Source organism: Paranoxybacillus vitaminiphilus, from assembly GCF_003259935.1.
Lineage (GTDB): Bacteria > Bacillota > Bacilli > Bacillales > Anoxybacillaceae > Paranoxybacillus > Paranoxybacillus vitaminiphilus.
Window position 1 is genome coordinate 1 of record NZ_QLMH01000002.1, and the last position, 57,671, is coordinate 57,671.

General features: G+C 39.2%; 53 protein-coding genes, 6 pseudogenes and 1 CRISPR repeat array (1 of these 60 running past the window's edge). Of the genes and pseudogenes, 11 read left to right on the top strand and 48 right to left on the bottom strand.

What is annotated here, in order from left to right:
* Nucleotides 1-129 precede the first annotated feature (129 nt).
* The 10 genes from B0I26_RS02425 to B0I26_RS02470 form a co-directional block, all read right to left on the bottom strand.
* Complete coding sequence (locus tag B0I26_RS02425; protein ID WP_111643897.1) at nt 130-714, bottom strand: TRAP transporter small permease; 585 nt, start codon at nt 712-714, stop codon at nt 130-132.
* A gap of 80 nt (nt 715-794) precedes the next feature.
* Nucleotides 795-1,814, bottom strand: coding sequence for a TRAP transporter substrate-binding protein (locus B0I26_RS02430; RefSeq protein WP_111643898.1), 1,020 nt, complete (start codon nt 1,812-1,814; stop codon nt 795-797).
* Nucleotides 1,815-1,901: 87 nt separating this feature from the next.
* Nucleotides 1,902-3,101 carry a CaiB/BaiF CoA transferase family protein gene (locus B0I26_RS02435; RefSeq protein ID WP_111643899.1) on the bottom strand — a complete coding sequence of 400 codons (1,200 nt, stop codon included), beginning with the start codon at nt 3,099-3,101 and terminating at the stop codon, nt 1,902-1,904.
* Complete coding sequence (locus B0I26_RS02440) at nt 3,094-3,360, bottom strand: hypothetical protein (RefSeq protein ID WP_111643900.1); 267 nt, start codon at nt 3,358-3,360, stop codon at nt 3,094-3,096. The genes B0I26_RS02435 and B0I26_RS02440 overlap by 8 nt, the downstream gene beginning before the upstream one ends.
* A gap of 51 nt (nt 3,361-3,411) precedes the next feature.
* The gene (locus tag B0I26_RS02445) at nt 3,412-3,825 is read right to left on the bottom strand and encodes a cupin domain-containing protein (protein ID WP_245934699.1); all 414 of its coding nucleotides are present in this window, start codon (nt 3,823-3,825) and stop codon (nt 3,412-3,414) included.
* Nucleotides 3,826-3,872: 47 nt separating this feature from the next.
* Nucleotides 3,873-5,636: a thiamine pyrophosphate-binding protein gene (locus tag B0I26_RS02450; protein WP_111643901.1), complete on the bottom strand. Its 1,764-nt coding sequence runs from the start codon at nt 5,634-5,636 to the stop codon at nt 3,873-3,875.
* A gap of 6 nt (nt 5,637-5,642) precedes the next feature.
* Nucleotides 5,643-6,632 carry a zinc-dependent alcohol dehydrogenase gene (locus B0I26_RS02455; protein ID WP_111643902.1) on the bottom strand — a complete coding sequence of 330 codons (990 nt, stop codon included), beginning with the start codon at nt 6,630-6,632 and terminating at the stop codon, nt 5,643-5,645.
* 42 nt (nt 6,633-6,674) lie between these two features.
* Nucleotides 6,675-8,102, bottom strand: coding sequence for an aldehyde dehydrogenase family protein (locus B0I26_RS02460; protein ID WP_409991402.1), 1,428 nt, complete (start codon nt 8,100-8,102; stop codon nt 6,675-6,677).
* Nucleotides 8,103-8,111: 9 nt separating this feature from the next.
* Nucleotides 8,112-8,951 carry a citryl-CoA lyase gene (locus tag B0I26_RS02465; RefSeq protein WP_111643903.1) on the bottom strand — a complete coding sequence of 280 codons (840 nt, stop codon included), beginning with the start codon at nt 8,949-8,951 and terminating at the stop codon, nt 8,112-8,114.
* 385 nt (nt 8,952-9,336) lie between these two features.
* Nucleotides 9,337-10,692 carry a hypothetical protein gene (locus B0I26_RS02470; protein WP_245934700.1) on the bottom strand — a complete coding sequence of 452 codons (1,356 nt, stop codon included), beginning with the start codon at nt 10,690-10,692 and terminating at the stop codon, nt 9,337-9,339.
* A gap of 581 nt (nt 10,693-11,273) precedes the next feature.
* Here B0I26_RS02470 and proB point away from each other — a divergent pair.
* Entirely contained in the window at nt 11,274-12,398 is a 1,125-nt protein-coding gene (gene proB / locus B0I26_RS02475) for a glutamate 5-kinase (RefSeq protein ID WP_111643904.1), read from the top strand.
* Nucleotides 12,395-13,636 carry a glutamate-5-semialdehyde dehydrogenase gene (locus tag B0I26_RS02480; RefSeq protein WP_111643905.1) on the top strand — a complete coding sequence of 414 codons (1,242 nt, stop codon included), beginning with the start codon at nt 12,395-12,397 and terminating at the stop codon, nt 13,634-13,636. The genes proB and B0I26_RS02480 overlap by 4 nt, the downstream gene beginning before the upstream one ends.
* 45 nt (nt 13,637-13,681) lie before the next feature.
* On the opposite strand, the pseudogene B0I26_RS02485 reads toward B0I26_RS02480, so the two are convergent.
* From B0I26_RS02485 to B0I26_RS02520, 8 genes and pseudogenes are all read right to left on the bottom strand, one after another.
* Nucleotides 13,682-13,939 (bottom strand): annotated as a pseudogene (locus B0I26_RS02485) (SDR family oxidoreductase); the annotation flags it as partial.
* Nucleotides 13,940-13,980: 41 nt separating this feature from the next.
* Nucleotides 13,981-15,285 carry an MATE family efflux transporter gene (locus B0I26_RS02490; RefSeq protein ID WP_111643907.1) on the bottom strand — a complete coding sequence of 435 codons (1,305 nt, stop codon included), beginning with the start codon at nt 15,283-15,285 and terminating at the stop codon, nt 13,981-13,983.
* An 11-nt stretch (nt 15,286-15,296) separates the two neighbouring features.
* Nucleotides 15,297-16,070: an ABC transporter ATP-binding protein gene (locus tag B0I26_RS02495; protein WP_111644314.1), complete on the bottom strand. Its 774-nt coding sequence runs from the start codon at nt 16,068-16,070 to the stop codon at nt 15,297-15,299.
* A gap of 16 nt (nt 16,071-16,086) precedes the next feature.
* Complete coding sequence (locus B0I26_RS02500; protein ID WP_111643908.1) at nt 16,087-16,884, bottom strand: ABC transporter ATP-binding protein; 798 nt, start codon at nt 16,882-16,884, stop codon at nt 16,087-16,089.
* A gap of 12 nt (nt 16,885-16,896) precedes the next feature.
* Complete coding sequence (gene nikC, locus B0I26_RS02505) at nt 16,897-17,691, bottom strand: nickel transporter permease (RefSeq protein WP_181502699.1); 795 nt, start codon at nt 17,689-17,691, stop codon at nt 16,897-16,899.
* Nucleotides 17,692-17,714: 23 nt separating this feature from the next.
* Entirely contained in the window at nt 17,715-18,656 is a 942-nt protein-coding gene (gene nikB, locus B0I26_RS02510; RefSeq protein WP_111643910.1) for a nickel ABC transporter permease, read from the bottom strand.
* A gap of 1 nt (nt 18,657) precedes the next feature.
* Nucleotides 18,658-20,181, bottom strand: a complete 1,524-nt coding sequence (gene nikA, locus B0I26_RS02515) for a nickel ABC transporter substrate-binding protein (protein WP_111643911.1) — start codon at nt 20,179-20,181, stop codon at nt 18,658-18,660.
* A 721-nt stretch (nt 20,182-20,902) separates the two neighbouring features.
* On the bottom strand, nt 20,903-21,754 hold the full coding sequence (locus B0I26_RS02520) for a Cof-type HAD-IIB family hydrolase (protein ID WP_111643912.1): 852 nt from the start codon (nt 21,752-21,754) through the stop codon (nt 20,903-20,905).
* 230 nt (nt 21,755-21,984) lie between these two features.
* Here B0I26_RS02520 and B0I26_RS02525 point away from each other — a divergent pair, with 230 nt between their 5' ends.
* Nucleotides 21,985-22,725 carry an NAD-dependent protein deacylase gene (locus B0I26_RS02525; RefSeq protein ID WP_111643913.1) on the top strand — a complete coding sequence of 247 codons (741 nt, stop codon included), beginning with the start codon at nt 21,985-21,987 and terminating at the stop codon, nt 22,723-22,725.
* 85 nt (nt 22,726-22,810) lie between these two features.
* On the opposite strand, the gene B0I26_RS02530 is transcribed toward B0I26_RS02525, so the two are convergent.
* Nucleotides 22,811-23,854, bottom strand: a complete 1,044-nt coding sequence (locus B0I26_RS02530; RefSeq protein WP_111643914.1) for a DUF7309 domain-containing protein — start codon at nt 23,852-23,854, stop codon at nt 22,811-22,813.
* Nucleotides 23,855-24,053: 199 nt separating this feature from the next.
* Between B0I26_RS02530 and B0I26_RS02535 the strand changes: the two genes are divergently transcribed.
* Complete coding sequence (locus B0I26_RS02535; RefSeq protein WP_111643915.1) at nt 24,054-24,389, top strand: hypothetical protein; 336 nt, start codon at nt 24,054-24,056, stop codon at nt 24,387-24,389.
* A gap of 70 nt (nt 24,390-24,459) precedes the next feature.
* Here B0I26_RS02535 and B0I26_RS02540 read toward each other — a convergent pair.
* From B0I26_RS02540 to B0I26_RS02550, 3 genes and pseudogenes are all read right to left on the bottom strand, one after another.
* Nucleotides 24,460-25,669, bottom strand: a pseudogene (locus tag B0I26_RS02540) (MFS transporter).
* Nucleotides 25,670-25,996: 327 nt separating this feature from the next.
* Nucleotides 25,997-26,635, bottom strand: a complete 639-nt coding sequence (locus B0I26_RS02545; protein ID WP_111643916.1) for an SdpI family protein — start codon at nt 26,633-26,635, stop codon at nt 25,997-25,999.
* The gene (locus B0I26_RS02550) at nt 26,632-26,904 is read right to left on the bottom strand and encodes an autorepressor SdpR family transcription factor (protein ID WP_181502701.1); all 273 of its coding nucleotides are present in this window, start codon (nt 26,902-26,904) and stop codon (nt 26,632-26,634) included. Before B0I26_RS02550 ends, B0I26_RS02545 begins: the two co-directional genes overlap by 4 nt.
* Before the next feature lie 200 nt (nt 26,905-27,104).
* Between B0I26_RS02550 and B0I26_RS02555 the strand changes: the two genes are divergently transcribed.
* Entirely contained in the window at nt 27,105-27,302 is a 198-nt protein-coding gene (locus B0I26_RS02555; RefSeq protein ID WP_111643918.1) for a hypothetical protein, read from the top strand.
* A 6-nt stretch (nt 27,303-27,308) separates the two neighbouring features.
* On the opposite strand, the pseudogene B0I26_RS18085 reads toward B0I26_RS02555, so the two are convergent.
* The 6 genes and pseudogenes from B0I26_RS18085 to B0I26_RS02585 form a co-directional block, all read right to left on the bottom strand.
* Nucleotides 27,309-27,596, bottom strand: a pseudogene (locus B0I26_RS18085) (IS1595 family transposase); the annotation flags it as partial.
* Nucleotides 27,597-27,693: 97 nt separating this feature from the next.
* Nucleotides 27,694-27,978: a hypothetical protein gene (locus B0I26_RS02565; RefSeq protein ID WP_111643920.1), complete on the bottom strand. Its 285-nt coding sequence runs from the start codon at nt 27,976-27,978 to the stop codon at nt 27,694-27,696.
* A gap of 48 nt (nt 27,979-28,026) precedes the next feature.
* Entirely contained in the window at nt 28,027-29,016 is a 990-nt protein-coding gene (locus tag B0I26_RS02570) for an HNH endonuclease domain-containing protein (protein ID WP_111643921.1), read from the bottom strand.
* A 45-nt stretch (nt 29,017-29,061) separates the two neighbouring features.
* Nucleotides 29,062-30,984: a DEAD/DEAH box helicase gene (locus B0I26_RS02575; protein ID WP_111643922.1), complete on the bottom strand. Its 1,923-nt coding sequence runs from the start codon at nt 30,982-30,984 to the stop codon at nt 29,062-29,064.
* 420 nt (nt 30,985-31,404) lie between these two features.
* Nucleotides 31,405-32,688, bottom strand: a complete 1,284-nt coding sequence (locus B0I26_RS02580) for a type II restriction enzyme (RefSeq protein ID WP_111643923.1) — start codon at nt 32,686-32,688, stop codon at nt 31,405-31,407.
* A gap of 73 nt (nt 32,689-32,761) precedes the next feature.
* Nucleotides 32,762-33,691 (bottom strand): DNA adenine methylase, encoded by a 930-nt coding sequence (locus B0I26_RS02585; RefSeq protein ID WP_111643924.1) that lies wholly within the window; start codon nt 33,689-33,691, stop codon nt 32,762-32,764.
* A gap of 139 nt (nt 33,692-33,830) precedes the next feature.
* Between B0I26_RS02585 and B0I26_RS02590 the strand changes: the two genes are divergently transcribed.
* Together B0I26_RS02590 and B0I26_RS02595 are read left to right on the top strand one after the other, a co-directional pair.
* The gene (locus tag B0I26_RS02590; protein WP_111643925.1) at nt 33,831-34,070 is read left to right on the top strand and encodes a helix-turn-helix domain-containing protein; all 240 of its coding nucleotides are present in this window, start codon (nt 33,831-33,833) and stop codon (nt 34,068-34,070) included.
* Between the two features lie 47 nt (nt 34,071-34,117).
* Nucleotides 34,118-35,727, top strand: a pseudogene (locus B0I26_RS02595) (DUF3427 domain-containing protein); the annotation flags it as partial.
* Here B0I26_RS02595 and mutT read toward each other — a convergent pair.
* On the bottom strand, nt 35,704-36,108 hold the full coding sequence (mutT, locus tag B0I26_RS02600) for an 8-oxo-dGTP diphosphatase MutT (RefSeq protein ID WP_111643926.1): 405 nt from the start codon (nt 36,106-36,108) through the stop codon (nt 35,704-35,706). The pseudogene B0I26_RS02595 and the gene mutT sit on opposite strands and share 24 nt — an antisense overlap.
* 183 nt (nt 36,109-36,291) lie before the next feature.
* Here mutT and B0I26_RS02605 point away from each other — a divergent pair, with 183 nt between their 5' ends.
* Genes B0I26_RS02605 through B0I26_RS18950 form a run of 3 tightly spaced genes read left to right on the top strand, consistent with a single transcriptional unit; the run spans nt 36,292 to nt 37,001 of the window.
* Nucleotides 36,292-36,516 carry a helix-turn-helix transcriptional regulator gene (locus B0I26_RS02605; RefSeq protein ID WP_111643927.1) on the top strand — a complete coding sequence of 75 codons (225 nt, stop codon included), beginning with the start codon at nt 36,292-36,294 and terminating at the stop codon, nt 36,514-36,516.
* A gap of 2 nt (nt 36,517-36,518) precedes the next feature.
* The gene (locus B0I26_RS02610) at nt 36,519-36,806 is read left to right on the top strand and encodes a DUF2178 domain-containing protein (protein ID WP_111643928.1); all 288 of its coding nucleotides are present in this window, start codon (nt 36,519-36,521) and stop codon (nt 36,804-36,806) included.
* 42 nt (nt 36,807-36,848) lie between these two features.
* Nucleotides 36,849-37,001 carry a helix-turn-helix domain-containing protein gene (locus B0I26_RS18950; protein WP_409991409.1) on the top strand — a complete coding sequence of 51 codons (153 nt, stop codon included), beginning with the start codon at nt 36,849-36,851 and terminating at the stop codon, nt 36,999-37,001.
* A gap of 372 nt (nt 37,002-37,373) precedes the next feature.
* Here the strand turns inward: B0I26_RS18950 and B0I26_RS02620 are convergent, their stop codons facing one another.
* The 19 genes and pseudogenes from B0I26_RS02620 to B0I26_RS02715 form a co-directional block, all read right to left on the bottom strand.
* Nucleotides 37,374-37,562, bottom strand: coding sequence for a hypothetical protein (locus B0I26_RS02620; RefSeq protein ID WP_111643930.1), 189 nt, complete (start codon nt 37,560-37,562; stop codon nt 37,374-37,376).
* A gap of 311 nt (nt 37,563-37,873) precedes the next feature.
* Nucleotides 37,874-38,776, bottom strand: a complete 903-nt coding sequence (locus B0I26_RS02625) for a dihydrodipicolinate synthase family protein (RefSeq protein ID WP_111643931.1) — start codon at nt 38,774-38,776, stop codon at nt 37,874-37,876.
* A gap of 43 nt (nt 38,777-38,819) precedes the next feature.
* On the bottom strand, nt 38,820-40,097 hold the full coding sequence (locus B0I26_RS02630) for a TRAP transporter large permease (RefSeq protein ID WP_220084966.1): 1,278 nt from the start codon (nt 40,095-40,097) through the stop codon (nt 38,820-38,822).
* Nucleotides 40,091-40,636 carry a TRAP transporter small permease gene (locus B0I26_RS02635; RefSeq protein WP_111643933.1) on the bottom strand — a complete coding sequence of 182 codons (546 nt, stop codon included), beginning with the start codon at nt 40,634-40,636 and terminating at the stop codon, nt 40,091-40,093. Before B0I26_RS02635 ends, B0I26_RS02630 begins: the two co-directional genes overlap by 7 nt.
* Before the next feature lie 150 nt (nt 40,637-40,786).
* Nucleotides 40,787-41,809, bottom strand: a complete 1,023-nt coding sequence (locus B0I26_RS02640; protein ID WP_111643934.1) for a TRAP transporter substrate-binding protein — start codon at nt 41,807-41,809, stop codon at nt 40,787-40,789.
* A 6-nt stretch (nt 41,810-41,815) separates the two neighbouring features.
* Nucleotides 41,816-42,472, bottom strand: a complete 657-nt coding sequence (locus tag B0I26_RS02645; protein ID WP_111643935.1) for a bifunctional 4-hydroxy-2-oxoglutarate aldolase/2-dehydro-3-deoxy-phosphogluconate aldolase — start codon at nt 42,470-42,472, stop codon at nt 41,816-41,818.
* 19 nt (nt 42,473-42,491) lie between these two features.
* Nucleotides 42,492-43,442, bottom strand: coding sequence for a sugar kinase (locus B0I26_RS02650; RefSeq protein ID WP_111643936.1), 951 nt, complete (start codon nt 43,440-43,442; stop codon nt 42,492-42,494).
* Nucleotides 43,443-43,639: 197 nt separating this feature from the next.
* Nucleotides 43,640-44,656 (bottom strand): ureidoglycolate dehydrogenase, encoded by a 1,017-nt coding sequence (gene allD, locus B0I26_RS02655; protein ID WP_111643937.1) that lies wholly within the window; start codon nt 44,654-44,656, stop codon nt 43,640-43,642.
* Between the two features lie 30 nt (nt 44,657-44,686).
* On the bottom strand, nt 44,687-45,253 hold the full coding sequence (gene hxlB, locus B0I26_RS02660; RefSeq protein WP_245934701.1) for a 6-phospho-3-hexuloisomerase: 567 nt from the start codon (nt 45,251-45,253) through the stop codon (nt 44,687-44,689).
* Nucleotides 45,254-45,372: 119 nt separating this feature from the next.
* The gene (gene hxlA / locus B0I26_RS02665) at nt 45,373-46,035 is read right to left on the bottom strand and encodes a 3-hexulose-6-phosphate synthase (protein WP_342767115.1); all 663 of its coding nucleotides are present in this window, start codon (nt 46,033-46,035) and stop codon (nt 45,373-45,375) included.
* Nucleotides 46,025-46,975 carry a sugar kinase gene (locus B0I26_RS02670; RefSeq protein WP_111643939.1) on the bottom strand — a complete coding sequence of 317 codons (951 nt, stop codon included), beginning with the start codon at nt 46,973-46,975 and terminating at the stop codon, nt 46,025-46,027. Before B0I26_RS02670 ends, hxlA begins: the two co-directional genes overlap by 11 nt.
* Before the next feature lie 19 nt (nt 46,976-46,994).
* Entirely contained in the window at nt 46,995-47,996 is a 1,002-nt protein-coding gene (locus tag B0I26_RS02675) for a LacI family DNA-binding transcriptional regulator (protein ID WP_111643940.1), read from the bottom strand.
* A gap of 493 nt (nt 47,997-48,489) precedes the next feature.
* Nucleotides 48,490-48,708, bottom strand: a pseudogene (locus B0I26_RS02680) (cytosine deaminase); the annotation flags it as partial.
* Between the two features lie 300 nt (nt 48,709-49,008).
* Nucleotides 49,009-50,319: a homocysteine synthase gene (locus B0I26_RS02685; protein WP_111643941.1), complete on the bottom strand. Its 1,311-nt coding sequence runs from the start codon at nt 50,317-50,319 to the stop codon at nt 49,009-49,011.
* Nucleotides 50,320-50,829: 510 nt separating this feature from the next.
* Nucleotides 50,830-51,351: pseudogene (locus B0I26_RS02690) on the bottom strand (multidrug resistance efflux transporter family protein); the annotation flags it as partial.
* A gap of 399 nt (nt 51,352-51,750) precedes the next feature.
* Nucleotides 51,751-52,530 carry a YhfC family intramembrane metalloprotease gene (locus B0I26_RS02700; protein ID WP_111643942.1) on the bottom strand — a complete coding sequence of 260 codons (780 nt, stop codon included), beginning with the start codon at nt 52,528-52,530 and terminating at the stop codon, nt 51,751-51,753.
* Nucleotides 52,531-52,547: 17 nt separating this feature from the next.
* Nucleotides 52,548-53,177, bottom strand: a complete 630-nt coding sequence (locus B0I26_RS02705; protein WP_111643943.1) for a nucleoside/nucleotide kinase family protein — start codon at nt 53,175-53,177, stop codon at nt 52,548-52,550.
* Nucleotides 53,178-53,599: 422 nt separating this feature from the next.
* A complete protein-coding gene (locus tag B0I26_RS02710; protein ID WP_111643944.1) occupies nt 53,600-54,112 on the bottom strand; it encodes a DIP1984 family protein in 513 nt (170 codons plus the stop codon).
* A 500-nt stretch (nt 54,113-54,612) separates the two neighbouring features.
* Nucleotides 54,613-55,518: a 5'-3' exonuclease gene (locus tag B0I26_RS02715; RefSeq protein ID WP_111643945.1), complete on the bottom strand. Its 906-nt coding sequence runs from the start codon at nt 55,516-55,518 to the stop codon at nt 54,613-54,615.
* Nucleotides 55,519-55,684: 166 nt separating this feature from the next.
* Between B0I26_RS02715 and B0I26_RS02720 the strand changes: the two genes are divergently transcribed.
* Nucleotides 55,685-56,926: an aminopeptidase gene (locus B0I26_RS02720; RefSeq protein ID WP_111643946.1), complete on the top strand. Its 1,242-nt coding sequence runs from the start codon at nt 55,685-55,687 to the stop codon at nt 56,924-56,926.
* A 247-nt stretch (nt 56,927-57,173) separates the two neighbouring features.
* Nucleotides 57,174-57,671: direct repeats of the CRISPR family, unit length 30 nt; unit sequence GTTTTTATCTTAACTATGAGGAATTGAAAC; it runs 2,004 nt beyond the window's last position.

Below are 57,671 nucleotides of genomic sequence, written 5' to 3' on the forward strand. Positions count from 1 at the left end.
ATAATCTGGGTATCAAAAATATCAAGATAAAACATCAGGGCAACACCGCTTACCAAAAGTGCAAAAGCAATAGGCATCCCTAACGCCATGACACCGATTAACGAACCAACAAAGACAGCCAACGCCATCTTATCTTTCACCTCCAACAGCATCTCGTTTCTGACCATGATGCGATTCCATGATTTCTTCGTGAACTGCCTCCATAATTTCTTCTTCTGATTCTTTCATCCGGGTAAGTTCTTCTATCGTATCTGTTCGAAATAAAGCACGATAAGTATTAAACAATACAATGATTCCCATTCCGATACTCATAACGATACCGATTCCATAAACATAAGCTATCGGCAAACCTGTCGCAGGCGCTGTACTATGCATATTAGTCATGGTTATCTTCCAGCTTCCATCAAGAACTAGCCAGAGTACATAAAGAACGATTAAATTACTAAGAATAAAGACAACTCGTTTGGCACTCAACGGCAGTTTCTTAAGTAGCGTATCCACACCTAAATGATCGTTATCCTTCAGAGCGCCAATTGCTCCTAAAAATATCATCCAAATAAATAAGAAACGAGACATTTCTTCCGACCATGTAATACCGGAATGAAAAGCATAACGCAACACCACATTTCCAAAGACTAGAATCGCCATGAACGCTAAACATAATGCCATTAATACATGCAGCAGTTTGTCAAGCATAAGTACGATTTTTTTCATCCGCACTCCTCCTTACTAATATTGTAAAATAACTCTTAAGAGAGTACTTTTCCCCCCTTAAGAGTTACCGGTGTAACACGTTATTTTCCTGCTTCTAGTAACTGATTAACAAGATCTTTTCCAAATTCTGACGAATATTTTTCGTAAATCGGCTGTACTTTATCGACAAATTTTTGTTTTTCTTCAGGAGTTAGTTCTGTAATCACCATTCCCTGTTTTTCCAAATAGTCAAATGATTCAACATCTTCTTGTTGGTTTAATTTCCGCTGATAATCTTTTACTTCTTCTGCAGCCTTCGTAATAATCTCTTTTTCCTTGTCAGAGAGTGTATCCCAAAACTTTTTGCTAATCATAAATACACTTGCGTTATAAACATGGCCAGTTTTCGTTAAATATTTTTGCACTTCATTAAATTTACCTGTTTTTACGTTTCCGACCGGATTTTCCTGACCATCAACAACACGCTGCTCTAATGCTGTAAATAATTCCGTATACGCCATCGGAACAGGAGTAGCGCCTAATTCCTTCCACAAATCAATATGAAGCTCGTTTTCTAACGTTCTAATTTTTAGTCCCTTAATATCATCAACCGTCTTAACTTCTCTCACGTTGTTTGTTAAATGTCTGAATCCATTCTCCCAATAATTTAGACCAATCACTCCTACACTCGGTAAATCGTTTAGTAATTCTTTTCCAACATCTCCGTCCAACACTTTGTAAGCGGTTTCTGAATCTTTAAATAAAAACGGCAAATCTAAAACAGCGAAGCGTGGAGCAAATGATGAGATTGGTCCTGTCGACATGGTAGTTCCTTGGATGGAACCCATCTTCAAACCTTCGAAAACAGCTAAATCTCCTCCGAGCTGTCCATCAGGGTAAACTTCTACTTTTATCGATCCCCCTGTTTCTTTTTCGACGATTTCACCAAATTTATATAGCCCTTTTGTAAGGGAGCGATCTTTCGATGTAACAACAGCTAATTTCATTACTTTTTGTTTTGCAGTTCCAGCTTCATTGCTCTTTTCTCCTGAACTTGAACCATTAGAACACCCCACAAGAGCCAGAATACAAGTTAGCAACAAAATAAGAAGTTTTTTCAAAGTAACCACACCCCTTTTGATTGATTTCATTTTTTATAATTAATTAAAGTTTAAAATAGGCGAGTGATTTTGTCTGTGCCTTTTCTCTTATATTACTTTTTTCTGTTGAAGCTCTTGTATTTCTGATGATGATAATCCTAACATGTCATGAAGAATTTCGTAATTGTGTTCCCCTAAATCAGGTGCTATATTCCGGATGCTTCCCGGTGTCTTTTCAAATTTCGGAATAATTCCTGGCACTTTGATTTTTCCAAGACGAGGATGTTTGACTTCAATAATGTTTTCACGCGCTTGATAATGCGGATGTTCGAAAATGTCTTTAATATTTAAAATCGGGCTGACAGGGACACCGTATTTATCTAACAGCTGCAGGAGTTCTTCCCTTGGCATCGACTGAATCCAATCAGCAACAATTTGATTTATTTCGTCATTATGCTGCAATCTCCGCTCGTTTGTACAAAACTTCTCGTTTGTTAAAAGATCTTCTCTGTTCATCGCTTTAGCAAGCCGTTCAAACGTAGAATCTGTACTTGTAACTAATACAACCCAATGGCCATCCTTTGTCATAAATGTTCCCGCCGGGCTCGAGTGTCCTGTTAATCCTGGTGACCGTTCCCGAATTTTCCCCAGCTTATCGTATTCAGCAATTAAAAACTCCAACATTCGAAATACGGATTCATATAAGGCGATATCGACCATTTGTCCTTCGCCGTTCGGATTCACATCCCGGTAATAGATGGCCGTCACCGCAGCAAAAGCAACGTAAATTCCTGTAATATAATCTGTTAAAGAGAAAGGTGGACTGACAGGAGGCCGATCAGGAAACCCTTGAAGATACGTAAATCCACTAAAAGCAGTAGCGGGAGTTCCAAAGCCGGCTTTTTCACGGAACGGGCCGGTCTGTCCGTATCCTGATACACGTATCATAACTAAATTAGGATTAACTTTTTTGAGTTCTTCATATCCGCCTCCCCATTTTTCCAAGGTGCCCGGTCTAAAGTTTTCAATTAGTATGTCAACTTTACTGACAAGTTTTTTAAAAATTTCCATACCTTCTTCTTTGCGTAAATCAAGAGTGAGTGATTTTTTATTCCGGGATAAACCAGGCCATCGCAGCGGTTCATGCCCTAGAAAAGGTCCCACGTGCCGTAAAGTGTCTCCTTTTTCCGGCATTTCCACCTTAATGACATCGGCGCCAAAATCTCCGAGCAATACGGCACCAAAGGGCGCAGCAATCATAGTAGATACATCAAGTACTTTGACTCCTTCTAATGGCAATCTACTCATAGTCCTCCCTCTTTCTATTAGTTGTATAGCGTTGTTCAAGATGAAGCAGCATCCTTAATTTCATTTCAGCATTATTACTATATTTCTGTATAATATTTTCCATTTCTGATTCAAGGGATGGATCGTTTTCTGATAAACCAATCAGGTTTATTAGTCTCTTAACTTCTTCCTCAGAAATGGAACAGGGATTAATACCAATAACGACATTTAAAGCCTCATAACCCAAGGAGCTAAATAGTTCGTCGTATTTTGATTTCATAAATTTCCCCCTTTGCCGGGATGAGCGGAGGGAAAATCCCTCCATTCCCGATTAGTCCTTAGGTAAATAACCTTGCGGACTATAGCACCATAATAACCAAAGCGGCTCATTTCCCGTATTTACATGCTGATGGTATTCACCTTCTGGAATGAACATATAGTCGCCTTCTTTAAACGGGCGTCGATTTCCGTTGGCATCAACCACTTCCCCAGAACCTTTAATCACTACATCCAATTCCTCAGATCCGGGGTGGTTATGAAGAGAACTTGCTTCCCCAGGGGCAAAGATCGTAATTCCAGCCATCATATGCTTCGAACCTACAGTTTCAGGTGTGATCAGTTGGAACACCTTACGAATCTGATTTAGTTCCGGTTTGTCTAATCCTAACCATAATTCCTTCCCGTCTTTAAATGGATCGAGAACTTTAATTTTCATTTCCTCTTTCACGATTGTTTCTTTATTCATCTATCATTCCCCCTTTACATTTTAAATATTTATACAATAAATAATTTTCAGATATTTACAGATACATGATGAACGTTCTTACCTGGCGAATAAATGTCCATAATATTCCAATGACCTGCTGTCGGTGTTGGTACATTTAGCATTTCGACATCAATCACAAACGGTTTATTAGACTCGATGGCACGCTGCAGGGCAGGTTTAAACTCTTCGGCCGATTGAATTTTTACCCCTTCAATTCCATACGCTTTTGCAATGCTCGCATAATCAGGTGAATACGGTTTTCCATCTCTTTGGAACACAGTGCCGTGAGTCGTTCCGAAATGAGCTTTTTCCAGCCCGGCAATCGTACCGAACGCATAGTTGTTCATAATGACCCAGACAACCGGGATATTTTCTTCGGCAGCTGTTGCCAGTACAGCTGGATTTTGCCCGAATCCTCCATCACCGACTAAAGAAATGACTACTTTATCAGGTTGGGCAATTTTAGCTCCGAGGGCAGCTGGAGCGCCAAATCCCATTGTTGCATAACCGCCAGGAGTCAGAATTGTGCCAGGTTCATAGACTGGAAATTGCTGTCCTACCCCGTTTTTATTCCATCCGACATCCGTTGTAATATAAGCATCTCTCGGCAATACTTCGCGCACTTCTTGAAGGATGCGTTCTGGTCTCATCGGATAACCATTATTTTCAATATGTTCGTGATTCTGTCTTCTAAAATCTCGTTTATAATCAGCAATCTGTTGTTGTAATTCTTTATTTTGTTTTCCGTTCGGCACCATTTCTTTTGCCACGCGGTTAAGCACAGTCAGAGCCTGCTTTAAGTCTGCCACTACCCCAATTTCCGTAGGATAGTTCCTGCCAATTTCATTTGGATCAATATCAATATGGATCAGTTTCGTCACCGGAATATTAAAGGTATATTCCGACTCCCAAGAACTGCAATCCGCTTCAGAGAATCGTGTACCTAATGCTAAAATGAGGTCAGCATTTCGACAAGTATCATTAACAAATTTAGTTCCCCAGAAACCTGTCATTCCAAGAGTAAATGGATGATCATCCGAAATCGCTCCTTTACCCATCAAAGTATAAGCGACTGGAATGCTAAGATGATCCACAAGCTCCTGCAATTCTTTAGAAGCATCCGCTAACATGATGCCTCCGCCTACATAAATCAAAGGATTTTTCGCACTAATCAGCTTTTCAACAATTTGTTTAGCGGTTTCGTTATCGATAGAAGGTTTGTGCAGCTTTTTCGTATGATGGTTCAGTTTTTCAAATAAAGCCACATCCACTTCTTTTGAAAAAATATCCATCGGCACAGATACTAACACCGGGCCAGGTCTTCCGCTTTCTGCTAATTGGAACGCTTTTTCAATAATTTCCGGGAATAACTCCGGACGGTCTACACGCCAAGCACGTTTAACAAACGGACGATAAATTTCATATTGGGACGCATCTGCGTGAAGATTAATTTCTTGGTGCGGATGCTTTCCATAATAATGGCTTGGCACATCGCCCGCGATCACGACCATTGGTACGGAGTCAAGAGCTGCATTTGCGACACCTGTTGCCGCATTCGTTAATCCGGGACCGACATGGCACAAAACGACCGCTGTTGTCTTTTTCGCTCTTGCATATCCATCTGCCATATGTGCAGCAATTTGTTCGTGTCTTACGTTAATAAACTTGATCGTACTTTTCTCCAATGCGGCTAATACAGCGATATTCGTATGGCCGCAAAGACCGAAAATATGTTCCACACCCCGATTTTCTAAATATTTCACTAATTGATGGGAAATTAATTCTTTCATAATCCGTTATACCTCCTTGAAACTTAAAATGACCTTGCCAAAGTTACCTGAAGCAGCCATTTCATAAGCATGCCGATAATCGGTAACCGGTAAAATTTTAGACACGATCGGATCAATAGGAAACGATGGATCTCGTAAATACTCAATTGCTTGTAGATAATCGGATGGGAACTGATAAATAATCGTTCCGTATAACGTCAATTCGTTGCGCACGATATGAATAACTGGAAAATTGGCCTCCTGTACCAAACCAATTAAAACGATAGCTCCCCCCGGGTTTACCAGCTTAATCCCTTGTTCAACAGAGCTTTTTGTTCCTGCCGCTTCAAACACAACATCAAACGTTTCATTTTGCAGCTCCTGCGGGAAAATGGTGTGAATATCGCCAATTTTTTTAACGAGTTCAAGCTTCTTGTCGTTAATATCAATCGCTGTCACTTTTGCTCCTAAATGGTGCGCTAACGCAGCCGCTAACATCCCTTCATTGCCGCAGCCGATAATCGCAATCGATGTATCTTTCGTAATGTGTACTTTTTTAAAAGCATGTACAATCACCGCAAACGGTTCAATTAACACCGCTCTTTCATCCGGTAAGTCATCAGGAATCGGCAAAACATATTTTGATGAAATAAGGAACTCTTGTGAAAACCCCCCGTCCGCATTGACGCCTAATGACTTTTTATTGCGGCAAATGTTCGTATAGCCTTTTACACATAAATCACACGTTCCGCAATACGTATTTGGCAGAACAACGACCCGGGTTCCTATGTCATGCTTCGCCTTCTTTCCTTTTTCCACCACGATGCCTAATAGTTCGTGACCGGGCCGTATGGGATACGTAGCATAGTGAAGTTTTCCTTTGAAAACACTTAAATCAGAGCCGCAAATTCCTCCATAAATGACTTGAATTTTTACTTCATCATCTTTAGGAGGAGGCAGAGAGTTTACATGCCGCAGTTCTAGTTCGTTTGGTTTTTTTAAATATAGCTCCAGCATTATGTCCACCACCATGTTCATTTCGCTCGTAAACTACTTAATCTATTCCGGGATTTGGAACACAATCATCTTTAACTCTGTCATCTCTTCAATCGCATAACGCGGACCTTCTCGGCCGATGCCGCTGTTCTTCACACCACCATAAGGCCAATGATCTAATCGAAAATTAGACGTTCCGTTTATAACGACTCCTCCTACTTCTAATTCATGTGCTACTTTGTAAGCTAAATCAATTTGATTCGTAAAGAGCCCGGCCTGGAGCCCAAAGGAAGAATCATTCGCCTCTTCAATCGCTTCCTCAATTGTTTGATAAGGAATAATACTTACCACTGGGCCAAACACTTCTTGACAAACTACTTTGCTATGTTTAGGAGGGTTAAGTAAAATAGTAGGTTCTACGGTCGCTCCGTGTTTTTTACCTCCGAATATTAGCTTTGCCCCCGATTTCAATGCTTCTTCAATCCAATCCATCACGCGCTCGGCAGCCATTTCATCGACTAAGCATCCAACGTCTGTGTCCGGCAATAGCGGATCTCCAATTTTCAGCTTTGCCACTTCTTCTTTTAAAAGTTGTGTAAATGGTTCAACAACGGACTGATGAACGTAGATTCTTTGCACCGATATGCAGCTTTGCCCTGAATTGCTATATCCTGTTTTTGCACAAAGGGCAGCAGCACGTTGTAAATCGGCATCTTCATGAACAATGGTCGCTGCATTTCCCCCAAGCTCAAGCAGCACTTTTTTCATTCCGGCAAGCTCGCATATATTGCGGCTGGCGACGACTCCACCGGTAAACGAAATGACATTGACGCGGTCATCTTTGACGATTTGCTGTCCGACTTCCACTCCACCGAGAACCATGTTTATACCACGCTCTGGAAATCCAGCTTCCAGCAATAGTTTTAATAATTCCGTTGCGATCAACGGAGTTTGCGGCGCCGGCTTTAAAATAATGCTATTGCCTGCTGCAAACGCCGGCCCTATTTTATGACAAATAAGGTTTAACGGCGCGTTGAATGGTGTAATCGCAGCGACAACTCCAACCGGAACACGGAACGTCATCGCCATCGCTTTCGTTCCCCTTTTCGAAGCATCCCCGGGGATCGTTTCTCCCATTAATCTTTTTGCTTCTTCGGCGGATTGCTCCAACGTTTCAATCGAACGGGACACTTCATCTAATGTATTTTTTAAAGGCTTTCCTAATTCAAGAGAAATGAGTCTAGCAAACTTTTCCTTTTCGTTTTCAAGCAGCATAGCTGCTTTCTTTAAAATCTTGGCACGTTCATAAGAAGGAATGCGGGCAATCTCCTTTTTCGCTTCATAAGCGGACTTTAAAGCATTTTCAACATCTTCAGCCGTTGAAAACCATTGTTCACCAATCACTTCCCCGGAGTAAGGACTTTTGACAGGCACGATTTGCCGATTCGAATCAATCCATTTCCCGTTAATATATGGCTGTGCTTTTCTCACTGTAATCACCTACTTTTCAAGATGACGTTTAGAAGGTCCTGAGTAACGAACTAAATCGTCCCGGTTCGGACATGGTCCTTTAATCAATACTCCATTTTTCAGTTCTTCAAAAGCATGGGCGACAATTCCCATTCCTCTTGAAAGGGCAAAAATTCCTTTTGCTGATTCAGCAGGGATCGATAACTCGCATTGGATTGCAGCAGCAACACCATCGATATTCATCGTGATTTTCTTCTTTTTCCATTGTTCCAGGTGTGCCCGGTATGCCTCCGCAATCATTAAATATCGTCCTTCTATTTCTCCTTCTTCAACTAAGTTTTGGGCTAACTCGTAAAGCCGTCTGACACGGGGATCATCATCATGCAGCTGATGACCAAATCCCGGTAATTTCTTTCCTTCATTCTTAAATTTTTCAAACTGTTCTTCTACAATCGAAGAAATGCTCCGCTGTGGGTGGGCAGCAACGAATGAAGCTGTGGAATAAAACAAATGCATCGCCTTTTCTACAGCTCCCCCATGCACATCGCCAAGTACATTAATTCCCGTTGCTACACAGGAATTAAACGATATGCCACAAGTAGCTGCCATTCTTGCCGCTGCAATCGAAGGAGCGCGCGGACCGTGATCCGCTCCTGCTACGAGAACGCATTCTAACAGCTTCGCCTTTTTTTCACTCAAAATCTCCCCGCATAATAATAGATAAAGCATTTGGCTGTAAGATACGTTCCCGATCAATTCCTCAATCGGATATCCTCTAATAATAATTTCATTTTTTTTAATATCGCTGATGGATGTCTCCCACCAGGCCGTTCCATTGGCATACATATCTAAGGCGCTTCTTTGCTTCATCTATGTTCTCTCCTTGTGGACAAGCATCTGTATGATTTATGGCGCAAGAAATTGAAACACGTTTGTTAGATCGATCTAAAAAGGCAGCTATGGAATTCTCACTATAAATTCTTCATCTAAACTGTTTATTAGATCGATCTAAAAATCACTTTTTTTATTAATCTATTAGATCGATCTAATTTATTTGTTTGTTAGATCGATCTAAAACAACTTTTTAATTATACTCCCCCATGATTCCTCCCTTCATATGATGATTGGCGACATCAAAGATAAAAAGTCATCACAACTAAACCAATTAGATCGATCTAATAAATTATCGGAATGGTGTGATTTATCAGAAAAGTGCATCACTTTACGCTGATTATATGTTCTTTTGTAAACGTTGTCAATACCAAAATATTTTTTCGATGAAAAATGCAACGAAAATACTGACGGCCATATAGCCGAGCGCAAACCAAATGTTCCATACTCCAATGCGGTACGGATTCGTTTTCAATTCTTCCGCTAAAATCGACACAGATATGTTGTAAGGACTATACATCACGGTCGATAAGCTGCAGCATATCAACACAATCGATAAAGGAACGGCAGGAATCGTTGGCAAAATCGGCTGCAATAATGAAGCAAGTAAAGTGAGCCCGACTAAAGGATGAAACCCGATAAAAGAAGTAACGAGAAAATAGATGCCAATCATGGCATACAACCACAGCGTTTGTTTTGTTCCAAGTTGGAACATTGCTTCCAACACCGTCTGCAATCGAGAACGAGACAACATTTCCACAAAAAGCCCGGCGCTCAAAAACATAAAAAAATAATTGGCTAATCCTTTCGTCCGCTCTTTCCAATGCTGTGTTGCGATGACGATATATCGTTTTGTTCTTCTAATTAACATCGCCCACAATAGAGAAACTGGAACGAGCAAAATGACGACAGAAAACAGAAATCCTTTATGAAACAGATGCTGTATCGACGAAACCGCGAAAATAAATACGACTAGCATGGCTATCAATTGGATCACTTTTTGATACAGTTGTTTGGAATGTTCAGTCTGCAAATCAACCTGTGATACAGAAAGATGGCGGTATTTATATGATGTGAAAAACCATTCGACAATGACCATTATCATGACGATGAAAAGCAGGATCGGCAAGATGATATAATATTTTACATTTGTCATATCGATCGTTGTGCTTATCATCACTTCCATCGGACTCCATGTAAGACATAACGCATATGCCCGCAATAAATTTTGTGTATAAAACTTATTGGCGATATGTTTCGGAAGCTCCCTCAATGCGGCATGAAGCGATTTTACTAACAGCGGCACTGTCGCAATATTAAGAAACAGCCCTAATAAGTGGCAAACACTAAAACTGCGCCGGTATAACGTACCCATATCCGTCATCTTATGCTGCAGCCATAAGCTAAGATTTTGATCGTAACGGCCGACACGAATAAGCGAATTCATAAACGGCAATACGAAAAAAAGAGAAAGTAATCCCAGTACTTGCTCGAAATGCAAAATAAATGTATACCATGGGAGCTTATTGTATATAAATAAAATCGTTCCAACAACCAAAAAAATAGCGCCTGATATGAAATAGACTCCTTTAGCATAAAAAGCTGAAATCACTAATGCAGCTGCAGCTATCATTCCAATACTATAGTTGATAATAGGCTCGGAAATAAACTGGGATACGATATACAATGCGATTAGTGCAGTATAAACATAAATACGCACTCTTTATCTCATCCTTTCATCATTAAAATTCAGCCGGACCTTTTCTCATTTTTCTTTCGGCACAGGCCTGTTTTTCCACAGAACAAACATACAGTCCATCCTTTCTTTCATGAATTTGGATATAAATTGAAACTTCCATTTATATCCTCAAATATCCATATGCATCTGTCAATACCTTTCATTTCGATTGTTCCGCTTTTTTATATAGGTCTTGACAAAATTCCTTTTCTGATAGATAATTCTGAAAAAATCGTTCATAATGAAAACGGTACGGGACTAGTAGATCGATGGAACGTGCAAGAGAGTGGAACCCATAGGCTGGAAGGTTCCTCACGGGAAGTCGATTGAACCTGCCCTGCACGGCCGCTTATGCAAACATAAGCCGTCTTTCCCACGTTACGGGACAAGAGTTGGGTGCGCATGCACCAAAAAAGGTGGTACCGCGGAAACGCTTTTTCCGTCCTTTTACAGGAAGGGGAAAAGCGTTTTTTCTTTAATTCATATAAATAAAGCCGTTAAAAACTTCATAAATCACCCGTTTTTAAGGAAGAGAATAACTAGTCGACAAAAGAGGTGATCGGATGAAAAAACAGCGGGTGGTCGTCAAAATTGGCAGCAGCTCTCTTACCGATAAGAAAGGCGCGCTTTCTGAACAAAAGCTTTTCGATCATGTCGAAGCGCTTGCCTATTTAAAAGAGTTAGGTCATGAAGTCATTTTAATCTCTTCGGGTGCGGTCGCTGCTGGTTTCGGTCCGCTCGGCTATCCATCGCGGCCGAAAGCAACGGCAGGAAAACAAGCAGCGGCAGCCGTTGGGCAAGGTTTATTAATGCAAGGCTATATTTCGGCATTCCGGCAATTTGGGATTGTTACCGGACAAATTTTACTGACGAGAGAAGATTTTTATAGCCGGGAACGGTTTCATAACTTATTCTCGACGATATCCGAATTGTTAAATTGCGGCGTAGTACCGATCATTAATGAAAATGATTCCGTTTCCGTTGAAGAACTGACTTTCGGTGACAATGATATGCTTTCCGCCCTTGTCAGCGGATTTTTACACGCCGATGCTTTAATTATTTTAACGGATATTAACGGTTTATACGATCGCGATCCGAAAACGAATAAAGACGCGAAAAAATACAACTTCCTGGCCGAAATTACGGACGATTTAATCGAAGCAGCAGGCGGCAGCGGTTCATCTGTTGGAACTGGAGGGATGAAATCAAAACTGCTTGCAGCGCAAAAAGCCCTTTCATTTGGGGTAAGCGTGTTTGTCGGAACAGGTAAAGGAAAAGAAAAGCTTCGCGACATTTTAGAAGGAAAAGGAGACGGCACATATATTGGCGCCCCGTTTCAATCCCATATGCAAATGCGAAAGCAGTGGATCGCCTACCACGCACATGTTGCCGGGAAAATTGAAGTCGACGAAGGAGCAGAAGCCGCCCTTTTACGGCGTGAAAAAAGTCTATTGCCAGCCGGTGTAACAAATGTTTTCGGTACATTCCAGGCACTTGATGTCGTCGAAGTCGTCAATCAAAAAGGAGCCGTTATCGGCAGAGGTCAAGTGTATTACTCTTCCGCTGACTTAGAAAAAGTAAAAGGATGGTCAAGCGATAAAGCAAAACTATATTCCATCAATCATCGGCCGGAAGTCATTCATCGCGATAACTGGGTATCATTAAGAAAGGAGAGTTTGGTAAAATGAGCGAATTATTAACAAAAGCCCAACAATTAAAAAAAGCAGCAAAAACATTAGCGGTTCTATCGACGAATGAAAAAAATGAAGCATTGGCTAAAATTGCCGATGCGCTCATTGAACAAAAGGAATGGATTCTTGAGGAAAATGAAAAAGATGTCGCACTTGGAAAAGAACAAGGACTTTCTCCCGCATTAATTGATCGCCTGCAGCTGACAAACGAGCGCCTCATGCAAATCGTCGATGGCGTCCGCCAAGTGATCAACCTTCCTGATCCAATTGGCGAAACGGTCGAAGAATGGACCCGGCCAAATGGATTACGAATCAAAAACATTCGTGTTCCTCTTGGCGTCATCGGCATGGTGTATGAGGCGCGGCCGAATGTAACCGTCGATGCGGCAACCCTTTGCTTAAAAGCAGGAAATGCGGTACTGCTGCGCGGAAGCTCATCGGCGCTCCGTTCCAATAAAGCACTCGTTCACGTCATGCAGCAAGCTCTGGCCCATTCGGCTATTCCTGCAGATGCCGTCCAGCTTTTGGAAGATACAAGCCGCGAAACGGCGAATCAAATGTTTCAACTAAACGAGTATTTAGACGTATTAATTCCACGGGGGGGAGCCGGCCTCATCCAGTCTGTGATTCGAAACGCAACCGTTCCTGTCTTAGAAACAGGGGTTGGCAATTGCCATATTTTTATTGATGAATCCGCCCAAAAACAAATGGCCATTGACATTGTCCTTAACGCCAAAACACAGCGTCCATCCGTCTGCAACGCTGTCGAAACTGTTTTAATTCACGAAAACTGGCCTTACGTCCAAGAGTTGTTGGCCGCTTTACACAGCAAAGGTGTCGAGCTTCGCGGCGACAACACGCTTTTCTCCTCGTACTCATTTGTTCATCAAGCAAATGAAGCGGATTGGAGCACGGAATATTTAGCACCGATTTTAGCGGTCAAACTCGTTAAAAATGTGAAGGAAGCGATTCAGCATATTGATCAATATGGAACAAAGCATTCCGAAGCCATTGTTTCTGAGAATCAGGAAAACGTTCACTTATTCTTTCAATCGATCGATGCTGCTGTTCTTTATCATAACGCATCGACCCGCTTTACAGATGGCGAACAATTCGGCTATGGAGCGGAGATTGGCATTAGCACGCAAAAATTGCACGCCCGCGGCCCAATGGGATTGCGCGCCATTACAACGACGAAATCGCTTGTATATGGAACAGGACAAATTCGGGTGTAAAAAACAGCCAGCCTCCACACCGGGGGGGCTGGCATTTATTAATCGCTAGTTTCGTATAGTATAAACCCACCTTACTTGCCCGGTAATCCATGCCGCTTCTTCGCTTGCGAGAAAACGAATAAGCCGGGCGGCATCATGCGGGATGCCGATTCGGCCGAACGGGAATTTTGGGAGGAGTTGTTGTTTAATTTCTTCGTTCATCCATCCCGTATCCGTCGGCCTCGGATTAATCGCATTAACAGTAATGCCTTTTGCCGCCGCTTCAACAGCAAACGTTTTCACAACTGCCTCTATTGCTCCTTTAATTTCATTCAAAAAGTGAGATACATAAAATAAACCACATTTCATTTTTCAAATAATGTTCTATTCAATCTAGGAATGTACATTACCAAAAATAACGAACGACCTAAACTAAAAATAATAAACGAAAGCCATAACCCATGATTATGCAAAGAAGGTGTAAACATCAGCAGAAAAATAACATAGAACGCCAGCGAGATAAGCATTGAGTTCCGAATGGGAGCTGTTTTTGTTGCACCTGTAAAAACACCGTAAAAAATTAAGCCGAAACCCGCTGCAACAGGGAAAATAGCCACCCAAACACTATACGAGCTGGCAAGTTTAATCACGTTTTCATTGTTTGTAAACACTTGTAGAATTGGATTTTTAAGCGCTATATAAACGAGCATAACGAGCAAAGAAGAAATGATTGCCCACTGGAAAGACAATAATAAAGTACGTTTATACAAACTTTCGTCTTTTGCACCGACAGCTTTCCCGACTAAAATACTGCTTGCATTGGCAAATCCGTCAAAAAAATAGGCCATGATGTAATGGATTTGAATAAGAACGGTATTTGCCGCTAAAATTTCAGTGCCAAACGTTGCACCTTTCGCCGTAAACATGTTAAATACTGTTAATAAACAAATAGTACGAATAAACAAGTCTCGATTGACCGTCATCATTTTCTTAAACTCTTCTATATTCCACAGTTCGTTGCTGGAAATTGCAGAAAGACGGAGATTTAAAGACTTTAAAACCATATACATGCCAATCAAAAATGCACTCATTTCTGCAATCAATGTAGCGGCAGCTACGCCTTTCACTCCTTGATGAAGGATATTAACAAAAAATAAATCAAGCACAATATTCAATGCATTCATAAACACTTGTAAAAATAAAGAAATTTTAATACGCGTCATTCCCATAAGCCAGCCGAGAATGACATAGTTAGCTAACGCAAATGGTGCTCCCCAAATACGAAGTGAAAAATACTCGTCTGCAAATATGGTTACATTTTTATCTGGATTGATCAGTGTTAATGCGCTGGACTTAATCGGTGACTGAATCAAGATAAAAATGATTCCAATGAATAACGCAATGAGAAACGGTCTTGCTAAATACAGAAAACATTGCTTGTCATCTTGCGCACCATAGGCTTGAGCCGTAAAACCGGACGTGCTCACTCTTAAAAAGCCGAACAACCAATACATCGTATTAAAAATAATCGTTCCTACCGCTACACCACCAATGTATGCTGGATTAGAAAGTTGTCCTACAACTGCGGTATCGACAGCTCCTAATAGTGGAGTAGTAATGGTTGAAATAATGAGCGGGATTGCTAAAGAAAGGTATGTTCGATGAGTCATTGTTGTCCCCCTTAACTTTCAAACAAGCTTATTAGCTTTTTCGTGTATGGATGACGTTGTAAAGAGAACAATTCATCTTTATAAAAGCTGTCGAGAAAAACCCCTTCTTTCATCACGAAAATACGCTCACTCAAAAAATAAACTGTCGAAAGATCGTGAGAAATAAATAAATATGAGAGGTTCAATTGTTTTTGCAATTCCTTTAAGAGATTTAATATTTGTTGTTGTGTACATACATCTAAACTTGCGGTTGGTTCATCTAAGATGATAATGGATGGCTCTATACTAATCGCTCGGGCGATAGATACACGTTGCTTTTGACCACCGCTTAACTCATGGGGATAACAATACAAGTAACGCTTTGGCAACCCTACCATTTCCATCAATCGGGCAGCGCATCGTTCCCGATCCTCTCTGACATCTTGTATATAAACAGGTGTTATTTCAGGATGCGTATCCAAAACTTCCATTAGTGAATCCATAATCTTTAGTTTCGGATTAATGGCTGCTGACGGGTTTTGAAATACAGCTTGCATATGGTGGCGCACTTTTCGAATTTCTCTTTTCTTCATCAAGTGCAATGGCTTGTCGTATAAAAAAATTTCTCCTTCCTCCAGCTTTTCTAACATAAGCAAGCAGCGCGCCAATGTACTTTTTCCGCTGCCGCTTTCTCCGATAAGCCCTACACATTCGCCTTTTTTTATCGATATAGACACACCGTTTACAGCCCGATAACCGGATGAATACGTTTTTTTAATATTTCTGGCAGTCAGTACATCCAACATCATGATTGCTTCCCTTCTATTGTAAAACGATGTTTTGATCTAAACGTCTAATGGTCGGTGCAGCATTTAATAATAATTTCGTATAAGGATGAGAAGGATGATACATGATTGTTTCTTTTGTTCCTATTTCAACAATCTCTCCTTGTTTCATGACTCCGATCGTATTGGAATATTTTTTAGCTTGCCTTATATCATGTGTAATAAATAAAATCGAACAATTCATTTTCTTTTTCATGTTTGCCATTATCTCTAACACATGGATTGTTGTGATGCTGTCAAGCGCAGTAGTCGGCTCGTCCGCAATGAGTAGTTTAGGTTTAAGCATCATCGCCATGGCAATGGATGCCCGTTGCAGTTGCCCTCCGCTTAACTGAAACGGATAACTATCATACACACGCTCTGCGGGTAATTGTACCTCTTCCAACGCTTCAAGTGCCTTTTCTCTTCTTTCTTCTTTTGTTAGTTGACAATGAGCCTGTATCATTTCATCCATTTGTTTTCCTATTTTAATAAAAGGAGTAAACGAACTTTGATAGTCTTGAAAAACAAATGAAATTTCTTTTCCTCTTAGTTTTCGAAACTCTTTATTTGAAAGCATCGTTATATCCTTATCTTCAAAACAAATGCTTCCGGATGTTATGATCATCTCTCCCGGGAGCAATCCTCCAATGGCGGAAGCGGTGATACTTTTACCGCTTCCGCTTTCACCGATCAATGTAAACCATTCCCCTTGTCGAATATTAAAGTCAACATTTTTCAAAATAGGCTTGTTATGAAAAGCAATGTTCAGTTTTCTAACAGATAGCAAGGTCATCGTATTCCCCCTTTACTTTTCTATATCCAACCGATCTCTTAACATATCCCCTGCTAAATTAGATATAAGTACTGTACACATAATGAAAATTCCAGGAATCACCATTAAATGCGGGGAACTGTAAAAGTACGGCTTGCATTCATTCAGCATTGCCCCCCACTCAGGTGTTGGAGGCTGTGCCCCTAAACCGATATAAGATAGGGAAGCAATCATTAAGATGATCTTCCCGAGATCTAACGTTGCTAAAACAAGCACATTTCCCATTACGTGAGGAAGCAAATGTTTTCGGATAATTTTATAAGCGGGTAAGCCGCTGATCACAGCCATCAACACATAATCTTTTTCCTTCTCCGCTAATACAGTACTGCGAACTAACCGCACGTAGCTCCCCCATTTCGCAACAACAATAGCCAGAACTAAATTCACCATACCCGGGCCTAAAATTCCACTGAGAACAATAGCAATAATAAAATCAGGAAAAGCAAGAAAGGCGTCTATTATTCTCATAAAATAACGATCAAATCGTCCACCGATAAATCCTGACAACATTCCTAAAGGAACTCCCACAATCAAAATAATCGTTAATACAAGAAATCCTGTACCTACAGTGACTCGTCCTCCTGCCAGTATTCTAGAAAACAAGTCTCTCCCAAGATGGTCTGTTCCTAATAAATGTTTCTCGCTTGGTTCGCTCAAGCGATCGCTCATATTGATTTCTAGCGGATCATAAGGAGCAAATGCAGGGGCAATGGCTACAGTGATTACATATGCAAATAAAAAAAGAACAGGAAGCCATTTTCTTATCATCGAATAGTCATATTTAGCAATTTTCAACGTCTTTCTACCCCTTTTAAACGTATTTCAGGGTTTAAGTATCGGTAACAAATATCAATAAAAATATTAATCATGACAATCAAAAGAGAAATAAACAATACATACCCTTGAATGACTGGATAATCCCTACGAACAATCGCATCAACGATTAATTTTCCGATTCCTGGATAGGAAAACAGTACCTCGATGACAACTGTGCCGCTAATTAAACTTCCAAGACTCATCCCGAAAATTGTGATAACGGGAATGAGCGAGTGACGGAAAACATGAAAGAAAAATATGCGCTTTTCGCTAATTCCACGTGACCTTGCCGCTTTCACATAGTCTTTATGAAAACTTTCCAACAAACTTGACCGCAGCAGTCTAACATAAGCCGCTGACATCGCAATCCCTAATGTAAGCGAAGGCAATATGAGATGCTTCCATGTCCCTTTTCCCATGCTCGGTAACAAATTAAGTTTAACGGCAAAGAGGTCCATCAAAATAAGCCCCAGCCAAAAGCTGGGGATAGAGGACCCAACAAGGGCAAATAAGCGGCTCGCATGGTCGATCCATTTATTTTTGTACAGCGCAGACAAAGTGCCCAAAGGCGCAGAAATAAAGACCATCACCATTAACGAAGTACATGTAAGCATAACCGTTGCTGGAAATCTCGACAGCAACTCATCAAAAACCGGCTTCTTTGTCATGTAAGAATGACCTAAATCAAACTGAAAAAATCGTTTTAACCAATACCAATATTGAACGTATAAAGGTTCATTCAACTTGAGTTCCTCTCGTAGTGATTCGATCTGTTCTTTCGTAACAGCCACTTCATCGACCCGGAGCATCTGCTTGACAGGATCACCCGGTGCTAATTTTATAAATACAAAACTTACAAAAGAAAGCAGGAGAAAAAATAATAGAAACTCCATCATTCTTTTCACTATATAAGCCATTTTATTTATCCACATCCAAATCTTTTGTTAACATGTAATACTCGCTTCGGCTCGTCACCCAATTTTTTACGTTATCACGATAGGCAACGATAATATTCGGATGTACGATAAAGGAATGCAGCGCTTCTTGATCAATAATCACTAACGCTTGCTTTGCCAACTCATTACGTTCATTCACTTCAACAGTTTGGTTCAACTTGTTAATGATCTTTGTTAACTGAGGATGATCAATGTGAGCGTAATTTAATGCTCCATTTGGCCCGTATGTTGCGTTCAAATAGTATGCCGCATCACCGCGAGGAGCCGTTAAATTGCTGTATGTAACCAAATCCCAATCATCGTTGTTTGCCAAATACTCATCAATATTTTCCACCTGTTGAATCTTTATCTCGATTCCAAGTTCCTTCGCTTTTGATTGCAATAGTTGGGCAATTAAAGGAAGTTCAGGACGTGCTGAGTACGTCAGTGCTTTTAATTGAACGTTTTTTCCATCTTTCGTAAGTTTCCCGTTTTCAACTTTAAATCCTGCTTGGATAAAATATTGTTTCGCCACTTCGATTCCGTGTTTCTTCTCTTCATAAGATGGTGTGAAAGGAAAATCTGTCAAGAAAGGACCTTTCGCTTCTACCGCATGTCCGCTCAAAATCTGTTCCGCAATTTCTTTGCGATCAACGAACGCATCGATAGCTTTCCGAACATTTTCATCTTTCATATATGGACTATCCATATTAAATGTCAACTGATGTGTGCGTAAGCTGGGTACGGACTGCACTTTTACATTTCCTTCTTTTTCTAACTGCTCCAGACTTTCAACCGGCGGTCTAAAAATAATATCCGCATCCCCTGATTGAAGCGCCATTAGCCGCGCATTCGCATCCTCGTTAAAGGCAAACGTCGCTTTTTCAAGTTTTGCTTTACCGTCCCAATACTTTTCAAAACGTTCAACCTTCAGAGCTACCCCTGGCTCAAAAGAAGACACCTTAAACGGTCCTGTGCCAATCGGTTTTTTATCAAAGTTCTGTTCGCTCACATCAATAATCGCTGTGTTTGGATGCACAAGCTCTGAAGGAAATTGCGGAAATACTTCTTCTGTTTCAATGATTAGCAGTTGGCCATTTGCTTCTATCTTACGAATCTTTAAAGCTGCTTTTACAGCTTGACTATCTTTGATGGCCCTTTCTAAAGAATCCTTCACAGCTTGAGCATCAACTTTTTTTCCATTATGGAAGGTGACGCCTTCACGAATTTTAATTGTCCAATGTTGTCCATCTTTGCTTTCCCATTCTTCAGCCAACCAAGGTTGAAGTTCCAGCTTCTCATTAATCTTGACAAGCGTTTCTCCGACCCCTGCACGAACAGCCGTATAATTACTATCTAAATGCGGGTCTAACGTATCCGTCGGGAAATTAAAAAGCAACGTTAATTCTTTTCCTCCTTTCTTTTCTTCCCCAGAGGATGATAGGGAACACCCAGCAAGCATAACGATAAACAGCAATATGAACAAACGTTTGAGATGTTGAAACATTTCTTTACCTCCTAACCTTCTATAAATCGTAATGATTACTATTATTGATTATGATATATAAACTTTTCATAAATGTAAATAATTTTTCCCATCAAAATAAACTATCATTCCCTATGGGGTACGCTTCTCCTTTATTCAAAATCATGCTATCATTCACTCTCTTAACTGTAAGATAAAATTTTGTTAAATTTGTGAAAGAAAATAGAATAAATTGCGAATGATGGGAACATTATGTAATGTTACGGCTAAATGAAAAAATCCGTTTTGAACGTGAATAGGATGGTTTTCAGTATTAAAACAAATTTGAATTTGTTAAGTAAGAAGCAAAAAAACACCTTCCTCATCCAAAATGACAGTTGGTTGATGGAAGGTGTTCTGCTTTTATTTCCTTTACCGCTTTTTCTTTGACGAACCGTTCCTGTCACTGTTCGCTACGTCTCACAAACAGCCGTGCCAATCCTCCTGCTGACTTCCGTTACGGATGCAATTTTTCTTTGTAATGATAACACTCCTATTAATATCGTTACTTTCTTTACAAATGAACCACAGCTACCAAACGAACAATAACATAACGGTCTTTTTTATCCCTAATACCATCTACGCAATATTACACTATGATGGTATTGTAAAAAACCGACCGAAACGAGTAAAAGTATATCATAAAAGATAAACAGTCCTCTAAAATATAGAAGACTGTCTATCTTCTCAAGGAAAATTCCACTTAGCGATGTCTTTTTACAAGTTCCTCTAAAACAAGCGCCACTCCATCTTCGTCATTCGCCGCTGTAATGAAGTCGCTGTTTTCTTTTACTTTCGGAGCGGCATTTCCCATCGCCACACGATAACCGGCAACGGCAAACATCGAAAGGTCATTATGACTATCTCCCATCGCTGCTGTGTCTTTCATATCGATCTTGTAATAGGATGCGAGTTTCGTTAACGCATGCCCTTTCGTCGCCTGTTCGTGGTTGATTTCGATATTGTTCGGATGCGAAGAAGTCACCGTCACGCCGGGAACATCTTTCAATTTCAATGAAGCTTCTTCTAACCTGCCTTTATTTAATGAAAAAATAAGAACCTTATAAAAAACCGTATTCTTCTCTAACCATACCTCACGAATGTCGTTCACATATGTAACGATCGCCTGCTGAAACTGTTTCTTCACAATCTCTCTTAAGTCAGGGTATGATTGTGCAACACTGTCCGCAAGATCCTCGAGATGTTTTCGGTTATGTAAGCCGACATACACCGCATGATCAGCATAAATTTCACAATACAAATCAGGCTGCCGGCGGACCCACTCGAGCGCAGGAATCAACTTCTCTTTCTCTAATGGAACATCATCCATCAGCGTTCCGTCGGCAAGAGTAATCGAAGCGCCGTTCAAACCGATGATCGGGCAGACAAGACCGGCTCGCTCCAGCTGCCGATACGCGTCTTTATACGCCCGGCCTGTCGCAATCGCGACAATATGCCCCGCCTTTTGCGCACGCACAATCGCTTCTTTATTTCTCCCGCTAATCCGCCCTTCCGAATTCAACAACGTTCCGTCCATGTCTAAAGCAATGAGCATCGCTGCGTCCCTCATTTCTTTATAGAATTTGGCTGATTATGGAAAAGTAACTTTACTGTATTAAAGTTCTATATTATTATAATACAAAATTAGGATTTTGCCGATGGGATTATGTAAAAGAGAAGCAGTTATTGAAGTTAATAACTATTTATTATCAGAAAATGTAATTATTCATTCAGTAATAAATTTTATACAATTATGCTAAGAGAGAAAAAGAAAGGAGTGTGCCCATGGAAAAAATAAAAGAACTTGCAAAGATCATTCAAAACGCAAAAAACATTACCATTTTTACCGGAGCAGGAATGAGTACAGAATCAGGAATTCCTGATTTTAGAAGCAAGAATGGGATTTATTCGCAAGAAGAAAATGTCGAGCATTATATATCAGAATACTATTTTAATAAAAACCCAAAAGATTTTTGGCTAAAATATAAACGAATTTTTTCTTTAAAGTTAATGGGAAATTTTGTACCAAACAAAGGACATTTATTTTTAAAGGAATTAGAAGATATGGGGAAAAACGTAACGATTTTGACACAAAATATTGACGGATTACATCATAAAGCAGGAAATTCCAATATTATTGAATTGCATGGAACTTTGCAAACGGCTACATGTCCAAAATGCAAAACAACATACGATTTAAAGTTTATTAACGCACACGATATTCCAAGATGCAATAAAACAAGCTGCAATTTTATTCTAAAACCAGATGTTGTGCTGTTTGGCGGTATGGTTCAACATTTCGATGAAGCGTTAAATAAAGCTTATAACAGCGATCTTTTTATTGCAATGGGAACAAGCCTTGAGGTATCTCCTGTTAATCAAATTCCTGTTTATTTATCTTATGAAGCTCCGAAAAGCAAAAAAGTCATTATTAATAAAACACCAACAAAAATGGATGATTTATTCGATATTGTGATTCATGAAGGAATAGGAAATACGGTTGCAAAAATCAAGCAACATTTGTAATATGAGCAAAAAACATCCTATTGGTCCGGATGAACCTCTCCCACCTACACATTGTTTAGAGGTGGGAGACTTCCCGGTGAACATGTTAAAATCTCTCAAAAAGCCTTCTTACATGTTCAATGATTGGAACTTGTGAAACTTCTAAAACACGAATCGGAAGTTGTGTCAGAACAGGTTCCAGCATCGTTTTCGTCGTTCTTTTCATTCGTACTTCCCGCGGCACTTTTCCAAGCGATAAAATCATGTCAAGGAAGCTTTTTTGTACATGCATGGCCGTGTCATTTAGCGGCAACAAATCTTGATGAATCACAAGATGCGTTTTCAAATCAGCCGCAAGAACAAAAATTGGAAAATACGGACGCTCCCCTTTTTTCTCTTGAACCGGTTTATTCACATAAGAAGCATCAAATTCGATCGGGGCGTTATATTTTTCGCCGATTCTTTTAGCCGTGTCAAGCAGCTTCGGATCAACAAGCAATTCATACGCCGTTTCCTCGCCTTTTATCTCCAGCTCGTCCATCGAAATCAGTTCATCACGCCACACCACGGCATTTCCTTTCTTTTCGCCGATTCTTGCAAACATCGCTCCATCGCTTGAAAAAGGTGGAATAACAAAGCCGCTCTCCGCTCGTCGCACTACATCAATGGCTTGATCTAGCGCAACGATTGCCAATTTTGCTTCCTCTTCTGAAATCGTCCACGGATAATATCCAGGAACGAAGCTGCGAAATTGCGGCCATTGTTTTTTTCCTCTAAACGTCATTCCTTGCGATTGAATGAGTTTGTAATCTTCTTTTTCTAGTTCATTTCGATTAACAAAAGAGATGAGCAGCGCATGCTGGGAGTAGACGCAGTCGGAAGAATAAGCTGGATTTTCTAGAGTCTGTCGCAAACTTTTATATCCGTCGTCTCCAATATAAACAACCATACCAAACTCTTCACCGAGCGCACCGATGACAGAACAAAACAATTTCTTTCCTGTTTCCGGATCAACAACAAGAAAAATTTCATCGTCATCCATCCACTGCCATGGCTGTAACTGGCTGAATAATTTCGCTTTTTCCAGCAACGCTGTCCACACGTTATCTTTCATGATGTCTTTGAATTGAACTTTTAACTGATCAGTCATTTGCTTTTCTCCTTTATCAAAATATTTCGAGGTATCTTGATCGATCTTTTGTTTATTGTAATTGTAACACATTTCACATCATTGATATTATTTCCATCGCTGCAATTCTCAAATTTCTCACAAAAAAGTAAACAAGCAGTAGATTCATCTTTTCTCATTTTACCATTTCCTTTATAATGAATCATAAGGAGGTGACAAAATGGAACAAAACACAATAGTGAAAGAAATTTTAAAAGCGTTGGATCTTCACGCAGCCCAACTTCGCACACAAATGGTGGAAATGAACGAACAGTTCGAAACAAAGATGCAAGAGATGAATGAACGTTTCGAAATAAAGATGCAAGAGATGAATAATCGATTGGAAGCAAGAATCGATCGGCTCGAGAATGAGATGAACGAACGATTCAACCGGCTCGAAACAAAAATAGACAGCCTGCGCACCGAACTAACTGAAACACAGGAAACAGTCGACTTTCTTTCAAGCAAAACGATTCAGCATGAACGGAAAATCCGCGAGCTATACCGGCAGCAGTAAGCCGTTTTCCATCTTCCTCATCAGCTGCCTTTTCACTTTTCTCTTTCTCCAGCGATGAAAACCTTATCATTCATATTCGAGTTTGCCGTTTATAAACCTCTTTTTTTTGAGCTAATAAAACAAGAACATATCCGAAGATTAATAGACTGAAGATTAACGAAATAACACCAATCCAATGAAAGTGCGACCAGAAATAACCGCCAAGAGAGCCGACAATGCTTGAACCTAGATAATAAAAAACAAATAAAGTGAAGAAGCTTGTACCTTATAATTTCCTGCACAGTCCCCGACCCAAGCGCTGGCAATCGAATGACTGGCAAAGAAGCCAAAGGTGAAAACGGTGATCCCTATAATTTTTGCAAGCAATGAAGGAAGCAGTGTTAAGATTGCCCCGCTTATCATTATTCCGATTGATGCTTTTACGATAACCGAATACCCGTATTTGTCTGCCTTTTTTCCCATATAAATCGAACTGAATGAGCCGCATAAATAGACAATAAATATAAAGCCAATGAGCGTCTGGCTTAACTTATAAGGCGGCTCTGCCAAAAGAAAACTTATATAATTGTATAATGTGACAAAACTTCCCATTAATAAAAATGAAAGCATCACAAGCGACATCAAATGTTTATTTACGATATGTACTTTATAAGCCTCCCATGCAGAGCGCCAGTTTATCGTCTTTTTCACAGAATTGCGGGGTGCAGGAAGCATTAACGAAAACACGATACTCAAGATGAAAGCCAATATTCCCATTGTTGATAATGCGATTCGCCAATTAAACAAATCCGTAAGAGCGCTTGTTATTATTCTCCCTGCCATTCCTCCGATGCTTGTACCACTTATATAAAGTCCCATAATTTTGCCGATTCCGTTAGGATTGAATTCTTCCGCAACATATGCCATGGCGACCGCAGGAACCCCGGCAATAAAAAATCCTAACAAGAACCTAATGACAATAAGAGAAATAAAATTAGGACTAAATGCGGTAACCAAACTAAGAACAGCTGTGAAAAACATGGAAATAACCATAATCTGTTTTTTCCCCATCCTATCAGATATAGAAGTATAGAAGCGGCCGCTAACATGGCAATGGCCAATACCCCGGTGGATACTGATAAACTGAGACTGGCTGCGGTAGGCGAGACATGAAATTCTTGAGCAAAAACCGGAATTAACGGCTGTGTTGTATAAAGGATCCCAAATGTCAAAAAACCTCCGAGAAATAATGCAAAGCTTGCTCGTTGATATTCTATCGTCCCTTTTTGAATAAATGTCACGATTCCCCCACCTTATTAAACAAAATATAGGAATTTAGTATAATTACAAAAAATAACTAATATTCCCGATATGGTGTTTCCTCATTTTTACTTTGTATTTTATGACCGCCATTGATATAACCGTTTTCCTTTGGCTAAATACTATGGATATGTTTGTTTCATTACCATACTCGCACAAATTTATCCAATTTATTACATCTTAACACTATCATTTTGATCGTTCAATAAATTAATTTTTGCTCAATGCATATATGTATCAAGGATGAGGAGCTGTTTGTTTATCATACCGGAAAAAAGAAAGAGCCAAAAAATGATTGGCTCTCTTCCCTATGTCTGCGTTACCTTTTTATACACGAAATAAGAGTACACCATCGGCACAATGGCGATAAAGACGATGGATGAAATGAGAAGAAAGACGCGAAACGATGAAGGGATAAACGCGGAAACGATGAGCATCACGCCGCCGATGAAAAACACTTTGCCGCCAAAGCGGTGCGTTTTCGCCCAAACCGTCTCGTCCGCCAATGTCCACGGCGTGCGGATGCCGATAAAATAATTCGCTTTAACTTTTGGCATATAATTTCCGAGAATGATAAAAAGCAGCCCTAATCCTATATTGGCAATCCAATCCATATGGACACGGTAACCAAGACCGCTGAAAATAACGGCGATGTGAATAGCGACGAAAAACGTTAACGCCGCGTTCACGAAAATCTGATGCGCTCCGGCAAACTTTTTGTAATTCTCTTTACGCGGATCGATTTTTGCCACTCCAAGCAGCATTCCATAAATACTAGTCAACAAAATCGGTCCAAATAAAACGGCAAAAAGCTTAGAAGAATAACCATCCACTTCTCCGGCGGCATTCCAATGCGTCGGAACTTCGTCAGGCAATTGCGGATACGCCCATAGCGAAATCGCAACACTGATAATGATGAGCAAGAAAAAATACGAATGTTTTTTCATTCCTTCTCCCCCTTTTTTCCTTGTAATGATAAAAGCCATGTCAATACATCTTGCAAGACGGTCGTGTTAATCGAATAATAGATGTACTGCCCCCTTTTTTCAGCGTGCACTAAGTCCGCTTGTTTCAGCAAGTTCAAATGATGGGAAATGCTCGGTTTCGAAATGCGGAAATGATCGGCGATTTCCCCTGCAGTCAGATCTTTATTTTTCAATAAGTTTAAAATGTCTCGTCGTGTTGCATCGGCAAGTGCTTTATAAACTAAATTCATTTTCATATTAGTTCACCATCATTATTTCGTTATTTAGAAAATTATCTAATTATTTAATTAAAAAATAAAAGACGTTCTGCTTTTTGTCAATCCTATTTTTATGTTCAATGATTTTTATCTGGCACCACGAGTTTAAATAGCTGTTTTCTAAAAGGAATGGATAAAATATGGTAGAATAATAGCGCGGGAGGTGGAAAACAATGGATAAAAAAATTTACCCATTGATACTATTGAACTTATTTATCAATTCAATTGTGATGGGTATGTTTGCTTATGACAAATATCGCGAAAATGAGATAGGTTATAGCATTACTTTTACAATTTTATGTGTATTTTTTGTTTACTTTACAATATATGGATTAATGAGAAATAGTAAAATTGACCGTACAAAACAATAAAGGGAATTATGCTTCTCTCAGATGTTGAACGGCAGCAAGGTTTACCTCTCGGCACGATGAGAGAAGCATTTCCTTTACCCGCTTTTGAAACGGCATTTTCTTATTCAGTTCGTGAAAACGATGCCAGAAAAGGCAGTTATCAAGGTATTTGGTGGCCATCCCTTGAAGCCTGTTCATCGATTTTTTCAAACGAGTATGATACCCGTTGACGCGCTGAATATGGTAAATTCCTTTCTTTGTATAGACGCCTTTGCGAACATTATTGGCTTTGTGTTGTAAATCTTGCACCGCAGCAACTTCTTATATATAGGTTCAGATTGAAAAAACGACTTAAGTGAGAGCTTAAAATGGAGAAAAGAGCAGATTCATATGCCGAAAAATCAATCTGTATTTATATATCGCCGCTTTTCAAACCTTTATAGGCAGTTCCAGCATTATTAACAGTATATTTAATAACTGAACCGATTCCCTTGACGGTTCTTCCTGTCGCATCTTTTAAATCCTGTAATCCCTTTTGTTTATAAAACTCATCTTTTTTTATCATACCATATGTACTTTGCACTGCTCCATCCATAAACTGGCCTGCGTTCTCTAAAGCTGATTTTGAAGCGGATTGAACACTGCCGCCAACATCCTCCAGCCATTGGCCTGCCCCTTCCCACTTTTTACTAACCAATTTTCCGGCAGCCTTGACGGTTCCGCCTATTTTTTCTACTCCTGATTGTCACTTATTTGGACTCCATTGATGTTCAAAGCCGTTAACAATGGAATAATAATATAAATTTTGTAATTTTTCAGATTGATAAAATTTGAATTCCTTCATAATGATAGCTTCTTTAGATGATGCCAGCTGTTCGTTTCGTTCGATAAGCGAGTCTAAAAATATTTCTTTCGCTATACGATCCCGTTTTGACACATTGCAGCTTCGACATGCAAGCACTAAATTCCATAGTTGATCCGTTTGTACAAAGCTCCACGGAATGAAATGGTCTACATGGGCTATCGTTCGCCCATCTAACGTTTTCCCGCAATAAAAGCATGTTTTTTGTCCAAAGGAAATGAGCATATTGTAAAACAAATCAAGGGAAGAGCGCTTCGATACATTTTCGACTTTCATTAACATCTGCACTGTATTTTCCGCTCTGTTGTATTTTTCTAAAAATAAAGCAAGATGATAATTCGTCAAATAGGTAAGAACCTTTTGATACTTTAGCATAAATTTATAGACTGGTTCATTCATTTTCATATACTCTTTTTTTAAATCAAATTCATAGATGACTCCTCGCGAATCTCCATAAAGCGCTCCGATTACATATTTCTTTCCTACCTTTTTTACCTGTTGAACAAGCTCTAATTGAAGGGCATAAGGAAGCTTATCAAAGCGAAAATCATTTGGGATTTCGCGCTCTTTTTGAAAATTGACTAATACTTTTTCAATTCCCGAATTCATGGATGAACTATTGCTTTGTCTTAATTGATGATGCACTACTAGATTCCAATAAATTTTCGTGAACGACTCAAATAACTGGTAATAATTCAATTCTAAATTTTCATTTACGTTATACAAGTTTTCAATTAGCGATTTAATAAGGCCGAATTTATAAGTCATTGTATTTTTTGACTTTGGCGAAAAGAACGTATTGAATATTTGCCAAATTTGCTGTTCGGTTAAATAAGTTTCTTTTATTTCTCCGATTTTTAGGTTCCAAGTCATTTTATTCACCTATCAACAATAGGAGTATTTGAATAGCCTATATGTTTATCTTACATATTTTTCCTTCGTATCCTTTGAGTTTTGTCGCTCCTCTCTTATCCTCTCAAAATATTTCGTAAACTCCGACTCTCCGGAATAAGAAAGGCACAGATATTCTTTTGCTCTTGTCATGCCTATGTATAATAAAGAAACTTCCCGTTCTTTATCTTCTTCGAGCGGAAATGGCATGTTGTCGACATTGACGATAAATACCGCTTGAAAATCAAGCCCTTTGCTGCTTTCAATCGTGCTGATTTTGACGGTATTATCATCGCGCGAGAACTTTCGTTTTGCTGTTTCATCTTCCGTAAGCCAATAATAAGGGATTTGTCCCTGTTCTAAACTTCTTTTAATCGTATCGATAATATTTTGCCGATGTGTTCGCTTGACGCGGTAAAGAATTAAGATTTCAGAGTAAGGAACGTTTTTCTCTTCGTGCAGTTTTTGAATTTGCCGGACGACCATGTTCATTTCCTGGGCAAAGTTTTCTGCCTTGAAAATGCCCGGTTCCGGTCCTTTGCGCCTCGTGCTTTGCGGTGCGATAATTTCCCCTTCAAACTCACGATGCGCCACTTTGTTTTTCAACACCGAATGCGTGCGATAAAAATCCCAGGCAAACTTCACGATTTGTGCCGTATTCCGATAGTTAATGTTCAATATTTTGGAACGTCCTTGAAAACTCAAGCCTGTGTCTTGCAGATAAGAGCGTTTCCTCTTATAGATCGTCTGCGCCCGGTCTTCAACGAGCAATAAAGACTGCGTAGCCGGGTTTAATCGTTTACTGATGAGAGCGAGCCATTCCGATTCGAAATCCTGTCCCTCATCAACTAAAATCGCATCATACATCGGCAAAATTGCTTCGTTTTTCTCAAGCTTCTCCAGTATGGAAGGAATTTGCCGCTCCGTTATTCTTAAGTCATATTTCAGCCATTCATGAAAGTTGCGGACGATAATGTTGTCCCATTTCGTTTCCGCTTTTCCGTCTTCTTTTGTAAAATCAAAGTCAAATAAGCTGTCCGGTTCATTTAACATATGATGAATCATTTGCCGAATGCCCTGCGCCAGCGAAATATTATAGCAAAGAATTAAGATTTTCCAATCCGGGTGCTGCTTCGCTAAAAGTTTAGCGCGGCTTGCTAAAATAAGCGTCTTGCCGCTGCCGGCCACTCCTCTTATCAATCTGTTTTTATCGCCGATTTGTTTCGCCAAGTTTTCTTGATGGAGATCCATCGCTTTAATATCATGAAGCGACAAAAGCAGCTGATCCTGATACGGAACCGGCGGCTTAAACTCCGCACTGATGCGCACCTCTGGAAACAGATGATAACGAATCGCATCAATTTCTTCTTTCGTCAAAGGCGTCCGCAAACGATACGGAACAATAAACATATTCAATATTTTTTCAAACAAATTTTCCTCACTAAACGTCTCCTTATCTGGGTCAATTTCGTCACGCGTTAAGCAAAGATTCGGATCTATTACCGCATAAAGCCCTTCTTGGACAAAATCTTTCTGATATAATCTTGTAAACACCGCTCCGTAACCGTAAGGGAACTTGAGCTGAAATTGGTATTTTCCTTCTAAATGAATTAAGTTTTTGTCCTTTTTTAAAACGTCAACAATGTGGAACATATTATCGCGCGCCTGCTTCAGCGGACTTTTCACCGTCGTCTGCTCTCCCGCTGCGCTTATAATCGTCCATTCATCATGGTTTAATTGAAATAACGTATTTTTCGTATAATCTTTCACTTCCAACACGACAAGCCCCAAGTCAGGACCGATAATGACGAAATCCGGCCGTTTCCCGCGAATCTCCGGCTCAAAGTAGACAATATAATCATCCGGCAAATACGTCTTCAGCGTCCGAAACAATAAACGTTCCCCGGCTGTTGCTGTAGAGCGGATCGTTTCTGGAATCGTATAGGCCATAACCCCTCACTCCATCATTGCTTCGTAAAAATTTCGTTTTTTAATCATTATACTACAAAATTAGTACTTTTTTCCCAAAATTCTACAAAATTCTAGAGGAGAATCCGTCATGACGAAGAACATTATTTAAGTGAATATATAGACCCCATTTTTCTCGATAAATTTAGAAAGTGTGACTTAAACCCGCCTAAAACGCAAATTGTTACCGTAAGTGTCCGAAAAGGCGCACCGCTTCAATTACATGCAAAGTAATCCTCACGTAGTCTTAAAGCCTATGAAGATGAATAAAAGAATAGGCTGTCTCAAAACAAGACCAGCCCTCATAACACAATAAAGGACATTTGGATAAATGAACGATATATTGTGAAATGCGCGTGGGGTCAAACCTTTATGAGACAGCCTATCTTCTTACGAACCATCCTAATCTTTCTCCGACAATTCACAAATCCATTTCACCCAGCCGATGATCGTGCTGGCTCTTCGCCGAAATGTGGACTCTGCCGCTAAGCCGTTCAACTGGTGATGTTTCATTCTTGCAACGACAAAATCTTTTGAAACGTTTTGTCCGTTTCGCACATATTCGTCGTAAACTTCCTTGAATACTTGATGTTCAAGAATTTTTTCGGCTAATGTTAAATACTTTTCGCGATACGGAAGCGCCATGACCCTCCGGCCTTCATTCGTTAAAGCAATCATTACATCGTCACTTGTTTCATATTTTTCGGCTAATCCAAGATAAATGCAGGCGTTGGAATAGTAATCGGTCTGCCGCTTATCAAAATTGTAATTTTCGGTTATTTCATTTTTGCTCATATCCCCTTCATACAGCAATCCGAGCAAATCAACGACGCGGGCAAATGTATCGGCCTGCGGAAAAGGAACTTGCGGCTCCGGGACAAAGCGGATGGCTTTGGCAGCGATTTGTTGAACATCGGCTTCCGTAATTTTACGGTGTGAGACGATATAGTCTTTTTGTTTCACAAGGCGATAAGAATTGAATATATTTTCATCGGCAAATTCATACATAAAAAAACTGAAAATATCATTTGAATACGTGAAAAAGATGGGAACAATTTCTTTGTTAACACGGGTTTTCCACACCTTAAAAGGATAAAATAATTGCCTTACATTGAAATCTTTGACCATTTCCTTTTTCGCTTCGATAATCGCAAACTTCGTCTTTCCTTCATAGCCGCCGTCAATCTCAATTTGCGCACCATTGACTTTGACATACTTTCGCTGCCCATTTTTACTTTCAATATAGTAGGCAAATTCACCAGATCCCATACGGCCGCTTACTGTATGCCACGTTTCTTCACCTAAAAAATCATTAATCATGCCGCTATGGTAAGCAAAGTGCAAGGCCGCGCTTTCACTATAAAGATCATCCGGTTGAATCGTTTGGATGTAATGAGGAACATTCACTTCCTGCGGCTTCATTTTCTGATAGGTGACTTCGGCAAAAACTGAAAAATCTCCGATTACATAGGCACTTCGTGAAATCGGTAAAATGGAAAGCTGATTTTTTGCAAAAATCTCTGGTAAATGGTTTTCATGGTCAAATTTACACATTAATCGCGGTTCGCGGTATTCGCGAATGACATCAGCGGAGATTTCGTAAAATCCGTCTTGTTTGATTTTATGTAAAATATCATAGTCCTTAAAAATTTGTTCCCAAGCGATATCATTTTTCGTTTTCGCCATTGTTCCATCACCACCGTTTATGTTAGCACTCTTCTTTAATTTTACAAAAAATAAAGCTCAATAACGAAAATGGTTATTGAGCAAAATAATTGGTTACTAAAATTTCGTTAATAGCTCCTCGGCTATTCCCTTTCGAGTTAATATTTCTGCGAGCCGTTACTCGTTCGATATGAAATCCCGCATACAATTCATCAAAAAATTCATCGTTTGGGTCCGTATTTTTCGGATCGGAGTTACTTAGCATTAAAAAAGCTCCCTGCTTGTCCAATTCCCGGTAATACTGCGCTAGCTCTTTTTGATTTTCATCGGTAAAATCAAATTTACTGTAAGCCGTAAAACTTGAGCTAGTGCTTAGCGGCCTGTATGGTGGGTCAAAGTAGACAAACGTTTTATTGTTAATAAACTCACGGCTTTGTTTATAGTCTCCTTGATAAATGTTTACATGTTGCAGCACCGCGCTGGCCGCTCTTAAATTATCCGAATCGCAAATCGTTGGGTTTTTGTAGTCGCCCATCGGAACATTAAATTCACCTTTTTTGTTGACGCGGAACAGCCCGTTAAAACAAGTTTTGTTTAAAAAAATAAACTGGCTCGCCCGTTCGATTTTATGCTCTCCGTAAGTATGAAAGTCAAAATCCAATAATGTTTCATTAAATTGATCACGAACCGAATAATACATTTCTTTTCTTTTTTCCTTTTCCAGCGGCAGAAACTGTTTTTCCAAGTGAGCAAGCCTCTCAATTAAAGATTCGACATCCTTTTGGACAACTTGATAAACCGTAATTAACTCTGGATTTATATCCCAAATCCATACATCTTCTATGTGGTATGTCTGAACTAATTCAAACATCACCGCTCCGCTGCCAATAAACGGCTCAATATATCGGGTGATTTTTCCTTCTTTCATCTCTATCGGCAACCGGCTCATAATCTCATCCAACAGCTGCGTTTTTCCGCCCGCCCATTTTAAAAACGGTTTGGCTTTGACTGTGGTACCTTTCAAAGGCTTCACCTCCGTATGTACAATTACTTATCATATTCTACATGATTATCTGCATTATACCATACCTGTATATCAAGTTTCACTATAAGTGAAATATTACAAAAGATCATTTATTGTAAAATGTTGTATGAGGTGGAATATGGAACGAAAGCATGTCGATAAGTATAAAAAAATTGGTCAAGCGATAAAAGAAACGAGAAAAGCAAAAGGACTTTCACAAGCTGATCTTGCTAAAAAAATTGGCATGAGCAAAAGTTATATCAGTAAAATTGAGGCTCCGAATACTGACAAGCCTTTTTCCCTAGAAATACTATTTGACATCTCAGAAGCTTTAGATGTTCCCATCACTAGTTTTTTTCGTTACATTGATAAAATATAGAAAAACTAAATGTTTAGGTGAGTAACTTGGAAAAGAAAGGTTTCTTAGAAGAACTATATCTCGCAAATAAAACATATCCTGAATCGAATATCATTCAACATCTTTCTCCAAAAGAATATATAGAAGTTCTCATTCTTCATGCAGCAAAAAAGCTTGGTGATAAATTCAAGCTAACAAACGCGGGTATCATACAACCTATTTAACCGGTGAGCACAGCATCGATTATCGCGAAAAGGTCATTAAACAGCTAGAAGATGAAAACCATCCTTTAGAGTTAATTTTTACGGTCAATATTTTCAACGAGGGAATCGATATTCCAAAGTTAAATCTCATTCTTTTCCTAAGACCAACAGAATCTTCTACTGTTTTTATTCAGCAGCTTGGAAGAGGATTGCGGAAAGTAGAAGGAAAAGAATTTGTCACGATACTCGATTTTATTGGTAACTACCAAAAGTCGTTCGTCGTGCCGCTCGCTTTATCAGGGCAAATCAATCATAAAGCTTTTGACAAGGATTCGCTCCGCGTCGCTGTAACACATGAGTTTGCCGATTTGCCGGCCGGTTCTTACGTTGATTTAGACCCGATTACACAAAAAGAAATTTTAGATCGTATCGATTCGATCAAAATGAATTCAACGGACATGTTAAAGTCGTTATATCAACAATTTAAAAATGAACTTGGACGATCTCCGGAGATTTTGGATTTCTTATATTGTGAACAATCGCCAAGCTTGACATTTTTCATTTATAAGTATCAATCATGGGTAAAAACAAAAGAAAAAATGAATGATGTAAATGAACTAGATCAAAAAATTTTGAACCATCCGTTAATGAGTGAAATAGTCGAACGGCTCGAAAACCAATTTCCAATCAAGTGGCCTTATGACTTTATTATTTTAGAATTAGCTTTTTTACAAAAAAACGTTTCAGATACAGATGTCGTCAACCAGTTAGAAAAAAGATTTGCGACAAAAATTGACTTAGAAAAACATAAAACGCTTATTAGACAGTCAATGGCCCGCTTAGCAAATCGATATAAAAAACAAAAATGGTCGTTTGGCAAAGTCGTTGATGATAAATTTGTATTAAATGATGATATTCTTGCGGTAACAGAAGATCCAGAGTTTTATCGATATTTAAAGGATCGAATAGATTATGGAATTATTGAATTTAGACGAACATATCATCCAGAAAGATTTCTTACAAAAGGAGAAAAACTTACTCTTTATCAAAATTACACGAGAAATGATCTCATTTTCTTATTTGAAGCAGGAGTCAAAGAAGGCTCTTGGAGAGAAGGAGTAAGCCGGGCAGGCAATCATTATTTCTTGTTCGTCAACTTGAACAAATCAGAAAAAGTAGAAGAGCACTTGCAATATAAAGATTACTTTATCGACCAACGTCATTTTCACTGGCAAAGTCAAAATCAAACATCCCACGCATCTTCTGTCGGACAAAATTACATTTACCACAAAGAAAGAGGCATTCATATTCATTTGTTTGTGCGCAAATTCGATCAAATGCACGGGATGACCTTGCCATTTATGTATCTTGGGGAAGTCGACTATGTATCTAGTTATGGCGACAAACCAATGAACATTAAATGGCGGCTGCATCACCCCGTACCCGAAGACTTATATATCGACCTTATCCGCTAATAACGCTTCTACTGTCGGAATATCAGCGGGTGCCCATTCAAGAGAGTTTAGATCTTGAAGCGGTACCCATTTTAATTCCGCATGCTCTTTCGCTTTCGGCTCTCCTTCAACGATTTTTGCTTTGTATGTAAGCAAATTCACAATTACGTTCGGATATTCATGATGCACTTCTTCAATTTTTTCATACACCTCAATCGTGCATCCCAACTCTTCTTGAATTTCTCTTACTAACGTCTCTTCTGGACGTTCATCCTTTTCGATTTTTCCACCTGGAAACTCCCATAAATTTGGAAGCGACATTTCCGGAGAACGCAGCGCACATAAAATTGCATTTTCCTCATTATAAATCACCGCACCCACTACACGAACGGTTTTTTTCACAACAATCTACTCCTTTCACATCGGCTTTTTTAGTTTATTTTAGCAAACAACTCGAACATGTGAAATGAAAACAAAAAGAACCAAAATTACTTTGGAGGATTTCTTTACAAATCTATGTAAGAAATAATTTACAAATTGTTAAAAATAAATTACATTAAATAATGAAGGGGTGGTAAATCAAATATGAAAAGAAGCGGGCAACTACATAATAAATTAAATGTTCTAAGAGCTGAAAAGAAATGGACTCAACAGGATTTAGCCAATAAAGTCGGTGTTTCGAGACAAACCATTGCATCCATTGAAGCGAATCGTTACAATCCATCTCTGATTTTGGCGTTTGAGATCGCGGCTGCTTTTGATAAAGAGATACAGGAAGTTTTTCAATATAAATTAATTGAGGAGGAATAGTTATGTTCAATGTTATCGGTATTGGTTTATCTTTTGTAGGGCTTGTGGCGGTCATCTTTTTGTGGTATTTCATCAAGAAGGAAGGGGGAGATGAAAGAGGGGATAAAATATTGGGCATTGCGGGGATGACAGTTTATTTTGCATTTTTGTTAGGGTATTTGATAATTTTTATTATCAATATTAAGATGCCATTAAACGGAGAACAATTTAATTTTGCTTTAACTTGTTTATTCGCATTGGTTGTCATTTCTTATTCAGCAACGATTATAGTATTGAAGAAACGATATTAGATTATAGAATTATCTTCTTCAATCTAACTTCTTGCTAAAAAAATTGGCATGAGCAAGAGTTACATTAGTAAAATAGAAGTTCCGAATACAGACAAACCTTTTTCGTTGGAAGTTCTTTTTGATATTGCTGAAGCTTTAGAGGTTTCGGTCACTAGCTTTTTTCAATATATTGATAATGATAAAAAGGGAGACTAGATGAAAAAGGAAAATAAATTTAAATATCGATTAACGATTGAAAATAAGCCAAAAGCAGGTTATGAATGATTTAAAGCAAATTCCTTATTTACTCTATGAAGAGAAACATTAACAAACAGAAGCAACATCGATAAATATTTAATTTTATTTCGGTATAATAAACGACAAGCAAATAAGCAGCGGGAGACGAATTTATCCATGGATAGAATCATTTCATACATGGACATGGACGTACTCGTTTATAAGCATCTTTCTTCTATCACTTCTTGTCCGTATTATTATGCAATGGATAAACCAAATCGACTCTGCCAGACAAAAGTGATGGATGGAATATTCATCTCCCGTTCATTGAGGAGTGAGCACCCCTTTCATTTATTTGATTCGCTTATATACGATTGAAAATAAGCAAGATAATATCTTTCCGATGAGCCAAAATGGTAAATATATCAAAAAAATAGACAGTCCGTTTTTTTCAAGAACCCCTAATAAATCACCGCCTTTCTGCTCTTTTGAACGATAATATTCATCTATTTCCTTATATTCTTTTCTAATATTTTTCATAATAACTCCTTTCTGTTTTACAAAATATAATGAACCTCTCCCTTTTGACCGTTCTTTTTATCTTCCCGTTTTGTTTAGGCGATGTCTCAACATGAACTTATATAAATTAAAATCAGCTTGCCGACTTTGCCGACAAGCTGATTTTTTGTTTTTAATTTATACCTCAAGACACTTCCGGTTATTTATTGAACAAACGTTATTTAATTTTCCTGCCTCGAACTAACACAAACAAAACACTTGTAAGTTGACTCAATCATGTCAGCTTCTCAATCACCACGTTTTTTGCAATACTTTCATGAATTTCTCCCATCTTAAGATAATAAATCAGCTTGTTTGAGAATTTCATTAATATACTGAATTTCCTCTTCGCCCAGCGGTCTAGAAGGCAGCAAAGAGTGCGTTGAAATTTCTAAGCCCATAAAACGTATCGCTTCTTTAACAACTGTTACAAACGGTGAATCAATTTTATATAACATCGGTAAATAAGCGAGCTGCTGGTGCAATTGAATCGCTTTTGCAAAATCTTTCTCCTGAAATGCCTGATAAATTCCAATCGTAAGCTGTGGCGCAAAGTTTGCACTGGCAGATATGGCTCCGTCGCCTCCTAAGGAGAGAGTATTGAGGAGGTGATCGTCATAGCCCGCAAAAACAGAAAAATAAGGATATTTCTTTTTAACCTTTAAAATCATTTCCCGGATATGTCCCGCGGCATCTACTGTTTCCTTAATCCCTACAATATTCGAATGATTCTCAACTAATTTTAAAACAAAATCAGGGGCTAAATCCTGTCCTGTCAAAGTTGGAAAATTATACAGTAAAATAGGAATATGAATCGCTTTTGCCACTTCACTATAATGCTCAAATAGATTTTCATCAGAGAGCGGCCAGTAGTATGGATTAATCACCACAACTCCGTCTGCGCCAATTTTCTCGCTATGCCAGCTTAATTCAATCACTTCTCTAGTATTTGTACCGCCTGTTCCAATTAAAACAGGAACTCTTCCGGCCACGTATTCAGTAGCAAATGCAGCCACATCTTTCCTCTCTTGCTTCGACATTTGACTGAATTCCCCGCCTGTTCCAAGGAAAAACAATCCATGAACACCGGAATCAATGAGGAAATCGATCAATTTGCTCATTCCGGCTCTGTCAAACTTCCCTGTCTCATTAAAAATAGTAGGGACAGGGGGAATAATCCCCTGAAATCTTGCCACTATTTTCTCCCCCCGTATGTTTTTTTCATTTAATACAATAGGATTACTCGCCAAACCACCCCAACGGAATCGTAACGAGTTCCGGGAATATCGTTAATAAAAGAAGTACGAAAAGTTCCACTAATAAAAATGGCAATACTCCCTTTGTCATTTCGATAATACTTATTTTGCTGATACCGCAGCCAACGTAAAGTACAGTTCCTACCGGAGGCGTAATCAATCCGATTGACAAGTTAATAACTACGAGGAGCCCAAAATAGATTGGATCAATTCCCGCCTGTTGTACTAAAGGAAGAAGTACTGGAGTAAAGATTAAAATCGCAGGAGTAAGGTCCATGACGCAACCGACTAAGAAAAGCAACAGCATAATCATGAGCAGTAGTGCAGTAGGGTTCTCAGTTAATCCACCCAGGAGAGCACCTAGTTCCGCCGGGATTTGTGCAACTGTAATAACATAAGCAGATACCATCGCTGTTGAAGCTAAAAACATAACTACTCCCGTTGTTTTCGCTGTTTCCACAAGCACTTTAGGCAAATCAGATAATTTTAACTCACGATAACCTAAGCTAACAATTAGTGCATAAACAGCAGCAACAACCCCTGCTTCTGTCGGTGTGAAAATTCCTCCGCGAAGACCTACAATAATTAACAGAGGCAAAAGCAACGCCCAAAATGCTCGTGTAAATGCTTTCCATCTTTCTTTTGCTGTTGCTTTTGGCAATGTTTCACTGTTGTCCCGTTTAGATACAAAATACCAGACAATCATTAAACCAACTGCCATTAAAATACCCGGTATAATTCCTGCCATAAACAGTTGCGTAATAGACACACCGCTAACTACTCCAAAAAGAATCATTGGAATACTTGGCGGAATGACTGTGCCAATAATTCCGACCGAAGCTATTAATCCAGTAGATGAATTTTTATTATAACGGTTAGCAACCATCATCGGAATTAAGATAGCTCCCAGTGCGGCCGTATCTGCCACAGCTGAACCGGAAATTCCGGCAAAAATAACACCGGCAATAATCGCAACATATCCTAGTCCTCCGCGGATATGTCCAACTAAAGCGCTTGCAAAATCAACAATCCTTTTAGAAACACCGCCAACGTTCATAATTTCTCCAGTTAGTATAAAAAACGGGATTGCCATTAACGCAAAGCTATTCGCGCCATTAATTAAATTTTCAGCAACAATTTGCGTGTCAAACATCCCTAATACAAACATCATGACAATGGCACTAACCAGCATGGAAATTGCTACCGGAACACCAAAAAGCAAGAAGAGGAACAACGTGCCTAGAAAAATCCAAATCATGATTTAGTTCCCCCATTCTTATTTGATAAGTTAACATCATTAGCATCTGCCGCTTCTTTCACCCATGACGGGGGATTCTGATTGAAAAATCCGAACTGTACCGCTTGGATAATACTGATACCAATCATGCAAACAGCGGCAAATAAACCTGCAAGATAGAACAAAGCTACCGGCAACCCCGTTCCCGGACCTGTTACTCCGCTGTTCAAAGCCATCATTTTGATAAGTCCATCAATAAATAAGCCAAGTACAATAATAATCACGATATTTGATAATACATAAGCAATCCTTTGCCATCCGCGCGGCAAAATGCTGACAAGCAAATCTACTCCTAAGTGACCTTTATCTTTTGATGCAACAATAGCTCCAAGGAAAACAACCCAGACAAACAAATAACGGGCTAATTCCTCTGACCAGGTTAATCCGGAGTTAAATACATAACGCAAAACGACATTTAAAAATACGAAAATACACATTGCCGATAAAATGATCGTAATTAATGCATTTAAGGAGCTGTTTAAAATTTTTAACAATCTTTCCATATGACTCCCACCTCTAATATTGAAGATTTCACAAGGCTGTCTCATAAAGATCTGACCCCATGCCCGTTTCACAATATATCTTATGGTTCTATATACTGTGTTATGGGGTCTGACCCTTTGTTTTTGAGCCAGCCTCATGAACCTGCCGTGTTATTGCTCACGAATTTTCTTTACTAACTCTTCTGCCCAATCATATTGTTTATAAAGTTTTTCGTAAACTGGCTCTACTGACTTTTCTAACTGACTTCTAAACTCTCGGTCCGGAACAATGATTTCCAGCCCTTCTTTTTTCAGGAAGTCTTTTACTTCATTTTCTGCTTTTAATGCTAACTCCCATTGATAATCGGCGGATGCTTTGGCAGCTTCTAAAATAATCTCCTGCGTTTCTTTATCGAATCCATCAAATAATTTCTTATTAATTAAGTAAACATTTGGACTAAACATATGATTCGTTTCGATTACATGACTTTGAACTTCATACCAACCGTTAGCCTTTAAAGTCAAATACGGGTTTTCTTGTCCATCAATAACTTTTTGTTCTAATGCAGTAAATACTTCAGAAAGTGCCATTGGAGTTACATTGGCCCCCATCGCTTTTCCGGTTTCTACAAAAATTGGAACGTTAGGCATTCTTAAACGAAATCCTTTAAAATCATCCATAGATTTAATTGGACGATTTGCAGAAACAACACGAAATCCGTTAACAGTCCAACCAATTGGTTCTACACCTAATTTTCGAAACTCTTCTTTAATTTCTTCTCCTACTTCCCCATTTAGCACTTTACGGGCATGTTCATAATCTTTAAATAAATATGGCCATTCTACAACACCGATTTTTGGCTGGGCTGTTTGTAAACCCATTCCGGCGATCGCCATCTCGATTGTTCCGTTACGAACGCCATTTGTGAAAGATGCTTCATCCCCTAATTTATTTGCTTCATAAATTTCTACTTTAATCTTACCGTTTGTCTTTTCTTCCACCATTGGCTTGAATTTTTCTTTTAAAGCAATGTTTTGCGGATGATCGGCCGCGAAATAATGTGCAATTTTAATCGTTTTTACACCATCTTTATCTGATGATTTACCATTATTTCCCGTTTGTTTTTGACCACATCCAGATACAACAGCAAGCATAACAGCTAAAATAACAGCTAACCATTTCATTTTTTTCATTATTTTTTACCCCCTTGTTTCACCTTGATTTCTTGCTCTTTTAACTGCTTGAATATACTCTGCTGCAGTTTTGCAGAGATTTTCAAAATAGGCTTCATCCATTGGCTTTTTTGTATTGACTAAATTGCTGCCAATTCCAACGGCTACAGCTCCTGCCTGAATATATTCAGCAACATTTCTTAAATCCACCCCCCCGGTCGGCATCAATGGAATATGAGGCATTGGTCCATGAACATCCTTAAGATATCGAGGACCAAACATATTAGCTGGAAACACTTTAACTACATCTGCACCATGTTCATAAGCGGTTAAAATTTCTGTTGGAGTTAAGGCTCCAGGAATGCTAATTACACCATAACGCTTTGTTAGTTTAATCGTTTCGATGTTAACAGTAGGCGAAAAAATGAATTTTGCACCTGCCATAATCGCCGCCCGGGCTGTTTCCGGGTCGAGTACAGTACCTGCTCCTACAATTACCTCATCCCCCATCTCACTTGCTACTTGTTCGATCAGTGTCAAAACTTTTGGAGTTTCCACAGTGATTTCTAACGTTTTTACTCCGCCAGCGTGTAAAGCCTTAGCGATAGGAAGAATATTCTCTGGCTGAGCTCCCCGAATAATAGCAACAATACCATTTTCTTTGATTTGTTCTAATAAATTCATCACTATCTCACCTGCCTTTCTAACGATTCACACCTTTATTTTCAGAACGAAGAAACGCCTCCAGCTCTGTTCGATCAGGCAACCCTTCTACATCGCCATTCACCATCGTGGCAAATGCACCAACGGCATTTCCTCGTTGCACAGCATCGTAAAAACTTAATCCATCCAGCAATCCTGACACAAAACCCGCAGCAAAACCATCTCCTGCACCAACCGGGTCGACAACCTGCTTAACCGGAAATCCCGGTACCAGCCGGCTTTCTGTACTTGTAAAATAGTAAGCACCGTTAGCTCCTACTTTAAGGACAACTAAGGAAGCACCATGTTCAAGGAAGCGCTTTCCCAACTGCTCTGGAGCGGCTTGTCCGAACATAAACTCCGCTTCATCAATTCCAGGCAGTACGATATCGGCCTTTGAAGCGATTTCTAACAGCGTTTTCCTTGCTTTTTCTTCCGGCCAAAGCTTTTTTCTTACATTCGGATCAAAAACTACCTTGACACCATGTTTCCTAGCTATCTCGATTCCATGCATCACCGTTTCACGGCAGCTTTCACTTAAAGCCGGAGTAATTCCAGTGATATGAAGATATTTTGCTTGAGCTATATATCCTTCATCTAAATCTTCAGGCACCATGCGGCTGGCCGCAGAATATTTTCGATAATAGTAAACCCGAACATCATTGGCTCTTCGGAATTCTTTAAAATAAATCCCGGTTGGTGCCGTTTCGTCCACTTTTACTTGGCTGACATCAACGCCTTCCCCGCTGATAAATGCAACCATCGCTTTCCCAAATTCATCATTGCCGACCCGACTAATCCAGCCGGCTCGGTGTCCCAGCCTCGTTAAGCCGATGGCAAAATTGGATTCAGCTCCTCCAAATTTTCTAGAGAAATGGTTCGCATATCTCATTAGACCGGTTGAGTCTGGAGTGAAAAGTACCATTGTTTCTCCAAAGGTTACAACATCCAAGTTATGTCACTTCCCTCTATAAAAATCGATTTCTTGTTTTTTCTATGAACAACGATAATTTGGTAGATACTAGAAATAAGGATATATATTGAATATATATAAATTTTTGGAATATGAACGGTAAAGAACTTCATCATCCGATTTTAAAAATACGGAAGACCTTTTTTTCTATGACCGCACCTTTTACGGTCTCTGCTCTATTCATCTTGAGTTAAATAGTTATAAATACTTTCAGGAACTGGGATACCGTTTTTCATTCTCTCTTCTTCACGGAGTTGTTCCGGTTCCCCTGGAACCATGACCCTTTCAAATCCTTCAGCCGGTTGAATCTCATGGATTTCATCAATCATCTTATCCATATTTTCTAAGAAAGATTGGAGATCCGTAAACATTGCCGGATTAATAGCACAGTAAAAATGACCAAGCTTACGTTTTTTATCATAGTCCCCATACATCGGTACAATATGTGGTCCAAAAGCTGCACCAACTAGAATACCGGAGAAAATATCCACGGTCATGGCAAGACCATATCCTTTGGCACCTGCAAAAGGCAGTAAAGCCTGCACTTCATGAGGATTCGTTGTAGGTTTTCCGTTTTCATCGACTCCCCAATCAGCGGGAATAGACTTACCCGTTTCTCTCGCATGAAGTACTTTCCCGAATGCAACATTACTTGTTGCCATGTCCAATATCACAGGTTTATTTTTTCTTGCCGGAAATCCATAGGCAATAGGATTCGTACCAAAGAAAGGTCTTGCTCCTCCGAAAGGTACTACCACTTTATCCGTATGGCTCATTGCCATCCCAATTAGATTTTCAGAAGCAGCCTGTCTGACGTAATAAGACAGCGCACCACAGTGACTGCTGTTCACTACCCCTACCATGCCGACTCCTTTTTCTTTAGCTAACTTTATCGCATATTCCATTGCGTATTTAGAAATTACGTGACCGAAACCGTCATTACCATCAACAACAGCCGTCACCGGTCCTGTCTCTTTCACTGTGATATTAGGGTCACAGTTAATTCCCCCCGCCTTAACTCTCTTCACATAATGCTCTGTTCTTAGAACACCATGGGAACTTACCCCACGTAAATCTGCATGAACCAAAACATCAGCGATGATCTCAGCATGTTCAGGTTTTACTCCTGCTTTTGTTAATTTTTTTGCACAAAGTTCTTTTAATTCTTCAAAGAAAACAATTACATCAGCCATAAATAAGAAGCCTTCCTTTCCATTATGTATTTATTCAAGATTTGCATGACGCTGCCGCAGTGTTTCATTTAAATTTTCATCTTTATTTTTATTGCTCCTCAAAGCATGAATGATAACGGCATCTAATAAAAGATGTACACTTTGATCAAATTGGTTACCCAAAGGCTGAATAGTTTGCGGTTCATGGGGTAAACGATATTTTGTAGCAGCCGGAATAATTAATAAAAAATCACTGATTTTTGCAATTTTAGACTCTTGATTGGTTGTAACCAACCCTAGCTGCGCTCCTGCTTCTTTAGCTTTAACAGCAAAACTATAAATAGATTGTGTAGCCCCGGAACCACTAATTAAAATTAACAAATCTCCGTATCCAATACTCGGTGTAATTGTCTCTCCAACAACAAATACTTCGTACCCCCCATGCATTAACCGCATCGCGAACGCTTTGCCCATTAAACCTGAACGCCCTTCCCCATAAACAAAAATTCTCTTAGCTTGATTCAGGCGCTCAGCAAAAATCAATGCCTCGTTTTCAGCTATATTTGACAATATTGTTTTCACTTCATCACAAATTGTTGTTACGATGTTTCTTATCACTTATAAATCCCCCTTCCCCCTCAAAAACTACCTGTGGACGCTTCTAAAAATGATAGTTAAACTTTATTACTATATTAAGAGAGTAACACCACCAAATCAGATTTCTTGCCACACAAATATCACAAAGCACCTGTATGGCTGTTCATTGTTTTTTTCATTTCATAAGCTACTTTTTGAGGGTTATCAGCATTTGTGATAGCGCTTCCGATAATAATCGCATAAGGGCTTTCTGAAAGAATCCGAGACAGAGACTGTAGATCAATGCCACCAGCAACTGCAATTTTTAAGCCAGAGATTCCCTTGACTAAATCAAACATCCTTAAATTAAATTTTGTTTGTTGCTGCGAATCCTTTCCGAAATGCAGGGAAACTAGCTGTACTCCCATATTCTTTAATTCATATATTCTTTCCCGATTCTTTAAACCTAATAAATCAACCATGATGTTTTTATTGAACTTTTGTGCAATCTCTAGTGAATCAAGTATGGTTTTATCCTCTGAAAAAGCCATCACTGTAGTAATATCTGCCCCTGCCTGAAACGCTTGCAAAGCTTCGTGTTTACCGGCATCGCAAGTTTTCATGTCAGCGACAATCCACTTATCCGGATACTTTTCTTTCATTTTCGCTACTATTCGTATTCCATACTCCTTAATCACACCCGTACCAATTTCAATCCAGTCAACATATTTATCGACTTGTTGTACAATTTCAAAGCATCGTGCTTCCGTTAAACGGTCTAACGCAAGCTGTAAATTCATACTCTTCACCTTTTTATCTCTCAATTGATTTTTTTTCTCCCAAAAAAACTAAAACATCGTCGTAATATGGTAATCCCTCGTTATCCCCTTTAACGCTTACTACCATCGCCCCGACTGCATTGGCAAAAGAAAGAGATTTTTTTAGATCCCAATGATTTAGAATCCCATAGATAAAGCCTGCATCAAAGCCATCCCCAGCCCCCACTGTGTCAACTACCTTGCGAGGTTGGTATGGTTCTGCCACAATCTTTTCACCTTGGTAAGCACCAATTGAACCTTTTTCTCCTCGTTTTATGACAATGTATTCTGCCCCGAATGCTTTAAAGCTATCGATCATTTCTTCCGGTGTTGTAACACCGAACAAAATTTGTGCTTCTTCTTCACCGGTTAAGACAATATCCACATATGGCAAGAACGAAATAAGCGTCTGTCTTGCCTGTTCTTCACTCCATAATTTGAGACGAATATTTGGATCAAATGAAATCAGTAAACCGTATTTTTTAGCAATTTCCAAAGCTTTATGAATAATATCAACATTTTTAGGAGCAATTGCTGAAAAAACCCCTGTAATATGGAGTAATTTTGCTTTTTTAAAATAATCTTCATTAAGTTCTTCCGGTAACATCGTTAAAGTTGGGGAATCCTTCCTGTAATAAAATGTTCGACCGCTTCCGTCCCCCATTATTTCCTTAAAATTTAAAGAAGTCGGATAACCATCTACTAATCGTACTTCTGATGTATCAATCCCTTCACCGCGCATATAGTTCAAAATATACCTTCCGAATTCGTCATTTCCCAAACAGCTAATCCAACCTGTTTTTAAACCTAGACGGGCACATCCGATTGCAAAATTTAACTCTGCTCCCCCAATTTTTCTCTCAAAAGAATGAACAAATCTTAAAGGTCCTGTTGTTGATGGATTGAATGTTATCATTCCATCGCCAATAGTGATTACATCAAGCATCTATCTTCACCTTATTCTGTTATGTTGTTTCCCGAACGATAAGCACCGGTGGAAAACGATGAATCCGGGCTTGTTCTCGATGTTCATTTTTTATTTTGCCCAATAAAATCTGAGCCGCCTTTTTTCCCATTTCAAATGCGGGCTGCGCTATAGTAGTTAAAGCCGGTGTGAAAATTGGCGCAAAAGGAACATCATCAATTCCAATCAAAGCTAAATCATTAGGAATATTTATGCTATGTTCTTTGGCATATTTTAGAATCTCCATTAACACTAAATCGTTCCCTGCTAAAATGGCTGTTGGCGGCTCTTTTAAAGAAAACATTGTGTGCAGTGCATTTTGAATGTAGTCCAGATCGACTCCTTTAATATATTCATCTACAATTGGTAACCCAAAATGTGTCATCGCTTTCTTATATCCTTCGATCCGTTCAATTCGTGGTGTAACTTTGCGGTTTAATGATGTAGTAATAATTCCGATTCTTGTATGCCTATAATTCACAAAATGTTCAACGGCCAGATAAGCAGCCTTTTCGTTATCTAAAAGAATAGTATCTACCAATAATCCATCAATAATTCTATCTACAAACACAAGCGGAAAGTTTTGCGCTGCCATCATTTCATATAGCTCTAAATTCCCGCCTGTCGGAAAAACAATTAACCCATCTACTTGTTTTGCTCTTAGCATATTAATATAATTCGCTTCTTTAACCGGATCATCATCTGCATTACAAACAATTACATGAAAATCATTATCATTACAAAAATCTTCAATAGCTCTGATAACTTTGGTTGAAAACGAGTGAAGTATATTCGCCACAATAACACCAATCGTTGAGGTCTTTTTTTGTTTCAAACTTCTGGCAACAATATTAGGCTGATATCCAAGTATGTTAATAGCATTTTCAATACGTTGCTTTGTCTCTTCACTCATATAGTCATAGCGCTTATTAAGATACTGCGAAACTGTACTTTTGGAAACTCCCGCCAACTTCGCAACATCCTGCATAGTGACTCTTTTCATTCTTACTTATCTCCTCAAAATAATAATTTGCATCCATTGAACTAAACCGGTTTAGTAAACCGGTTTAGTTAGATTATAAAACACTCTTAAGATAATAGCAAGATAAATTTATAAATTTTCTAAAAACAATTTATATTTGAAATAAGATGATGTATAAAATTTATGTAAGCAAATCACTAGATAAAAAGAAAAAGGCAGGGATTCTCTGATTAAACCAAAACATTCCAGAAAAAGGAGAACCCTGCCTATGTTTTAAAAGTATACCGAATGCAGAATGGACAAAGCAGCCGGAAAATGCCGTCCGTCAGTCTGTGAAGGAAAAACTGCCATTATAATAATAAAATACAAATTCATTTCAAATATTCCGGCCGCTCTTTTTATCTTCCTTAACTCCTTCTTATGTCGATTTTTCAAAAACCCATCCTGCCCATCTTGCCGATGAGCTGATTTCCGTATTTTTACTTTTATTGTTTACACACCAAGGCACTTCCGGTTATTTATTGAAATCTACTTTTTCCTTTGTCTCTCCCCATTGAATCACTGTCTCGCACGGTTTCGTTTCCGCAATGATTTTACCGTTCCGGATCGAATAGCGGACGCAAGCCTGTTTGCGGATGGCTTCATATTCATTTTCAGCTGCCAGTACAAGCAAATTGGCCGGCTTCCCTTCTTCAATGCCGTACTGCTCTTCAATTCCAAGTGTTCTCGCACTTTATTTTTTAACAAAAGGGCATCCCCATTTTCTACTTTCGGAACCCCCTCTGAAAGTCATTATAAATTTCACAGCATCATCAAATGTCGACATTGACTTCCACAAGCTGACCAGTTTCCAGTTCATTACATAAATAACACTCTTTATTCCCTTGTTCCTTTTCTATTTCGATTTCCGATGTGAGAACATGCCGGCGAATGGTTGCACATTACTGATTAGGTGATGAACATGTTTGTCACAACAAAAAAGCCCAATCATCATTGATTGAGCTCAAAATACGTATATTGATTACAGAAAAGTTTATTTAACAATGGAAGTTACAGTTTGGCTAGCTTTGATTGCTTGCTTTAGATCATATAGAATATCATCAATTGCCTCTGTACCAACCGATAAACGAATAAGTCCCGGCGTAACGCCAGCAGCTAATTGTTCCTCACTGCTTAACTGCTGATGCGTAGTGCTGGCAGGATGAATAATTAATGATTTAGAATCGCCAATATTGGCTAAGTGAGAGAATAGTTGAACAGAATCAATCAATTTTTTCCCTGCTTCAACGCCGCCTTTAATTTCAAATGTTACGATGGCACCTTGCCCTTTTGGCAAATACTTTTTCGCTAACTCATAAGAAGGATGGCTTTCTAAACCCGGATAGCTTACGGATTCAACAGCTGCCTCTTTTTCTAAGAACTTCGCTACCTCTAAGGCATTTTGGCTATGACGTTCTAAACGTAAATGTAACGTTTCAAGCCCCTGTAAAAATAAAAATGAATTGAATGGCGACAATGCCGCGCCAAGATCTCGAAGCAGTTGAACACGTGCTTTCGTAATATAGGCAGCTTCCCCGGCAGCTTCTGTATAAATGAGGCCATGATAGCTTGGATCTGGTTCGGTGAATTCCGGGAACTTTCCGCTCTTCTTCCAATCAAACTTTCCACTATCGACAATAATTCCGCCGATGGAAGTTCCATGTCCTCCAATAAACTTTGTTGCAGAATGTACAACAATATCCGCGCCAAAATCAATTGGACGAAGTAAATACGGGCTAGGAATGGTGTTATCAACAATTAGTGGAATAGAGTGATGATGAGCAATTTCCGCAACAGCTTCAATATCTAATACGTCACCTTTTGGATTCCCGATCGCTTCTGCAAACAAAGCTTTTGTTTTGCTTGTAATCGCCCGTTCAAAGTTTTTCGGATCGGTGGAATCCACAAATTTAACGGTAATTCCGAATTTAGGCAGCGTATGAGCAAACAAATTATACGTTCCGCCATAAATGCTTGACGAAGAAACAATTTCATCTCCAGATGAAGCAATATTGATGATGGAATAAAACACAGCTGCTTGGCCGGATGAAAGCGCAAGCGCCCCGACACCGCCTTCAAGAGCAGCAACCCGTTTTTCAAATACATCGTTCGTTGGATTAATGATTCTCGAATAAATATAGCCTTCTTCTTTTAAGCTGAACAAATCGGCAGCATGTTGACTGTCATTAAACACAAACGAGCTTGTTTGATAAATCGGTACTGCTCTTGATAAAGTTGTAGGATCTGGCACTTGTCCCGCATGCACAGCTAATGTTTCAGGCTGAAGCTTTCTTTCATTTGGCATAATCATTTTCTCCCTTCGAATTTAATATTGATAAAAATTTTCAAAAAAGACACCAATCTTCTTTACATTAAGAATAAAGAAGAAGATGCCATTCGTTGACTAATCGGCAAATGTTAAAAGTGTGCAAGATTTTATTTAACCAATTAAACACATTGGTTTAGTTTTATATATAAAAAATTTACTGCCAAAATCCATAAATGTCAACTTTGTTTTCTAAATTTTCTAAAAAATATATATTCGTTTCAAGTTTTAACATCTTCCCCGAGAAGTCTCCCGCCTCTAAGCAAAGTGTAGGTGGGAGAGGTTCATTATAAAAGCTTGAATATGCCGACTAAATCACTAGAGACTCTCAACTCAAGACGGATTTTTTATCTTGAACTGAGAATCGATTTTTTTATTTATAGGACTTTATATTGAAGAAAGAAATAACAGGATAAAAAGATTCTTTTATTTGTTTTTAGAATGTTAAGGAAGAATGATCGTCTTTCAAACAAATTTATATAATGCATTTCAGGCGCTAACTTCTTGTTTACCGGTAACTTTGCTTTTGTGTGAAACATAACTATGTGAAATCATACCGAACATGACAATAAACATGCCCAACCAAGATAAAGCGGAAGGAAATGGAGCAGCTAACAAAATTAATTCTCCAGCTACTGTGAAAAGCACCTCCATCGATTGTGTTGCTTCGACCGCAGCCAGCTTCTGCATATTCCCTCTCACCAGATCGGTTGCACGGAAGAAGAGGACTGTGGCAATGACCCCGGAACAAACTGCGACTAAAACAGATTGTATAGTTTGTTCTTTACCCGGTACACCTGTAGTAAATAAACCATATAACGAAAGCAAAAGCCAAAATGGTAAGCTGGCCAGTGTCATCCCCAGCACACGTTGATAAGCATCTAAACGGCCGGCACATATGTCCATCATTTTGCGATTGCCAAGTGGATAAGCAAATGATGCAATGATTACAGGTATGATGCCCAACGATATCTCTTTTAAAGAAAGATGATTTACCTGCTCCACTTGCATATTTTTGTTCAACAAAAAATGGTAAAATTTAAAATAAATAATCAAGAAAAAGGAGCGCACATGTTCATGAACAAGTATGCAAAAATATCCATAGGCATCATGATCGGTTTCCCGCTGTTTTTTTTTCATCGTCAGTCTGTTAACAGGAAAATGGGGATTCTTTCTTTGGAGTTTGGCCCCAAGTTTTCTTAGCGGTATGACGGGGCTGTTTGCTGCCAAAAATGCAAGCAGAAATATCGATCAGCAATAATTTGAACGCTGTGAAAAAGGCGTTCTTTTTATTTCTAACTTAACGGCCTTTTTCCGTTTATCAAAAACAGACAAAAAACAGTTGACCTCGGTAAAATGTCAGCCATATAATATTCGGTTAATGAACAGACATTTATAGGTCAGCATTCTTTACTCTTGAAATCTCTTTCTTATTTTCAGCGTAAACATAAGACCGGCGATGCCAAACAACAAAATCGCCGCTTCGACCATCCAAACATTTGTCACAACTCCCGCTTGGTAAAGTGCCGGAATGACGTCCATCAGCGCATGCAAAAGAATGGCATAAATAACAAAAATAAAACGGTTTTCACGAATGCCAAGCAAAACTAAAAGCGACATCGCCATATGGAATGAAATCGCGGCAATCCGCTCGATTCCGCCTAATATATACTCGGCAAATCCCGTGTTTAGCACTTTTTCCTTAAGGAAATCAGCTTGTTCGGCTGGAAGCGCAGGAGCAATCGTTGCATCAAACGCACCGGAATTGATAAGACTTGCCAAAACGAGCGCATTGATCGCACCTAACATTCCGACTAAAACCGCTTCAATTCCGCCATGACCTAAACCAAATGACAAGCCGTCTTTGTATTCCCGGTTGTTTTTCAACATCCATTTAAAGCCGAAATAGCGGCCGAGCTCTTCAAAAATTCCTGCCGCTAATGTCGCATACAACACAAAAAGAAAAACGCTGTCCGTCCATTTCAAAGACAGGCCGCTTGCATCAATCATGACAAAATGGAGCGCTTTTTCAAGAACTTGTGAAAATAAAATAAAAATAAGAATCCCAACCCCCAGCGGTTTCCACGAAAATAATTGTTTTTTCCGCAAATAAATGAGCAAACCGATGGGAAATAAAAGGGAAATGAGCATCGCAAGCACCATGCCTGCCATTGTAAAAGCAGAAACCATCACAAGTAACCTCCATTTTATGTATTTACGATCACTTCATTAGCTAACGATTTTGGATTTCTTTTCTTTTCATAATATTCTTCCGCAGGAAAATATCGTACTTCATACTTTCTGACAATTTCCGCAACATTCCCAATATACGTGTCTCTTTTTAATATCCGTTTTAGCCGTTTATCTTTCCCGCAATCTACAAAATAAACAAAATCAAAGTACGGTCTCCACTCCTCTCTCTGCAAAAACACACCTTCAATCATGCAGACAGATTTTTCAGGAACAACCACTTTCTTCTCATAGTGTTGGTCAAGGTTTTTATCATAAAACTGAATATATGAATCTAGAAATCCTGATTTTTGCAGTGGCTCAAGAATCTGTTGCCTGATATAGCCAACATCCCACTGCAAATAATAATACTCATACCATTCTGGAAACGATGTGTTATATCGATCCTGCTTCTTTCTAATGATGTCATCGAGATGCAGCAAAGTGACACGAAGCCCCTCTTTTTCGATTAATCTCTTGTAATCGTTAGCCAAAGTAGTTTTGCCGGAACCGCCAAAACCATCAAATCCAAGTACGAACGTCTGATTCTTTTTCTTTATTTTCGAAATTAATATATGGAGCTGGACAGCGGCAATCATGTTTTTCATCAATCTTTCCCCAATCATGAGTGTGTGTTTTTATCATTCAATAATGAGAATAAGATATAATCCAAATATTGTAAACTGAAATTTTCAGCTTTTATCAATTTATACGAAAAAAGCCGCTTTTTAGATGCGGCTTTTGCTTCCGGATCATTTTTTCAAAAGAAACCTAGCATAAGAAAAACGAGAGACGAGAGAACGAAGCGAAAGTAAAATTGAGCAAAATACGATTCTCCGTTCGTAACCTGTAAACCGTAAGTACGTAACGCGTTTAACGTTCACCGGTCGCGTTCCCACACAAAAGAGCTTGCTAGCTTCTCGTTTCTTCTTTGTTCCCCACAAAGATAAGGGGTGCTTACACTTCTCTGCGCTCTCGTTTGGTGCCCAGGCACCCATAAGGGCACTTTTCCAAATGCCCTTAAAGCTGCCTATGCGTCTAAATATTTATCGGCAAGCGGGACTTCCAGTTCAACGGTATAATTTACCTTATCAATGCGGCTGGACAACAATTCGACTTGCCGGGACAGCTTTTCCGCTTTCTTTTTATATTCGCCCGGGTTAAATAAAGCAACCAATTCCATGACGACATTTCCGCCATAATATTCCCGCTGTTTTGTCTCGCCAAGCCGCTTATACAACTGAATTTGATTGCGCAATACTTTCGCCGTCTCAATCGCGCGAATAAGCGGAATATTTTGGCCATCCCACTCTACCGTATACTGCATATTCGTTCGATTGATGAGTTCCTGCAGTTCAAGTATATCTTTCTGAATTTCGGCCAGTTCATCAAGAATCTGCTCAACCGTCCGTTCAGGCGGGATATACGTTTCCCCTTTTGGAATGGTAATCGTATGAATTTCGAACAATTCAGCTTCCAACTCATATGACCGTTTTTTAAGAAAAGCGAGAAGATTAACCGATTGCGCTAACGTGATTTTCATTCGCTAATCCTCCAAATGAACTCATTAATGCCATTATATAGTAATAAAGATGCATTAAAAAGTCAATTTACAGTTTGTTAGAATCGCGCGATTTTTTACTCTCCCATTACCGCCACATCTTCATTCACACAAAATCCAGCTTTCTCGTAATCATTTATGGAAAATGAAAAAGAACGAGAACACATTTATCAAGACCTAAATCATAAAAATCCCTAAAAATAAAGAAGAATACATATTATAGGCTGATATGTGTCGTCCTTTTCTCTTTAATTAAAGCTACCCTGAAAATAAGCAGCATAAAGATATAAAACCAATAGTATGTAATATAGCTTATTTTAATGCATCGTTGTATCAAAAAATTGGCATGAGTGTCTCCGTTGAAAAAGATTACTGATTTTGTTTTTCAACTATCCTTTTAAAAAAGCCTATGGAAAGGAAGAAATACACACCTATTGGTCAGCGTGGTTCAGCTTATCCATCGCTTTTGCATCAATCACCGCTTAACTTCGCTTGAAGCAGGAGACGTATGTTAAAACTTTATCAAGCAAAGCATCTAACCCGCGCAACTCCAGCTGCTGAAATGCTGCATGCACTTTTTCCTCATCGATGTTTAACCGCGCCTCTTCCATATTCAATTGAATCGGAATACGGCAATAAATGGCTGCCAGTTTTTTTGATAAATGAAGCATGTCGAGTTGCTCAGTAATTTTATGCCGCTGCGCTTTTGTCAGCGATCCGATATTCTCAAGAATCCCTTCAACAGAACCGTATTGTTGAACGAGCTTGAAAGCGGTCTTTTCGCCGATTCCGCGCACGCCGGGATAATTATCGCTTGCATCGCCCATCAATGCTTTGACATCAACCAACTGTTTCGGCAAAATTCCGTTTTCTTCGTAAAAACGTTCCAAAGTATACTTTTTGTAATTGCCGATTCCTTTATCAAGTATGTATACATGGACATTTTCTTCAAGCAATTGCAACATATCTTGATCGCCAGTAAGGATCGAAACTTGCGCCTCATTCTTTAATTGTGCCGCAATCGTGCCAATACAATCATCTGCTTCAGCACCCAACACGCCAATGTTCGGAATGTCAAACGCAGAAACGGCCTCTTTCGCTAAGTCAAACTGTGGAATCAGCTCCAGCGGCGGCTCACCGCGGTTTGCTTTATAATCAGGAAACCATTCAGTACGAAACGTCGTGCTTCCCATATCCCAGCAACAAACGACATGGCTCGGTTTTAACGTATGAATGGCTGTTAGCAAATGCTTCATGAAGCCATGTATCCCGTTTGTTGGAATACCTTTACTGTTCAACATAAAATAACCGCTCATTGCTGTTGCATAAAAAGCACGGAACAGCAGTGCCATTCCATCAACAAGTAACAAATGACATTTTTTCTCCATAAATAAACCTCCATTATTTCCTGTCTCTCCCACATATGCTCTTACAACCGCTTTTACAAAATAATTTTTGGTTCGCTCCTTTATTATAAAATTTGAATCTTTCGCGTATTTTATATTATACTAAAAACCTATACAATTCCATTTTCATGAAGAGGAGGAAAACTGCATGGGCCTGTTTGAACAAAACCTTGAAAAATATGCAGCGCTTGCTGTTCGCGTTGGCGTAAATATTCAAAAAGGACAGACTCTTTTTATCACCGCGCCGCTGGAGGCAGCCGAGCTTGTCCGGAAAATTGCCGTCAAAGCGTATGAAGCCGGCGCTAAGCATGTATACGTCGAATGGAACGATGAAGAGCTTACATACATTACATATAAACATGCGCCAGATGAAGCGTTTCATGAATTTCCAAAGTGGAAAGCCCAAGCGAGGGAGCAGCTTGTCGGAGAAGGAGCGGCTTTCTTATCGATTTACTCGCCGAATCCGGACTTATTAAAAGATATTCACCCAGAGCGAATCGCCAATTTCAACAAAGCAGCCTCAACGGCGCTAATGAATTACCGCAGCGCCCTCATGTCAGACCGCAATTGCTGGTCAATTATTTCCGTGCCGACTCCTGCCTGGGCGAAAAAGATTTTTCCTCATCTAAACGAAAACGAAGCCATAGAAAAACTTTGGAGCGTCATTTTCGATGCCACCCGCGTCAGCTTAGAAAACCCAATCCAGGCATGGCAGGAGCATAACGACCGCCTTGCGAAAATGGTTGAGTTTTTAAACAATAAGCAATATAAACAATTGATTTATGAAGGACCGGGAACAAATTTAACGATCGAGCTTGTCGAAAATCACATTTGGCACGGCGGTGCAGCCGTCAGCGAAAACGGAGTTCGCTTTAACCCAAACATCCCGACAGAAGAAGTGTTTACAATGCCGCATAAAGACGGTGTAAATGGAGTGGTCCGCAATACAAAACCGCTCAATTACGGCGGCAACTTAATTGACAATTTTACATTGACGTTTAAAGATGGCATTGTTGTTGATTTTACGGCAGAAAAAGGCTATGAAACATTAAAACATTTATTAGACACAGACGAAGGAGCACGCCGTTTAGGCGAGGTTGCGTTAGTGCCGCATCATTCACCGATTTCAAGTTCGAATCTCATTTTTTACAACACGCTTTTTGATGAAAACGCCGCATGCCATCTCGCTCTCGGAAAAGCGTATCCGACGAACTTAAAAAACGGGGCGGCGATGTCAAAAGAAGAACTGGAAAAATGCGGAGCAAATGACAGTTTAATTCACGAAGATTTCATGATTGGCTCCGCCGAACTGAATATTGACGGCGTCACAAAAGACGGCAAGCGAGAACCAATCTTCCGCAACGGAAACTGGGCGTTTGAGCTGGAATAAAGCAGGCAGCAAACTTTGAACATAACCATACTTCAAACAGGATTGGCTATCATTTAAATGTCGTCGACCCCCAATCGTGCAAAAATCCTAGGGGATCGACGACACTTTATTTTTTAAAGCAACGATACAGAAAATACGGAAAATACAAGAAAAACAACGAATTGATAAAATTCACTGTTTGCGCTAAAATAAAAACAACAAAATTTCGACTATTATCAAAACCATGTATTATCAACGATTTTTTTGGGTTTTTATCTTAACTATGAGGAATTGAAACAACAGGTGAAACAATTTTGGCTAGTTCGTTCAGAAGGTTTTTATCTTAACTATGAGGAATTGAAACTTTCTTCATGCTCAGCATGTCTACCACAATGACATTGTTTTTATCTTAACTATGAGGAATTGAAACATGATCAGCAAATTGACGGATGTATTCAACAAGGCAGTTTTTATCTTAACTATGAGGAATTGAAACTCATATACTTCCAATCTCCCGACGAGTCCCGCATCGGTTTTTATCTTAACTATGAGGAATTGAAACATCATCGTCTGGACGCTGCTTGAAGAGATGCACAAAGTTTTTATCTTAACTATGAGGAATTGAAACACGCGAAGCAAAAAAACTTCTCCTTCCCTTAGCCCCCGTTTTTATCTTAACTATGAGGAATTGAAACACCTTCATTTCAGCTGCATCCAGCTTTGCTTGCAAGTTTTTATCTTAACTATGAGGAATTGAAACTGAAAA

Bases quoted from the DNA above. Each gene is read 5' to 3' on its own strand.
- B0I26_RS02525 (WP_111643913.1), top strand. From the start codon at position 21,985: ATGGAAAAAATAAAAGAACTTGCAAAGATCATTCAAAACGCAAAAAAC.
- B0I26_RS02675 (WP_111643940.1), bottom strand. From the start codon at position 47,996: ATGAAAAGAGTCACTATGCAGGATGTTGCGAAGTTGGCGGGAGTTTCC.
- B0I26_RS02550 (WP_181502701.1), bottom strand. From the start codon at position 26,904: ATGAATTTAGTTTATAAAGCACTTGCCGATGCAACACGACGAGACATT.
- B0I26_RS02450 (WP_111643901.1), bottom strand. From the start codon at position 5,636: ATGAAAGAATTAATTTCCCATCAATTAGTGAAATATTTAGAAAATCGG.
- B0I26_RS02500 (WP_111643908.1), bottom strand. From the start codon at position 16,884: ATGACCTTGCTATCTGTTAGAAAACTGAACATTGCTTTTCATAACAAG.
- B0I26_RS02535 (WP_111643915.1), top strand. From the start codon at position 24,054: ATGGAACAAAACACAATAGTGAAAGAAATTTTAAAAGCGTTGGATCTT.
- nikB (WP_111643910.1), bottom strand. From the start codon at position 18,656: ATGGCTTATATAGTGAAAAGAATGATGGAGTTTCTATTATTTTTTCTC.
- B0I26_RS02605 (WP_111643927.1), top strand. From the start codon at position 36,292: ATGAAAAGAAGCGGGCAACTACATAATAAATTAAATGTTCTAAGAGCT.
- B0I26_RS02575 (WP_111643922.1), bottom strand. From the start codon at position 30,984: ATGGCCTATACGATTCCAGAAACGATCCGCTCTACAGCAACAGCCGGG.
- B0I26_RS02425 (WP_111643897.1), bottom strand. From the start codon at position 714: ATGAAAAAAATCGTACTTATGCTTGACAAACTGCTGCATGTATTAATG.
- B0I26_RS02455 (WP_111643902.1), bottom strand. From the start codon at position 6,632: ATGCTGGAGCTATATTTAAAAAAACCAAACGAACTAGAACTGCGGCAT.
- B0I26_RS02570 (WP_111643921.1), bottom strand. From the start codon at position 29,016: ATGACTTGGAACCTAAAAATCGGAGAAATAAAAGAAACTTATTTAACC.
- B0I26_RS02490 (WP_111643907.1), bottom strand. From the start codon at position 15,285: ATGACTCATCGAACATACCTTTCTTTAGCAATCCCGCTCATTATTTCA.
- B0I26_RS02645 (WP_111643935.1), bottom strand. From the start codon at position 42,472: ATGAATTTATTAGAACAAATCAAAGAAAATGGTATTGTTGCTATTATT.
- B0I26_RS02720 (WP_111643946.1), top strand. From the start codon at position 55,685: ATGGGCCTGTTTGAACAAAACCTTGAAAAATATGCAGCGCTTGCTGTT.
- B0I26_RS02640 (WP_111643934.1), bottom strand. From the start codon at position 41,809: ATGAAAAAAATGAAATGGTTAGCTGTTATTTTAGCTGTTATGCTTGCT.
- B0I26_RS02445 (WP_245934699.1), bottom strand. From the start codon at position 3,825: ATGAATAAAGAAACAATCGTGAAAGAGGAAATGAAAATTAAAGTTCTC.
- B0I26_RS02545 (WP_111643916.1), bottom strand. From the start codon at position 26,635: ATGAAAAAACATTCGTATTTTTTCTTGCTCATCATTATCAGTGTTGCG.
- B0I26_RS02710 (WP_111643944.1), bottom strand. From the start codon at position 54,112: ATGAAAATCACGTTAGCGCAATCGGTTAATCTTCTCGCTTTTCTTAAA.
- B0I26_RS02685 (WP_111643941.1), bottom strand. From the start codon at position 50,319: ATGCCAAATGAAAGAAAGCTTCAGCCTGAAACATTAGCTGTGCATGCG.
- B0I26_RS02610 (WP_111643928.1), top strand. From the start codon at position 36,519: ATGTTCAATGTTATCGGTATTGGTTTATCTTTTGTAGGGCTTGTGGCG.
- B0I26_RS02530 (WP_111643914.1), bottom strand. From the start codon at position 23,854: ATGACTGATCAGTTAAAAGTTCAATTCAAAGACATCATGAAAGATAAC.
- B0I26_RS02440 (WP_111643900.1), bottom strand. From the start codon at position 3,360: ATGAAATCAAAATACGACGAACTATTTAGCTCCTTGGGTTATGAGGCT.
- B0I26_RS02435 (WP_111643899.1), bottom strand. From the start codon at position 3,101: ATGAGTAGATTGCCATTAGAAGGAGTCAAAGTACTTGATGTATCTACT.
- B0I26_RS02555 (WP_111643918.1), top strand. From the start codon at position 27,105: ATGGATAAAAAAATTTACCCATTGATACTATTGAACTTATTTATCAAT.
- proB (WP_111643904.1), top strand. From the start codon at position 11,274: ATGAAAAAACAGCGGGTGGTCGTCAAAATTGGCAGCAGCTCTCTTACC.
- B0I26_RS02580 (WP_111643923.1), bottom strand. From the start codon at position 32,688: ATGGCGAAAACGAAAAATGATATCGCTTGGGAACAAATTTTTAAGGAC.
- B0I26_RS02705 (WP_111643943.1), bottom strand. From the start codon at position 53,177: ATGAAAAACATGATTGCCGCTGTCCAGCTCCATATATTAATTTCGAAA.
- nikA (WP_111643911.1), bottom strand. From the start codon at position 20,181: ATGTTTCAACATCTCAAACGTTTGTTCATATTGCTGTTTATCGTTATG.
- B0I26_RS02700 (WP_111643942.1), bottom strand. From the start codon at position 52,530: ATGGTTTCTGCTTTTACAATGGCAGGCATGGTGCTTGCGATGCTCATT.
- B0I26_RS02465 (WP_111643903.1), bottom strand. From the start codon at position 8,951: ATGAAGCAAAGAAGCGCCTTAGATATGTATGCCAATGGAACGGCCTGG.
- B0I26_RS02520 (WP_111643912.1), bottom strand. From the start codon at position 21,754: ATGCTCATTGCTTTAGACATGGACGGAACGTTGTTGAATTCGGAAGGG.
- allD (WP_111643937.1), bottom strand. From the start codon at position 44,656: ATGGCTGATGTAATTGTTTTCTTTGAAGAATTAAAAGAACTTTGTGCA.
- B0I26_RS02635 (WP_111643933.1), bottom strand. From the start codon at position 40,636: ATGGAAAGATTGTTAAAAATTTTAAACAGCTCCTTAAATGCATTAATT.
- B0I26_RS02620 (WP_111643930.1), bottom strand. From the start codon at position 37,562: ATGAAAAATATTAGAAAAGAATATAAGGAAATAGATGAATATTATCGT.
- nikC (WP_181502699.1), bottom strand. From the start codon at position 17,691: ATGATAAGAAAATGGCTTCCTGTTCTTTTTTTATTTGCATATGTAATC.
- B0I26_RS02670 (WP_111643939.1), bottom strand. From the start codon at position 46,975: ATGCTTGATGTAATCACTATTGGCGATGGAATGATAACATTCAATCCA.
- B0I26_RS02480 (WP_111643905.1), top strand. From the start codon at position 12,395: ATGAGCGAATTATTAACAAAAGCCCAACAATTAAAAAAAGCAGCAAAA.
- B0I26_RS02715 (WP_111643945.1), bottom strand. From the start codon at position 55,518: ATGGAGAAAAAATGTCATTTGTTACTTGTTGATGGAATGGCACTGCTG.
- B0I26_RS02590 (WP_111643925.1), top strand. From the start codon at position 33,831: ATGGAACGAAAGCATGTCGATAAGTATAAAAAAATTGGTCAAGCGATA.
- B0I26_RS02495 (WP_111644314.1), bottom strand. From the start codon at position 16,070: ATGTTGGATGTACTGACTGCCAGAAATATTAAAAAAACGTATTCATCC.